We start from the raw sequence: 55,272 nt of genomic DNA, 5'->3' as shown, positions 1-55,272 counted from the left end.
TCTCGGCCTGCGCGAGGACCACGTTCGCCTCCGCGTCGCGGGCCATCAGGTCGGCTGCCCGGTCGAGGATCGCGGCGCGTTCCTCCGGTTTCGTACGGGACCAGGTCGCGAAGGCCTCCCGGGCGGCCTCGGCCGCTTCGTACACCTGGTCGCGGGAGGCTTCGGGCGCGAGCCCGACGACCTCCTCGGTGGCCGGGTTGACCACCTCGTAGTGCCCGCCGTCGGGCTCGACCCACTCCCCGCCGATGAAGAGTCGCTGCGTCACCGTGTGGACACCGTCCTCGTGTCACGGCCCGAGCGGAGCACCCTGCCGGGGATCGCGCCGGTCACCTCGTCGTCGCGGATGGTCTCCACGCCGTTGACGCGGACGGAGACGACGCCGACCGCGCGCGAGTCGAGCCGGGGGCTGTCGCCCGGCAGGTCGTGCACCAGGGTCGCCGGGCCCGCGTCGATCCGCTCGGGGTCGAAGAGGACCAGGTCGGCGTGGAACCCCTCGGCGATCCGCCCGCGCTCGCGCAGCCCGAAGAGCCGGGCCGGGTCGTCGCTGAGCATCTTCACCGCCTGCTCCAGCGTGACCAGCTTCCGGCCGCGCAGACAGTCGCCGAGGAAGCGGGTCGTGTAGGGGGCGCCGCACATGCGGTCCAGGTGCGCGCCCGCGTCGGAGCCGCCGAGCATCACGTCCTCGTGCTCCCAGGTCTCGCGGCGCAGCGCCCAGGAGGCCGGGTCGTTGTCGCTGGGCATCGGCCACAGCACCGTCCTGAGCTCGTCGTTCGCACAGATCTCGACGAGGCACTGGAAGGGGTCCTGGCCGCGCTCGGCGGCGATGTCGTCCACGACCCGTCCGGTGAGTCCCTCGTTCTCGCGGCTGTAGGTGTCGCCGATGACGTACCGGCCGAAGTGCGCGAGGCGGCGGAAGACACCGGCCTCCTTGGAGTCGGCCCGGCGCAGCATCTCGGCCCGGACGTCCGGGTCGCGGAGCCTGGCGATCCGCTCGGGTACGGGGAGCGCCAGGATCTCGCCCCAGCCGGGGATGAGGTTGAGGGCGCAGAAGGTGCCGAGCGACATGTTCATGGGGGTGAGGATCGGCATGGTGAGCGCGACGATCCGGCCGCCGGACTTGCGGGCGCGTTCGGAGGCGACGAGCTGGCGCGGGACGCGTTCGGGGACGGCGGCGTCGATGGTGAGGACGTTCCAGTTCAGGGGGCGTCCGGCGGCGGCCGTCATGTCGACGAAGAGGTCGATCTCGTCGTCGGAGAACTGGTCGAGGCAGCCGGCGAGGATCGCTTCGAGCTGGGTGCCCTCGTGCTCGCCGACCGCCGCGGAGAGCGCGATCAGCTCGGCGGGCGTGGCGTGCCGGGAGGCGACGGGGGCGCCGTCGCCGTCGGAGTGGGTGGCGGACTGGGTGGTGGACAGGCCCCAGGCCCCGGCCTCCATGGCCTCGTGGAGCAGCGCCGTCATCCGGTCGAGCTGCTCGGGCGTGGGCTGCCCGCCGACGGCCTCCGCGCCCATCACGTACCGGCGCAGGGCGCAGTGTCCGACCATGAAGCCCGCGTTGACGGCGATCCGTCCTTCGAGGGCGTCGAGGTACTGGCCGAAGGAGGACCAGCTCCAGTCGACCCCCTCCTCCAGGGCCTTGAGGGCCATGCCCTCGACCTTGGACATCATGCGGCGCGTGTAGTCGGCGTCCTCGGGACGGTCCGGGTGGAGGGGCGCGAGCGTGAAGCCGCAGTTGCCGCCGGCGACGGTGGTGACACCGTGGTTCATGGAGGGGGTGGCGAAGGGGTCCCAGAAGAGCTGTGCGTCGTAGTGGGTGTGGGGGTCGACGAAGCCGGGGGCGAGGACGAGGCCGGTGGCGTCCTCGGTGGTGCGGGCGGTGGCGTCCGCTCCGGCGATGACGATCCGTCCGTCGCGGATGCCGATGTCGGCGACGAAGGCGGGGGCGCCGGTGCCGTCCACGACGGTGGCGCCCTTGATCAGGTGGTCGAGCATGACGGTCCCTTTCTGCACGTGAACACGCCCCGGCCGGGGACGCGGTAGCCGGCCGCGGCTACGACGTCCCCGGCCGGGGCCGGTACGGAACGGTGGTCCGGGAAGACACCGCCCCGCGCTCGTGACGGTCGGGGAGCTCCCCGGCCCGGAGGGCGGGCCCCCGTCAGGACGTCGCGGCCTGGCGGAAGCGGGTCGTGCGGTGGACCGGGTCCGTGTCGATCTTGGGGATCACGTGCTCACCGATCAGCTTGACCGTGTTCATCGTGTCCTCGTAGCTGATCCCGATCGGCAGGCCGAAGGACAGCTGGTCGGCGCCCGCCTGCTCCCAGCGCTTGCACTGGCCCAGCACCTCCTCCGGGTCGCCGCAGATCATCAGCTCCTCCGCGATGAGGAGTTCGATGATCTCCGCGCTGTACTCGGGCAGCAGCTCCGGCCACTCGGGGATGCCCTCGGGCCGGGGGAAGGTGTCGTGGTAGCGGAAGAGCAGCGACTGCAGGTAGTTGAGGCCGCCGCTGACGGCGATCTCGACGGCCTTGTCGTGCGTCTCGGCGCAGATCGCGGTCGAGGTGACCATCACATTGTCGTTGACGAAGTCGCCGACCGCCTTGGCCTCCTTGACGGCCGTCTTGTACGACTCGACGACCCACTCCATGTCGGAGACCTTCTGCACGCTGAACCCGAGGACGCCGAGCCCCTTCCTGCCCGCCATCGCGTACGAGGAGGGCGAGCCGGCCGCGTACCACATGGCCGGGTGGGACTTCCCGTACGGCTTGGGCAGGACCTTGCGCGGCGGCAGGGACCAGTGCTTGCCCTGGAAGCCGACGTACTCGTCCTGGAGCCACATCTTGGGGAACTCGGCGATCGTCTCCTCCCAGATCTCCTTCGTGTGGTTCATGTCGGTGATGCCCGGCATGAACCCGAGGATCTCGTGGGAGCCCGCCCCGCGGCCCGAACCGAACTCGAAGCGGCCCTGGGAGAGGTGGTCGAGCATGGCGACCTTCTCGGCGACCTTCACCGGGTGGTTCACCGGCGCCAGGGGGTTGAAGATGCCGGAGCCGAGGTGGATCCGGTCGGTGGCGTGGGCGAGGTAGCCGAGGTAGACGTCGTTCGCCGAGAGGTGCGAGTACTCCTCCAGGAAGTGGTGCTCGGAGGCCCAGGCGTACTTGAACCCGGACCTGTCCGCCTGGATGACGTACTCGGTCTCCTCCATCAGCGCCTTGTGCTCGGCCTCGGGATCGGTCTCGGCGCGCTTGCCGACGTATCCCTGTACGAAGATCCCGAATTCCAAGGGGGTTCACCGTCCTCGTTGTTTCTGACGTACCGTCAGATTCTCGATGTGCCCGACTTTCGCACCGCGCGGCAGGTGCGTCAATACCTGATGGAGCGTCAGAACCGTTCAGAAGAGCTTGACTCCGGCGAGCCATCCCCCGTCGATGACGAACGGCTGCCCGGTGATGTACGAGGAGTCGTCGGCGGTGAGGAAGAGCGCGAGCGCCGCCACCTCCTCGGGTCTCCCGATCCGGCCCATCGGCACCAGCTGCCGGTACAGCCCTGCGGTCGCCTCCGGGTCCACGCCCTCCGGGTTGCTCATCGGGGTGTCGATCGCCCCCGGGCAGACCGCGTTGACCCGGATGCCCTTCGCCGCCAGCTCCAGCGCGGCCACCCGGGTCAGGCCGAGCACCGCGTGCTTGGTCGCCGCGTACGCGCCGACGCCCGCCATGCCCGTCAGACCGGTGTACGAAGCCGTGTTGACGATCGTGCCGCCACCGGCCGCCTCGATCTCGGGCGCGACGCTGCGGATCCCCAGGAAGCAGCCGACCTGGTTGACCGAGACGATCGCCTGGAACTCCTCCAGGGGCGTGGAGACCAGCTCGTTGAAGCGCAGGATGCCCGCGTTGTTCACCAGGCCGTCGATCCGCCCGAAGCGCTCCTTGGCGGCGGCGACCGCCGCCCTCCAGTCCTCCTCACGCGTGACGTCGAGGTGGACGTAGACCGCGCGCTCCTCCCCCAGCTCCTTCGCCAGCGCCTCGCCGGGAGCGTCGAGCACGTCGGCGAGGACGACCCGCGCCCCCTCGGCGGCGAAGAGCCGCGCCTCCTGCTCGCCCTGTCCGCGCGCCGCGCCGGTGACGACGACGACCCGCCCGTCCAGCTTGCCCATGTCCGTCCACTCCTCAGCTCAGGTGGGGGGCGACCTCGGCGGCGAACGCCGACATCTGATCGGTGAGTTCGGTACGACTCCGGGAGCGGAACCGGACCTGGATCTGGTGCACGCCCATCGCTCCGTACGCGTTCAGCGACTCGGCGAGGGCCTCCGGCTCGCCGGAGAGCGTGCGCCGGCCGACGTCCCAGCCGGCCTCGCCGACGTACAGGGCCTCGACGATCGCCCCGACGGTGATCGGCTCCTCGATCCCGGCCTCCTCGCGCAGGCTCCTGAGCCGGGCGATCTGCGCGGGGAGCTCGGTCCTCGGGTCGCCCTGGGGCAGCCAGCCGTCCCCCCTGAGGGCCGCCCGGCGCACGGCGGCCGGCGAGGAGCCGCCCACCCAGACGGGCACCCGCTCCTGGGCGGGCCGCGGCAGCTGCCCGAGGTCCTTGAAGGCGAACCGCTCACCCGTGTGTTCCGGGTACTCCTCCGGACCGAGCGCCGCCCGGAGCGCGTCGATCGTCTCGTCCAGCACGCCCCCGCGCCCGGCGAAGTCCGCCCCGACGGCCTCGAACTCCTCCTGGACGTGCCCGGCCCCGACCCCGAGGACCAGACGGCCGCCGGAGAGGTGGTCGAGGGTCGCGTACGCCTTGGCGGTCACCAGGGGGTGGCGCAGACCGACGACCGCGACGTGCGAGAGCAGCCGGACGCGCTCGGTCGCGGCGGCCAGGAAGGAGAGCGTGGCGACCGGGTCGTACCAGACGGTGCTCATGGGCCCGGCGAGGCGGCGGGGGATGGCGACGTGGTCGCAGCTCGCGATGTAGTCGAAGCCGGTCCGGTCGGCGACCCGGGCGACCTCCACCAGGTCGGCGGGCCCGGCGGCGGCCTCCCAGGGCTCGGCGTAGAGGGTGCTCTGCGACTGGACCGGGAGCTGCATCCCGTAGACCACCATGGTGGAACCCCCTATGGATCTGACGATTCGTCATATCGATGAGTGGCCCTCATGCTCGCTTCTGACGGGCCATCAGACAAGGGGTGCGCCGGGACACGGTGCCGGAAGCGTCCCGGGCACGTCTCAGGCGCGTAACCGGCTGAGTGCCCCCTGCAGCCATCGCCGTACTCCCCGGCGAAGGCAGCGCACACCACCACACAGGGGGAACCATGAACATCCAGCGCTTCGGAGCCGTCGCCGCCGCCACCACGGCCGCCGCCCTGCTGCTCACCGCGTGCGGGGGCACGGAGGACACGGCCCTCGGCAAGGCCGCCGAGAACGCGGCCTCCGGCGCCGCGGCGGCCGTGTCCGGTTTCGACTTCCTCAACGGCACCGCGAAGCAGAACAAGGCACAGCCGAAGACCGGAGACTGGGCGAACACTCCCGGCAAGCCGCAGAAGTGGGTCCAGCTGAGCGCCGGCCGCGCGGGCGCCCTCGACCCGGTCGTCGTCAACGGCGCGGGCTTCACGCTCTACCGCTTCGACAACGACACCGCGAAGCCGTCGAAGTCCACCTGCAACGACGCCTGCGCCACCACCTGGCCGCCGGTCGTCGTCGCCCCGGGCGGCCGGATCTTCATCGACGGCGTGAGGAAGTCGGACGTGGGCGTCGTCAAGCGCGACGACGGCAACCTCCAGGTCACCATCGGCGGCTGGCCCGTCTACCGCTTCGGCAAGGACCTGCGCCCGGGCGACACCAACGGCCAGGGCGTGGGCGGCACCTGGTTCGGCGTGACCCCGACCGGCAAGAAGGCGGGTGGCGCCACCGACCCCGCCGGCGGGTACGGCAGCGGAGGGAACACCGGCGGGGGGTACAGCGGCGTCGCCCTCTCCGACGAGAAGGACTCCGGGGCGCCGGTCCGCCTCGGCTGAGCCGCGGGGCCGGGAGAGGCCGTGGTGCCGGTGCGCCGCGGCCTCTCCGCGCTCTCCGGGGCTAGGGCACCCAGAGCCCGTCCGGGGTCAGCCCGAGCAGGTCGATCGCGTTGCCGCGCACGATCCGCTCCACCACGTCCGGCGCCAGTTGCCCCATCTGCGCCTCGCCGACCTCGCGCGACTTGGGCCAGGTGGAGTCGGAGTGCGGGTAGTCCGTCTCGTAGAGGACGTTCCCGACGCCGATCGCGTCCAGGTTCTTCAGGCCGAAGGCGTCGTCGAAGAAGCAGCCGTAGACGTGCTCGGCGAAGAGCTCCGACGGCGGGCGCAGCACCTTGTCGGCGACACCGCCCCAGCCACGGTTCTCCTCCCAGACGACGTCGGCGCGCTCGAGGATGTACGGGATCCAGCCGATCTGCCCCTCGGCGTACATGATCCTCAGGTTGGGGAAGCGCTCGAACTTTCCGCTCATCAGCCAGTCCACCATCGAGAAGCAGCAGTTGGCGAAGGTGATGGTGGAGCCGACGGCGGGCGGGGCGTCGGCGGAGGTGGACGGCATCCGGCTCGAGGAGCCGATGTGCATGGCGACGACGGTTCCGGTCTCGTCGCAGGCGCGAAGGAAGGGGTCCCAGTAGTCGGTGTGGACCGACGGGAGCCCGAGGTGCGGCGGGATCTCGGAGAAGGCGACGGCGCGGACCCCGCGGGCGGCGTTGCGCCGCACCTCCTCTGCGGCCAGTTCGGCGTCCCACAGGGGTATGAGGGTGAGGGGGATCAGCCGCCCGCGGGCCTCGGGCCCGCACCATTCCTCCACCATCCAGTCGTTGTACGCGCGAACGCCGAGGAGACCGAGCTCGCGGTCGCTCGCCTCGGTGAAGGTCTGCCCGCAGAAGCGCGGGAAGGTGGGGAAGCAGAGCGCGGACTGGACGTGGTTGACGTCCATGTCGGCCAGCCGGTCGGGGACGCTGTACGAGCCGGGGCGCATCTGCTCGTAGGTGATGACCTCCAGCCTGATCTCGTCCCGGTCGTACCCGACGGCGGTGTCGAGCCGGGTGAGCGGCCGGTGCAGGTCCTCGTACACCCACCAGTCGCCGATGGGCCCGTCGTCGCCCTTGGCACCCATGACGGGTGCGAACTTTCCGCCGAGGAAGGTCATTTCCTTCAGGGGCGCGCGGACGATCCGGGGTCCGGTGTCGCGGTACCTGGACGGGAGCCGGTCCCGCCAGACGTGAGGCGGCTCCACGGTGTGGTCGTCCACCGAGATGATCTTCGGGAAGGTCTCCATGCGTTTCACGGTAGCGCCCATCTGACGGCCCGTCAGCTCCTTGGTCGGCCGAATCATGTGGCGGGACTTGTGCAGACGGTGACCCGATGCTGACGCATCCCCTCCGGGCAAGGCAGACTGTCAGGGGCGAAACCAGCGGTACGGCAGGGGGAGCTATGGACCGTGAGAACGGCCCGCACGTCCCGGAGCAGCGAGCTCCGCTGACAGGTCGCGTCCGCACGGACGACCTGCGCTTCAGTGTGCTCGGCCCGGTACGCGCCTGGCGGGACGGCACCGTCCTCCCCTCGGGCTCGCCCCAGCAACGCGCTCTGCTCGCCGCGCTGCTCCTGCGCGACGGGCGCACGGCCACGGCCGGCGAGCTGATCGACGCCATCTGGGGCGAGGAGTCCCCCTCGCAGGCACTGGCGGCGGTACGGACGTACGCCTCGCGGCTGCGCAAGGTCCTCGACGCCGGGGTGCTGGTCAGCGAGTCGGGCGGGTACGCCATCCGCACCGCCGACGCCGGGGCCCTGGACCTGAACGTCGCCCAGGAGCTGGCCGCCGAGGCCGACAAGCTGCGGGGCGCGGGCGACCGCGCGGCGGCCAGGTCCCGGCTGAACAAGGCCCTCGGACTGTGGGACGGCGAGGCGCTGGCCTCCGTACCGGGGCCGTACGCCGAGACGCAGCGGGTACGCCTGGAGGAGTGGCGGCTCCAGCTCCTGGAGACCCGGCTCGACATGGACCTGGAGGCCGGCGCGCACGCGGAGGCCGTCTCCGAGCTGACCGCGCTCACCGCCGCCCACCCGCTGCGCGAGCGCCTGCGCGAACTGCTGATGCTGGCCCTCTACCGCAGCGGCCGGCAGGCCGAGGCGCTGGCCGTCTACGCCGACACCCGTCGGCTCCTCGCCGACGAGCTGGGCGTCGACCCGAACCCGGAGCTCTCCCGCCTTCAGCAGCGGATCCTCCAGGCCGACACCGAACTGGCCCGCCCGGTGGAGGAGTCGGCTCCCGCGCCCGTCGTCTCCCGGCCCGCGCAGCTCCCGGCCACGGTCCCGGACTTCACCGGCCGCAACTCCTTCGTACGGGAGCTGGGCAGACGTCTGGCCACGGCCGAGGGCTCCGTGATGGCCGTCTCGGCGCTCGCGGGCATCGGCGGCGTCGGCAAGACGACGCTCGCCGTGCACGTGGCGCACGAGGCGCGGCCGCACTTCCCCGACGGACAGCTCTACGTCGACCTCCAGGGCGCGGGCGCCCGCGCGGCGGCCCCCGAGACGGTCCTCGGCGCGTTCCTCCGGGCCCTCGGCACGCCCGACTCCGCGATCCCCGACTCGCTGGACGAGCGGGCGGCGCTCTACCGCTCCACGCTGGACGGCCGGCGGGTCCTCGTGCTGCTCGACAACGCGCGGGACGCGGCCCAGATCCGCCCCCTCCTGCCGGGCACGGCGGGCTGCGCGGCGCTGGTGACCAGCCGCATCCGGATGGTGGACCTGGCCGGGGCGCACCTGGTGGACCTGGACGTCATGTCGCCGGAGGAGGCGCTCCAGCTCTTCACCCGGATCGTCGGCGAGGAGCGCGTCTCGGCGGAGCGGGAGGCGGCCCTCGACGTGGTCGCCGCATGCGGCTTCCTCCCGCTGGCGATCCGTATCGCGGCCTCCCGGCTGGCCGCCCGCCGCACCTGGACGGTGGCGGTCCTGGCGGCGAAGCTCGCCGACGAGCGGCGCCGCCTGGACGAACTCCAGGCGGGCGACCTCGCGGTCAAGGCCACCTTCGAACTCGGCTACGGCCAGCTGGAGCCGGCCCAGGCCCGCGCCTTCCGCCTCCTCGGCCTGGCCGACGGCCCGGACATCTCCCTCGCGGCGGCCGCGGCCGTCCTCGACCTGGAGCTGCACGACACGGAGGACCTCCTGGAGGCGCTGGTCGACACCTCCCTCCTGGAGTCGGCGGCCCCGGGCCGCTACCGGTACCACGACCTGGTGCGGCTCTACGCGCGTGCGTGCGCGGAGCGGGACGAACAGCCGCCGGTGGAACGGGAACTGGCGCTGTCGCGGCTGCTGGACTTCTACCTGTCGACGGCGGCCCGGGTCTACGCGATCGAACGGCCGGGGGAGCGGGTCCTGGACCACTTCGAGCGCACCCAGTACCCCGGTCTCGCCTTCGACACCCAGGAAGCCGCCCTGGACTGGCTGTTCACCGAGGCCGGCGGGCTCCTCGCCTGCGCCCGCCAGTCCGCCGGCAACGGACTTCTCCGCCGCGCCGCGGACCTGCTGATGGCCGCCGTCGACCTCGCCGAGTCGGGGGCGAACACACATCAGTTCGCGCAGGCGGCCACGACCGTGAGCGAGGCTGCGGCGAAGGCCGGGGAGATGCGGGCGGAGGCGCGGTCCCGGACGATGCTCACCCATGTGCACAGCACCTCGGGGCGGTTCGGCGAGGCCGCCGAGGAGGCCCGCCGCGCGCTGGACGCCGGCCTCGCGGCCGGCGACCCCGTCTCGTCCGCGCAGGCGCCCAACCAGCTCGGGATCATCGCGCTCTACGAGAGCCGTCACACGGACGCGGAGAGTCATCTGTCGCAGGCGCTCGCCGCGTTCAGGGCCGACCAGAACAAGCCCGGGGAGGCCAGCGCCCTGTGCAACCTGTCCCGGGTGCACCTCGCCATGGGCAGGATCGCCAGCGCGGTCGACCTGGCGCGCCAGGGAATCGCGATCTACGAGGAGGCGGACGACGGTCTGCCGCTCCGCCTCGCCAACGGCAAGTACGCGCTGGGTCTCGCGCTCACCGAGGCCGGTGAGACCGGTCAGGCACGTGCCGTCCTCACCGAGGCGCTGAACGTCTTCCAGGAGAGCCGGCAGAAGCTGTGGCACGGCATGACGCTGTTCCGGCTCGCCGAGGTCAATCTCGCCGAGCGCAAGTCCGCGTCGGCGGCGTCCCACGCGGAGCAGGCGCTCGCCGTCCTGCACGGGATCGGCGGCGAGTGGCGGCGGGCCAACGTCCTGACGGTGCTGGGGCGCGGCCTGTCGGCGCTGGGGCAGATCGACCGGGCACGCGTGTGCTGGCGTGAGGCTCTGACGGTCTTCGAGGAGCTCGACTCCCCCGAGGCCGGGGACGTCCGCGCGCTGCTGCACCCGGCCGCGGTCGCGTGACGCACCTGGTCGTTCATCAATCGTTTATCGCCGTACGGCACTCTCATGTATGTCGATCCGCCGCGTCGGGGGGCAGACGGATCGCGATGAGGCCCCACCGTTAGGGTGATCGGCCCTGGACGTCCCACCCGGCGATCCACGGGGGAATCGCCGGGCGGGCGTCGCTCTCGCCACGTCCATCAGCTACAGGAGATGACCTTCATGGCCGACAACCTCAAGCCCACCGACGCCCACGCCACGGGCGAGGAGATCACCACGCTGGGCGACGCGCACGCGACGAGCGAGCCCATCAAGCCGCTGGACGCCCACGCGACGAGCGAGCCCGTCAAGCCCATCAAGCCGCTGGACGCCCACGCGACCGGTGAGCCCATCAAGTAGCGACCCGGGCCGGCCCACGGGGGACGAGGGCCGGCTCGCGACGGGGGACGGCCCCGGCGGCGCCATCGGGGGAGCCGCCGAAGCCGTGACCGTCCGGACATGCCGAAGGCGAAGGCTCGGGGGACGTCCGACGGCCGGGGGGACCGGTCGGGCAGAGCCTGTCGCGTCGAGCGACCGGACGGTGAGGAGGGGCCGGGCATCCGCCCGGCCCCTCTCGCGTCGGCCGGGGCATCCCGGCCAATCCCCCGGCCCCACTTGGCCGGAATGTCACGCAACCGTCGAACTGACGTTCTCGATCGCAGAGGCTGGGACGGCACGCACGCCCCTGTCCGCACAAGGAGTCGCCATGTCCCGCACCGCACGCTTCCTGGCCGGAGCCTTCATCGCCGCGCTCTTCGCCGCCGGCACGGCGACCCCGGCCCTGGCGGACTTCCACGCCACGGGCACCGGGCCCCAGGACTTCCACGCCACGGGCACCGGCCCCCAGGACTTCCACGCGACCTGACCGGGCCGCCGGCGCCCGCCGCCGTTACCCCCGCGCGTACGTCCCCAGCCCCACCAGGCAGTAGACGTACTCGTTCACCGTCGCCCCGTTGATCGTGTAGCGGTGCGAGAAGGCGTACTGCGTCTTCGGGTTGGCGTTGCAGCGGTTCAGGTCCGAGGTGAGCGGGAACGTCTGGATCACCCGGTAGTGCGCGTCCGAGGCCGAGCAGGAGACCTCGTCGATGTCGCTCACGCTCTGCGCCGTCGTCGAGTCGGGGAGCGTGCCGTTGAGGCAGGTGCCCTTCGTGTACGGGTCCGGCGGGGCCTCCGTCGTCGCCGTGGGGGCCGGGGCGGTCGTCGGGAACGGGGACGGGGTCGTCGTGGTGGCGGCGGGCGGCGAGCCCGCCGTCGGGGTCTCGTCGTCGCCGTCGCTCGTGAGGACGAGCGCCGCGACCACCGCGCCGATCACGCCCAGCGCCACGAGGCAGCCCCAGGGACTCGCCTTGCGCGGGGCCTGGGCCGGGCCGGCGACCTGGATGCGCAGGAGCACCGCGCCGGCGCCGACCTGCGCCGGGATCAGGTCGCCGTGGCGGCACGGCGGGATCCGGATGTGCGCGGGTCCGGTCGGCAGCGTGAGGGTGAGGGTCACGCCCGTGGCCGCCTGCTGCGGGGTGAGGGTGATGGGGAGTTCGGGAGACGACACCGGCTGCTCCTGGGGGAGACGAGGGGAAGGGGACGCCGTGCGGTGCGGATTGTTCCCGGCCCGCCCGCCCTGAAGGCGGCGTTCCGCCGGTCAGCGACGATGTTGTGACCTCAGCACCCCCTTGACCACCTTGCCGCTCGCGTTCCTCGGCAGCTCCGCGACGAACTCCACCTCCCTCGGCACCTTGTAGTTCGCCATCTCGCGCCGCGCCCAGGCGATCACGTCGTCCGCCGTGACCCTCGCCGACGGCCTCCGCACCGCGAAGGCCTTGCCGACCTCCCCGAGCCGCGGGTCGGGAACGCCGATGACCGCGACGTCGGCGATGTCCGGGTGCAGGCCGAGGAGCTGCTCGATCTCCGCCGGATAGGCGTTGAAGCCGCCGACGATGAACATGTCCTTGATCCGGTCCGTGATGCGCAGGTTGCCCGCCTCGTCCAGGACCCCGACGTCCCCCGTGTGGAGCCAGCCCTCCGCGTCGACGGCGCGCGCCGTCTCCTCCGGGTCCTCGAAGTAGCCGCTCATCACGTGGTGGCCACGGACCAGCACCTCCCCCGCCGTCGAGAGCCTGACCTCGGTGCCGGGGATCGGGCGGCCGGAGGTGGTCGCGATGACGTCCGCCGGGTCGCCCCTGCGGCACATCGTGACGATGCCGCTCGCCTCGGAGAGTCCGTACGCCGTGAGGACCGTGCCGACGCCCAGCTCGCCGCGCAGGCGCTCCACGAGCCGCAGCGGCACCACGGCCGCGCCGGTGACCACGAGCCGCAGGGCGGAGAGGTCGTACGAGGAGCGGGCCGGGTGGTCCAGGAGCGACTGGTGCAGGGTCGGCGGGCCGGGCAGGACCGAGATGCGCTCGGCGGCGATGTTCGCGAGGGCGGTGTCGACGTTGAAGACGGGCTGCGGCACCATCACCGCCCCGCGCATCAGGCAGGCGATGATCCCGGCCTTGTAGCCGAAGGTGTGGAAGAACGGGTTGACGATCAGATAGCGGTCGCCCTCCCGCAGCCCGGCGAGCTCCGACCAGATTCCGTAGCAGCGCAGCGTCTGCGCGTGCGTGATCACCGCGCCCTTCGGCGCGCCCGTGGTCCCCGAGGTGTAGATGATGTCGGAGGGGTCGGCGGAGTCGATAGCTGCGGCCCGGGCGCGGACCTCCGCCGAGGAGACCGCCTCCCCCTCCGTGAGGAAGTCCTTCCAGGTCGTGTACTCCTCGGGCGCCGCGTCCGCGAGCACCACCACCCGCTCCAGGTACGGGAGTTCGACCCCGGCGCGGCGCAGGGAGGCGACGTACGAGGTGCCCAGGAAGGTCCCGGTGACGAAGAGCAGCTTCGCCCGGGACCGTGAGATGACGTACGCCGCCTCCGTGCCCTTGAAGCGGGTGTTCAGCGGGACGAGGACCGCCCCCGCCGTCACCGCCCCGAGCGCCGAGACGATCCAGTCCAGGGTGTTCGGCGCCCAGATCGCGACCCGGTCGCCGCGCTCCACGCCTGCCGCGAGACAGGCGGCGGCGGCGCGTTCGACGCGCTCGCCCAGCTCCTCGTACGAGACGCGGGTACGGCCGTCGACCACCGCCTCCGCCGCCCCGTACCGTTCGGCCGCCGAGCGTACGAGCCCCGCTATCGAGCCCCATTCCAGGTCGCCGCGCATCGCAGTCCCTTCCGCCGCACCCGTAGCTGACTATCCGTCAGATTAGCTGTACCCTGACGCGCTGTCAGCAGCTCGCGATCGGGGAGGTTGCAGTGCTCAAGGACGCCACGGCCATCGTCGGGATCGGACAGACACCATTCGCGAAACAGCTCCCCGAGTCCGAGAAGACGCTCGCCTGCCGGGCGATCCTCGCGGCACTCGACGACGCCGGCATCGCGCCCTCCGAGGTCGACGCCTTCGCCTCGTACACGATGGAGGAGACCGACGAGGTCGAGGTCGCCAAGGCCATCGGCGCCGGCGACGTCACCTTCTTCTCCAAGGTCGGCTTCGGCGGCGGAGGCTCGTGCGCCACCGTCGGCCATATCGCCGCCGCCGTCGCCACCGGGCAGGCGAGCGTCGGGGTGGCCTGGCGGTCACGCAAGCGCGGCAGCGGCCCCCGGCCGTGGAAGAACACCGCCGTGCAGCTGCCCACCCCCGGCCAGTGGACCCGTCCCTTCGGGCTCCTGCGGCCCTCCGACGAGATCGGCATGCTCGCCCGCCGCTACATGCACGAGTACGGCGCGACCCGCGACCACCTCTTCAACGTCGCCCTCGCCTGCCGCAACCGCGCCAACCAGAACCCGGCCGCGATCATGTACGAGCGCCCGCTGACCCGCGAGATGTACATGACCGCGCGCTGGATCAGCGAACCGCTCTGCCTCTTCGACAACTGCCTGGAGACCGACGGCGCGTTGGCGTGCGTGATCGTCAGCGCCGAGCGGGCCCGCGACTGCCGCCAGAAGCCCGTGTACGTCCACTCCGCCGCCCAGGGCCTGCCCTCCCAGCACCACGGGATGGTCAACTACTGGAACGACGACCCGCTCACCGGACCCGCCTGGACCGCCGCCCGGCACCTCTGGAAGCAGGCCGACTTCGGGCCCCAGGACGTCGATGTCGCCCAGATCTACGACGCGTTCACCCCGCTCATCCCGCTCTCCCTGGAGGGGTACGGCTTCTGCGACCGCGGCGAGGGCGCCGCGTTCACCGAGGGCGGCGCCCTGGAGATCGGCGGCCGGCTGCCCATCAACACCGGCGGCGGCGGACTCAGCGAGGCGTACGTCCACGGCTTCAACCTCATCAACGAGGGTGTGAAGCAGCTCCGCGGCACCTCCACCGCCCAGGTCCCGGACGCTGCCACCTGCCTGGTCACCGCGGGCGAGGGCGTCCCCACATCGGCCATCCTGCTTCGAGCCTGAGGAGTTGAGTCCCACCATGCTGACGCCTGTCGTGGACGAGGACGGCGCCCCCTTCTGGGAGTACGCCGCCCGGGGCGAACTGAGGATCCAGGGCTGCGCCGACTGCGGCGAGCTGCGCTTCCCGCCCCGGCCCTGCTGCCCGCACTGCCAGTCCTTCGCCGCGGAGTGGCGGCTGATGTCGGGACGCGGCCGGATCTGGTCGTACGTCCTGCCCCACCCGCCGCTCCTGCCCGACTACGCCGCCCAGGCCCCGTACAACGCCGTGGTGGTCGAGCTCGTCGACGCCCCGCGCATCCGGCTCGTCGGCAACGTCGTCGCCACCCCCGGCGCGGCGCTCGACTCGGTCGACCCGGCCCGGCTCCGGATCGGGGCGGGCGTGCGGGTCGCGTTCACCCAGATCGACGGCATGGCAGTGCCCCGCTGGCTCCTGGAGCGCGGATGACCCTCACCGTCGTACGCGACAAGGAGACGGGCGTCGCGGTCGTCACCCTCGACCGGGCCGAGAAGCACAACGCCATCACCCTGGACATGGCGCGCCGACTGGCCGACACCTGGCGGGAGTTCAGGTACGAGGACGAGGTGCGGGCGGTCGTCGTCACCGGCGCGGGCACCCGGGCCTTCTGCACCGGCATCGACCGCTCGGCCGAGGTCCCCCAGCCCTCGTCCCCGTACACGATCGACGATCCGCTCGTCGCCGTCGGGCCCAAGGCCAACGACCTGTGGAAGCCGGTGGTCGCCGCCGTGGAGGGTATGGCCTGCGGCGGGGCGTTCTACCTGCTCGGCGAGGCGGAGTTCCTCGTCGCCGGGGAGGACGCGACCTTCTTCGACCCGCACACCGCCTACGGGATGGTCAGCGCCTTCGAGACCATCCACATGGCGCAGAAGATGCCGTTCGGGGAGGTCGCTCGGATGGCCCTGATGGGCACGGCCGAGCGGATCTCGGCCCGCCGGGCGTACGAGACGGGGCTCGTCTCGGAGCTGACGGAGCCCGGCGGGGCGCTGGACGCCGCCCGCCGGGCCGCCGCAGTCATCGCGGCGTACCCGACCGAGGCGGTCCAGGGCACGGTCCGCGCCCTGTGGTCGGCCAAGGAGGCCGCCCGCGCCCAGGCCCTCGCCCACGCGCCGCACCTCGTCACGCTGGGGAACCTGCCGCCGGAGCGCCAGGCGGAGCTGTTCACGAGGAGGGCGGCGGGCTTCCGGACGCGCTAGCGGGGATACGTCAGCCGATGGTGCGGTCGGCGTCGACGACGACGCACTGGGTGTACTCGGAGCCGTCACCGGTGCCGGTGTACGGGGTCGTCGCCTCGGCCGGCGCCGAGGCGCCGCCCTCGACGCGGACGTCGTCGACCTTGGCCATCGCGATGCTGGCGCTCGGGTCGCCCTTGAACTGCAGGGAGACGTCGTAGAGGTACGCCGAGGAGTCGCTGTTGGTGATCGTCACCTTGGCGACCAGGTTCTTGCGGTCGTCGCTGAGCTTGCACTCGTCGATGCGGACGTCGCGCTGTGCCTTGTCCCGCGACGAGCCCCCGACGCCGCCGGTGGTCACGCCACCGCTGCTGGAGCTGTTGCTGTCGGAGCCGCCGCTGGAGCTGCTGTTGCTTCCCGAGCTGCTGGAGCCGCCGCCGGAGCAGCTGCCGCCGTGGGAGCCGCGGGCGCCGGTGAGCGCGACCAGAGCGATACCGAAGACGGCGATGGCACGGACATGACGAAGCTTCACGCTTCAACCCCCGTTGAATGTGCGATGTGCGAATGAGCGGATGCGCCCGCCTTGACGGGCGCACGTCACCCTACTGGACGGAGAGGCCCGCGATTTCACACGTCCGGACCCGGTCGACCGCGCTCGGCGACTCCATCGCGATGTCGAAGACCTTGCTCTCCCCCGGCCCCACGGTGACGTCCTCGGACGCCTCGTCCCGCTTCATGCCGCCCGCGTCCTGGAACTCCAGCTCAACGCGGAAGGTCTCCGTCACCGAGGCCCGCGAGGTGATCCGGACACTGGCGGTGGTGTCCGCCTTCCGGGCCGGCCGGCCTTTGCGCTTCTTCTGCGCGAACTTCACACAATCCACCACCGTCACCTCCGCCGGAACGGCGGACGAGGTGACCGTCGGGGACGGCGCGGAGTCGGTCGGGTAGGCATCGGAGCCGCCGGAGCCGCTGCTGTCACCGCTGCTCAGGTCGTGGTCGTAGTCGTAGTCGTTGTTCTTCTTCTTGGAGCTGGAGCAGCCGCCGCCGCTCGAACTGCCACGGCTCTTGCCGCCGCTGCCGCCGCTGCTCTTGCCCGTCTGGAAGCCGGTCAGCGCCAGCACGACCACCACGAGCACCGCCGAGAACCGCAGTCGTCGCCCTGCCCTCACCGCGCCCCGCCCTTCCGCATTTCTGTCGTGTCCCTGTCTTGTGCGGGCCACCCTAGCGCCGCGTGGCGGGGCCCCCGCACCCGGCGTAGCGTCGACAGCGAGAGCCGGACCGTGAGGAGGCCGATCGATGGTTCGTAACGTCATCGGCTCGGTTCTGGCCCTCGCCGGAGCGACGGCCGCCGTCTGGAGCCCCTTCCGTGCCTGGTACGACGGCCGTCACGGCAGCGAATACCGCATCCAGGACCTGTTCGGCGGCATCACCGACGCCAAGGCGGACGTGATCGGTTCGATCCTGCTGCCGTTCGCCTTCGCGGCCGTGGTCACCCTCGTCGGCGTGGTCTTCCGCTCCCGCCTGCTCGTGGCGCTCGCCGGGCTGACCGTGCTGGGCTTCACCATCCTGTGGATGGTCCGCGTCGGCCAGGCCGAGGGCGGCCTGACGATCACCGCCGACGGTACGGGGCTCGGCGACGGCGTCGCGAACGCCCTCGGCGGCGGGGTCCTGCTCCTCCTGGCGGCCCTCGTCATGTCCGGCCGCCGGGCCCCCAGTCGGAGCCTGCCCCTCGGCGGGCCGGAGCCCGGACGCCACACGGAACCATGGCAGCAGCCGACGGATCACATGCCGCCCGGCGGGCCCGTGGGTCCCGACCAGCCGACGCAGCCCGGCCACCCGATGCCGGACGACCCCTACGGCGCGCCCACCCGGACCATGGACGTCCCGCCCTGGGACCAGGACCCGGGGCAGCAGCCGCCGCCCAGCCACCGCGCCTGACGCTGACGCCCCGACCCGGCACTCCCCCGACCCGCGACGCCCCGGCCCGCGGGCCGGGGGAGCGGGCTCAGGCCTCGCGTGCTCAGGCCTCGCGGGCTCAGGTCCTGGGTGCCGCCGCCCCGCGGCCGGTCGCCGTGCCCTTCACCGCGTCCAGCGCGTACACGCACCGGTCCTTGCTGCACGCGTACACGACCCCGCCCCGCGCCACCGGCGAGCCGGTGATCTCGCCGCCGGTCGCGAGCTTCCAGCGCAGCTGGCCGCCCGTCGCGTCCAGCGTGTACAGGACGTGGTCCGCCGAGCCGAAGTGCACCCGGCCGTCGGCGACGACCGGCGTACCGGTCAGCTCGCCGCCCGCCGCGAACCGCCACTTCGGCGTGCCGGTGACGGCGTCGAGCGTGTACAGCGCGCTGCCGCTGCCCACGTGGACGTTGCCGTCGACGACCAGGACCGGCTCGGGCGACTGGCGCGACTCGGTCGCGATCCGCCAGCGGTCCTGGCCGGTGGTCGCGTCCAGCGCGTACACCGTCCCGAGGTAGTCGGCGAGGTAGACCCCGCCGCCCGTGACGGCGGGACCGGGCGCGAAGGCCGGCGGCGAGAGGAAGACGGCGGGCGCCTCGAAGTGCCAGCGGACGCGCCCGCCCGCGATGTCGATCGAGAGGACCCGCGTCCCGGCGGCGACGTACACGCAGCCGTCCTCCGCCGGAGTCACCCGCACCGGCACGTTGCCGCACGAGGCGGCGTCGCCGACCGGGTACGACCAGCGCTCCGCGCCCGTACGTGCGTCCAGCGCCTGGAGCCGGGCCTCGCGCCACACGTACACCGTGTCGCCGTGCACGGCGGGCCCCGCCTCCGGGGTCTCGAAGTCCGTCTGCGCGCCGGTGATCTCCCACAGCTTGGCGCCGTTGGAGGCCTCCCAGCCCTGGACGCCGCCGCCCCGGGTGCCGGTGACGACCGTGCCCCGGTCGACCTTGAGCGAGTACACCCAGGCGTCCGTCTGGAGCCGCCAGCGCTCGCTGCCGTCGGTCGCGTCGAGCGCGTAGAGCGTCGGTCCGTCGGAGGCGTGGATACGGCCCTGGGCCACCGCCATCGACCAGGCGACGTCCCGCGTCTTGAACTGGCGGCGGCCACTGGCCACGTCCAGGGCGTGCACCTCGAAGGAGGTCACGTAGAGCAGGTCGCCGGCGACGACCGGGGTGCCCCAGACGTCGTTCGACATCCGGAAGCGCCAGGGCCGCCAGTGCGCGGGCTCGGGCGCCGCCTCCGCCGCCGGTGCCGGTACGGGGAGCGGGCGGGCGCCCGGCGGCGGGCCGGGCTCGGCGCCGTTCGCACCGCCGCCGGGCGGGCGGATCCAGCCGGTGGCGGTGTCCGAGACCTGGCCGATCGCGGCGCGGGTGTCGGCGACCCGGGGGCCGGGGCCGATCGGGACGGCGGCTCCGGCCAGCCGTACGGGACCGGAGGACTCGGCCGGGGCGGCGTGCCGCCCGCCGCCGGGGCGCGGGTCGGCGCCGGGGCGCGGGTCGGCGCCCCACTCCGGCGCCTGGCGGGGCGGTCGCGGCGGCGCGGGCGGGGCGGCCGGGGGCGGCGGGGTGCTCGGACGGCCGCCGCGGCGCGTCTCGATCATGGCGGTCGCTGACTGCGGCAGCCACGCCGACGCCGTACCGCTGTCGTCACTGCCCGGGCCGAAGAGATGGGGCGCGAGCTGGGCCTGCAGGTCGGCCGGGGAGGGACGGCGCGAGACGTCCATCTGCATACAGGAGTCGATCAGCGGACGCAGCTCGTCGGGAAGCCCTTCCAGGTCCGGGCCCTCCCTGAGCAGCATGAACACCGTCTCGACGGGGTTGGCACCGTGGAAGGGGGCGTGGCCGGTGGCGGCGAAGACCAGCATCGAGCCCAGCGAGAAGACGTCGCTGGCGCCGGTGACGCTGCGCGAGTCGCGGGCCTGCTCGGGCGACATGTACGCGGGCGTGCCGACGGCGACGTTGGTCATGGTCAGCCGGGTGTTGGAGACCCCGGAGGCGATACCGAAGTCGATCACCCGGGGGCCGTCCTCGACGACGAGGACGTTGGACGGCTTCAGGTCGCGGTGGACCAGGCCCGCGCCGTGGATGGACTGCAGGGCCTCGGCGACCCCGGCGGCCAGCCAGCGCACGGCCTGGGCCGGCAGCGGCCCGCACTCGTTCACTATCTCTTCGAGGGAGGGAGCGGGGACGTAGGCGGTGGCGAGCCACGGCACGGCGGCCCGGGGGTCGGCATCGACGACGGCGGCCGTGTAGAAGCCGGAGACGGCCCGCGCGGCCTCGACCTCACGGGTGAAACGGACGCGGAACAGCTGGTCCTCGGCGAGCTCGGTCCGCACGGTCTTGATCGCCACACGCCGCCCCGACGCCGAGCGCGCGAGATAGACGAGACCCATGCCGCCGGCACCGAGCCGTCCCAGCACCTCGAAGGGCCCGATCCGTCTCGGGTCGTGCTGCGTCAGCTGCTCCACTTGCCTGCCACCTCCCCGTACGGGCCATGAGAATACGGCCCCGTGGCCCTGATTCTTCCTGTCCGGGGCGACGGTTGCGAACCCGGGGGCGGATCGGGGTGTCTCAGTGCATATCGTCGGACGCGGAGGTAGCACTTTCAGCCGATTCGGCGGATTCGTCGTCCCCCGAACGGGTCGGCGGCCCGTTCGCGGGTTCGGGCGAGGGCTCCGCGAGGATCGCGAAGCGGGCGCCCTGGTTGTCGCGGAGGACGGCGATGCGGCCGTGCGGGGTGTCGAAGGGCGGGTTGGTGACCCGGCCGCCGAGCTCGACGGCGGTCGCGCAGGCCGCGTCGCAGTCCGCCACGGCGAAGTAGAGGAGGACATGTCCCGGCATCTCGGCGGGGAACGCCTCCGTGAGGACGGCCCGGCCGCCGAAGGCGGTGTCGTCCCCGGGGCGGGAGCCGGGCGGGGACCAGACGCGGTAGTCGAAGCCGCCCTCCCTGCCCTCCTCGTCCGCGTCCACCTGGCGGCCGAGGTAGCCGAAGACGGAGGCGTAGAAGGTGTCGACCGCGCCCGGCTCCCTCGTATAGACCTCCATCCAGCAGAAGGAGCCGGGGAGCATCGTCTTCTCGAAGCCTTCGTCGTCACCGGCCTGCCGGAGCCCGAAGACGGCGCCGCCGGGGTCGGCGGCGAGCGCAAGGACTCCGAAGGGACCCACCGGGTACGGCTCCATGATCATCTGGCCGCCGGCCGCCTTGATCCGGGCCGCGAGCGTGCCCGCGTTCTCGGTGGCAAGGAAGACGGTCCAGGTGGTGGGCATCCTGCCGTCCCGCTTCGGTACGAGTCCGGCGACGCGCCTGCCTTCGCTGAGGGCCTCGTCGCGGTCGGGGTCGAAGGTCCAGCCGAAGAGCTCGCCGTAGAACCGCTTGCCCGCCTCGAGGTCGGGGAGCTGCGCCTCCACCCAGCACGGGGTGCCCTCTGTGAATACGGCCATGGCTCCACGCTAGGCCGGGGGCACCCGCCTCGCACGCCCCATAATCGAACATACCGCCATATAGGGAGGCGGCGAACCCGGCGGCCCCTGAGTTGTCCACCGAAGTTGTCCACAGGCTGTTAATAAGCCTTTTCGAATGGAGCTGATCCTTCCGCCGCTCCCGACCTCGGCGGGGAGGGGTGGACGGGGGTGCACCCCATTTGCAGTCGGCCGAATCGCGCGCCGATCACCCCTCGGTAAGCTGACGGCATGACAGGACAAGTACGTACCGTCGACGGCCGCGTGGCCGGACGACGCGGCCAGGCGACGCGGCAGAAGCTGCTCGACTGCCTCAGCGAGATGCTCAGCTCCTCGCCGTACCGGGACGTCAAGGTCATCGACGTGGCCCGGAAGGCGGGCACTTCACCCGCGACGTTCTACCAGTACTTCCCCGACGTCGAGGGCGCCGTCCTCGAGATCGCGGAGGAAATGGCCAAGGAGGGCGCCGCGTTGACCGAGCTGGTCTCCGGCCGCTCCTGGGTCGGCAAGGCCGGCTGGCAGACCTCCGAGGAACTGGTCGAGGGCTTCCTGGACTTCTGGCGCAAGCACGACGCGATCCTGCGGGTCGTGGACCTCGGCGCCGCGGAGGGCGACAAGCGGTTCTACAAGATCCGCATGAAGATCCTGAACTCCGTCACCAACTCCCTCACGGACAGCGTGAAGGAGCTCCAGTCGAAGGGCAAGGTCGACAAGGACGTCAGCCCCGCGGCGATGGCGGGCTCCCTGGTGGCGATGCTGGCCTCGGTGGCCGGCCACCAGAAGGGCTTCCAGACCTGGGGTGTGAAGCAGGCCGAACTGAAGCCGAACCTGGCGCTGTTGGTGCACCTGGGCATCACCGGCAAGAAGCCGACGAAGTAGCTCCGGGCCCGTTTCCCGTCCGTCCTGTCGCGCCGGCGGCGGTCCCCTTCGCGAGACCGCCGCCGGCGTTTCCCTGTCCGGCGACGGGCGGGACCGGGATCGCCGCCGCCCGGGGACCTCCGCCCCGGGACCTCAGCGCCTCGTCAGGCGGAAGAGCCTGATCTCGCGCTCCACCCGCTGCTGGTACGTCGCGTACGGCGGCCAGAAGGCGAGCGCCGCACGCCACGCCTCCGCCCGCTCCTCCCCCGCCAGCAGCTCCGCCCGCACCGGGATCACCTCGCCGCGCCAGCTCACCTCCGCGTCCGGGTGTCTCAGCAGGTTCGCCGTCCAGGCCGGATGCCCGTCGCGCCCGAAGTTCGACCCGATCAGGAGCCAGGTACCGGCGGGCTCCGGCATGCACGCGAGGGGCGTCACACGCGGCTGCCCCGACCTGGCGCCCTTCGCCGTCAGGACCACCCCGGGCAGCATCTGGGCGCTCAGCAGCACCTTTCCGCGCGTCAGCCGGTGCACGGCCCGGTCCATGGCCGGGATGAAGTGCGGGGCGACCTTCGCGAACGTCCTCGTGGACGACACCTTCTGCATCAGACGCAACCCCACGGGCATCAGGCCGCCACCTCTCCGAAGAGGCCCGTCGCCTGGGCCGCCCGCTCGCGCAGCCGGCGCGCGGGCCCGAAGAGCAGCTCGTCGGCCGTGGCCCGCTTGATGTACAGATGCGCCTCGTGCTCCCAGGTGAAGCCGATGCCGCCGTGGAGCTGGATCGTCTCGCCCGCGACCGACCGCAGCGCCTCCAGGGCCGCCGCGAGTGCGAGCGCGCCCGTCGCCGGTTCGCGGGCGGCTCCGTAGGTGAGCGAGCGCGCCGCCTCCACCTGGACGTACAGGTCGGCGATCCGGTGCTTGATCGCCTGGAAGGAGCCGACGGGCCGCCCGAACTGCTCACGGGAGCCGACGTACTCGACCGTGCGGTCCAGGGCGGCCTGGGCCGCGCCGATCGCCTCGGCCGCGAGCGCCGCGGCCGCCGACCGTCCGGTCGCGGCCAGCGTCCCGAGCACGTCGACCGGCTCCTCGCCGAGCAACTCGGCTTCCACATCACGGAGTTGGATCGCCGCCTGGGACCGGGTCGCGTCCAGGGTCGGCTGCCGGGTGCGAACGAGTCCGGCCGCCTCCCCGCGGACGAGGAAGAGCAGGGTCCGGCTCCGGGCGAAGCCGCCGGCATGGGCGGCCACCACGAGCAGCCCGGCGCTGTGGCCGTCGAGGACCTGGGTCACCTCCCCGTACAGCTGCCATCCCTCGTCCGTGGCCCGCGCCTGGACACCGCCGGCCCGACCGCCGCCCGCGACCCAGGACCGGTTGTCGCCCGTCAGGCCGAGGGCGAGCGCCAGTGAGGCGCCGGGGACGGCGAGTGCGCAGGCCAGGGAGCCGTCGGCGATGCGCGGCAGCAGCTCGGCGCGCTGCCGCGCGGTGCCGAGGGCGCGGATCGCCGGGGCGGCGAGCAGGGCGGTGGCGAGGAGGGGGGAGGGGGCCAGCGCCCGGCCGGTCTCCTCGCAGGCGAGGGCGAGTTCGGCGGGGCCGCAGCCGACGCCTCCGTACTCCTCGGGCAGGGCGAGCCCGGGCAGACCCAGGGCGCCGGACATCCGGCCCCACAGGTCGGTGTCGTACCCCTCGGGGGTCGCGACGGCGGCGCGGACCTCGGCGGGTCCGGAGCGTTTGGCGAGCAGTTCGCGCAAGGTGCGGCGGATCTCGTCCTGCTCCGCGGTGAAGGCGGCGTCCATGGAGCTCCCCTCCGTATCTGACGGCCCGTCATGCTAGGGCGCCCGGAGGAAGAAACCCAGAGCCTGGAGGGACACGATGTTCGGCGGGGCCCCTCAGCAGACGTCGCCCGGCGCCTTCGCCGTCGCGCGCAGCAGATCCCGTACGAGGGTGAAGTCGACGCGCTCCGGGCGCCGGAACCGCAGGCACCCCTTGCCCATGTCCTGGTCCGCGAGCCGCTCCTCGAAGCCCTCCCGGACGTCCGGCCGCATCAGATAGAAGAAGATGTACTGCTTCTGCGAGGCGAAGGCGATCTCCGGCTCGCCGCCCGACCGCCGGTAGACGGGCATGCCGTAGGCCATGGCCTCCTCGAAGCCGTGGAGTTCGGTGCGGCAGAGCTCGCGCAGGCGCACGAGGGCCGTCAGACGGTCCGGCTCCACGATCTCGGCCAGGTAGGTGTCGACGTCTTCGGCCGTACTCCTCGGCATCGGATTCTCCCTATCTGATGTACCGTCAGATTCATGCCCACCACTTCACGGAACCGCGCCGGGCGCCGCGTCGCCGTCGTCGGCATATCCCTCTCCGACTGCGGCCGGGTCGACGAGGCCACTCCCTACACTCTGCACGCCCAGGCGGCGCGCCGCGCCCTCGCGGACAGCGGACTCGACCGCTCGGTGATCGACGGTCTCGCCTCGGCGGGGCTCGGCACCCTCGCGCCGGTCGAGGTCGCCGAGTACCTGGGCCTGCGCCCCCGCTGGGTGGACTCGACCGCCGTGGGCGGCGCCACCTGGGAGGTCATGGCCGCCCACGCGGCCGACGCCATCGCCGCGGGCCACGCCAACGCCGTCCTGCTCGTCTACGGTTCGACCGCCCGCGCCGACATCAAGGCCCGGCGGCGCACGTCGAACCTCTCCTTCGGGGCGCGTGGGCCCTTGCAGTTCGAGGTCCCCTACGGCCACACCCTGATCGCCAAGTACGCGATGGCGGCCCGCCGCCATATGCACCAGTACGGGACGACCCTGGAGCAGCTCGCCGAGGTCGCCGTCCAGGCGCGGGCGAACGCCGCGCTCAACCCGGAGGCGATGTTCCGCGAGCCCGTCACGGTCGACGAGGTGCTCGGCGGCCCGATGATCGCCGACCCGTTCACCAAGCTCCACTGCTGCATCCGCAGCGACGGCGGCTGCGCGGTGCTGCTCGCCGCCGAGGAGTACGTACCGGACACGGCGAAGGCGCCGGTGTGGGTCCTCGGCACGGGCGAGCACGTCTCGCACACCACGATGTCGGAGTGGGAGGACTTCACGGTCTCCCCGGCCGCGGTGAGCGGCCGGCTCGCGTTCGAGCGGGCCGGGGTGCGGCCGGAGGACGTCGATCTCGCGGAGATCTACGACGCCTTCACGTACATGACGCTGGTGACGCTGGAGGACCTGGGCTTCTGCGCGAAGGGCGAGGGCGGCCCGTTCGTCGAGGAGAAGGACCGGCTGCCGGTGAACACGGACGGCGGCGGGCTCTCGGCCTGCCACCCGGGGATGCGGGGACTGTTCCTGCTGGTGGAGGCGGTACGGCAGCTGCGCGGGGAGGCGCCGGGACTCCAGGTGCGCCGGCCGGACGGGAGCCTGCCGGAGCTGGCGGTGGCGTCGGGGACGGGGGGCTGGTTCTGCTCGTCGGGAACGGTGGTGCTCGGCCGGGGCTGAGGCCGGGTCGCACCGCCGCCCCGGATCTATACATTCGTCATAGACAAGCGTGTAGGACATCCGTATAGTCATGGGTGCGGGCCCGCCAAGGCCCCGCACCCACACGACGAGGAGTCCCGCCATGACGCACACGCCCGCGAACAAGACGGTCCTCATCTCCGGCGCCTCCGTCGCCGGACCGGCCCTGGCCCTCCAGCTCCACCGCCACGGCTTCACCCCGACCGTGGTCGAAAGCGCCCCCGAACTCCGCACCGGCGGCTACAAGGTCGACATCCGCGGCACCGCCGTCGAGGTCTGCCGACGGCTCGGGATCCTCGACGAGATCCGCGCCGCCTCCACGGACATGTCCGGCGGTTCGTACGTCGACGCCAAGGGCCGCACGGTCGGTCAGATGCCCGCGGAGATCTTCGGCGGCCGGGCCGAGCAGGACGACGAGATCATGCGCGGCGACCTCGCCCGGATCCTGTACGAGCGGACCCGCGAGGACGTCGAGTACCTCTTCGGCGACTCGATCGCCGCCCTCCACGACGACGGCGACGGCGTCGACGTCACCTTCGAGAGCGGGGCGCGCCGCCGCTTCGACCTGGTGGTCGGCGCGGACGGCATGCACTCGAACACCCGGCGCCTCGTCTTCGGCGACGAGCGGCGCTTCCGGCGGTACCTGGGCGCGTACATCTCGATCTTCACCGGCCCGAACCGGCTGGGCCTCACCCGCTGGGAGACCTACCACGCCCGCCCGGACAAGCTGGTCTCCGTCTACAGCACGGCGGGCGAGCAGGCGCACACCGCGAAGAACTGCTTCGTCTTCGCCGCGCCCGGGGAGCTCTCCTACGACCACCGGGACCCGGACGCCCAGAAGCGGCTGCTCGCCGACGCCTTCGCGGGTGACGACTGGGAGATCCCTCGGCTGATCGCGGACGCGGCCGGAGCCGACGACTTCTACTTCGACGCCATCGCCCTCATCGAGATGGACCGCTGGTCGAGCGGCCGCGTCGTCCTCCTCGGCGACGCCGCCCACTGCGCCTCCCCCGCCTCGGGCCAGGGCACCGGCCTCGCCCTCACCGGCGCGTACGTCCTCGCGGGCGAACTCGCCGCCGCACACGGCGACCACCGCACGGCCTTCGCGGAGTACGAGCGCGTCATGCGGCCGGGCGTGGAGCTGAACCAGCGGTTCGCGGCCGGCTTCGCGAAGGAGATGACGGTCTCCTCCCGCTGGAAGATCGCCCTGCGCATGCTGATGGTCCGCACGCTCCCCCGCACCCCGTGGAAGAACCTGATCGCGAAGAAGATCCGCGACGACATCCAGCGCGCGGCCCACGCGGTCCCGCTGAAGGAGTACGAGACCGCGCCGGTCTCCCCCGCTACGGCTTGCGTGCCTCGATGAGGAAGCGGGTCGAATGCGCGACGAACGGGCCCTCCCGCTCGATCCGTTCGTGCAGCTCCCGCAGCCGGTCCCGGTACGCCTCCACCGTGAAGCCGGGCACCATCCAGATCACCTTGCGCAGGAAGTACACGACCGCGCCGATGTCGAAGAACTCCGTCCGCAGCGACTGCGGACGCAGATCGACCACGTCCAGGCCGGCGGCGCGCGCCTGCGCGCTCTCGTCGTCGGGGTGACGGCCCCGCCGCACCTCCTCGGGCTGCGGCCCGAGGAAGAACTCGACCAGCTCGAAGACCGAGGCGGGGCCGACGTGCTGGGCCAGGTACGTCCCGCCGGGACGCAGCACCCGGGCGATCTCGGTCCACCACACGGTCGCCGGATGACGGCTCGTGACCAGGTCGAAGGCCGCGTCCGCGAACGGCAGCGGCGGCTCGTCCGGGTCGGCGACGACCACGACGCCGAGCGGGTGCAGGAGCCGGGTGGCCTTCACGACGTTCGGCGGCCAGGACTCGGTGGCCGCCAGCACCGCGGGCTTCCCCGCACCGGTCCGCAGGGCACCGGCCAGTACCTCGCCGCCGCCGGTCTGGATGTCCAGCGCGGCCGAGGCTCCGGCGACGCGGTCGGCCAGGATCCGCTGGTATCCCCAGGACGGGCGCTCCTCGGTGGCCCGGCCGTCGAGCCAGGAGAAGTCCCAGCCCGCGACGGGCGCCGCCTCGGCCTCACCGATCAGGTCCTCGAAGGAACGTGCCATGCCCCCATCATGATGGACACCATGAACGACTCCCGCTTCGACCACGCCCTCCGCTCGTTGCGCGTCTGGGACACCGAGCTGCCCGGCTTCGACCCCGGGACCGCGCCCGCCGAGCCCCTGCCCCTCTTCCGCGACTGGTTCGTGTCCGCGGCCGACGCCGGGCAGGTCGAGCCGCACACCATGTCGCTCGCGACCGTGGACGAGGCCGGCCGGCCCGACGTCCGTACGGTCATGCTGCACGGCGCCGACGAGCGCGGCTGGCACTTCGCCTCGCACTCCACGAGCGCGAAGGGCCGCCAGCTCGCCGCCCGGCCCGAGGCCGCGCTCGGCTTCTACTGGCCGCGCCAGGCCCGCCAGGTCCGGGTCCGCGGCCGGGTCTCCACGTCCCCGCGGGACGAGGCGTACGCCGATCTGCACGCCCGCACCACCGGGGCGCTGGCCTCGGCCCTGGTGGGCAGGCAGAGCGAGGTGCTGGAGTCGCAGGAGGAGCTGCGCCGGGTGAGCGAGGCCGCCTGGGAGCGGGCGGAGGCGGAGCCGGGCGCCCATGCCGAGAGCTGGACGCTGTACGTCCTGGAGGCGGACGAGGTCGAGTTCTTCCAGGGCGACGAGCGGCGGCGGCACGTCCGGCTGCGCTACCGCCGCGAGGCCGGCGGCTGGGTCACCGAGCTGCTCTGGCCGTGACCGCCGACCGGGGCGCACCATGAGAGGAGGAGGTGCGAGAACCATGGGTATGTACATGGATGTCCACCGGAACATGGTGGGGATCACCGCAGACGAGCTGAGGGAGGCGCACGCCGCCGACCTCGCGATCGAGAAGGACGAGGGCGTCCACTTCGAGAAGGCCTGGGCCGACCCGGAGTCCGGCACGGTCTACTGCCTGTCCCACGGGCCCTCGGCCGACGCCGTCCAGCGCATCCACGCCCGCACGGGCCACGCCGCCGACGAGATCCACGAAGTGAGCCTCATGGTGTGACCGCCGCGCCCTCGCCCCCGTACATCTCCTCGATCTCGCGGGCGAAGTCGCGCAGCACCGCGCCCCGCCTCAGCTTGAGCGAGGGCGTCAGATGGCCGCTGGTCTCTGACCACTCGGTGGTCAGGGCGCGGAACGCGCGGACCGCCTCGGCCCGGGACACCAGCCGGTTGGCGTCGTCCACGGCACGCTGGAGCACCGCGAGGAGCTCCTCCTCGCGGGCGAACTCCCAGAGCGCGATGTGGTCCTTCTTCCGCATCCGCCGCCAGTGCACGAGACCCTCGTGGTCGAGAGTGATCAGCGCGGTGACGTACGGGCGGTCGTCTCCCAGCACCATGCACTGGCCGACCAGCGGGTGGGCGCGGATCCAGTCCTCCAGCGGGGCCGGGGCGACGTTCTTGCCCGCCGAGGTGATCAGGATGTCCTTCTTCCGGCCGGTGATCCGCAGATAGCCGTCCTCGTCCAGCGCCCCCAGGTCACCCGTCGGGAACCAGCCCTCGTCCGTGTACGGCAGCGCGACCCCGCGCTGGGAGTCCCAGTAGCCGGCGAAGACATGACCGCCCTTGAGCCAGACCTCGCCGTCGTCGGCGATCCGTACCGCCGTGCCGGGCAGCGGCCGGCCGACGGTCCCGGTGCGCGGGCGGCGCGGCGGGGTGACCGTCGCGGCGGCGCAGGTCTCCGTCAGGCCGTACCCCTCGTAGACCTCGATCCCCGCGCCCGAGGAGAACTCCGAGAGCCGGGTCGCCAGCCGCGAGCCGCCGCAGATCACGTGCCGGACCCGGCCGCCGAGCGCGTCCCGGATCCGCCGGTAGACCAGCGGGTCGTACAGCGCCCGCGCCGCGCGCAGCCCCAGCGAGGGTTCGTCCTCGTGCCCGTACCGGCGGGCGACGCGGGCCGCGCGGTCGAAGGAGCCGGCCCGGCCGCTCCGCTCCGCCGTCGCCCGGGCCGAGTCGTACACCTTCTCCAGGACGTACGGGATGGCGAGGAGGAACGTGGGCCGGAAGCCGGCCAGGTCGGCGAGCAGGTCGCCGTCCTCGATGGACGGGGCGTGCCCGAGCCGCACCCGGGCCCGTACGCAGCCGATCGCGACCATCCGGCCGAAGACGTGCGCGAGCGGCAGGAAGAGCAGCGTCGACGGGACCTCCCTGCTCACCTCGCGGAAGACGGGGTGGAGAAACGCGATGGCGTTGTCGACCTCGGCGAAGAAGTTGGCGTGGGTGAGCGCGCAGCCCTTCGGCCGGCCGGTGGTACCCGAGGTGTAGACGAGGGTGGCGAAGGTCTCGGGGGTGAGCAGCCCGCGGCGGGCGGTCACGGCCTCGTCGGGGACGTGCGCCCCGGCCTTGCGCAGCTGGTCGACGGCGCCGGAGTCGAGGACCCAGAGGTGGGCGAGGCCGGGCAGTCCGCGGCGTTCGGTGGAGACCAGCCGGCCCTGGGTGGTGTCCTCCACGACACAGGCGGCCGCGCCGGAGTCCTGGAGGATCCAGCGGGTCTGGAAGGCCGAGGAGGTGGGGTAGACCGGGACGGTGATCAGCCCGGCGGCCCAGGCCGCGAAGTCGAGCAGGGTCCACGCGTAGGTGGTACGGGCCATCAGGGCGAGCCGGTCCCCGGGCCGAAGGCCCGCGGCGATCAGCCCCTTGGCCACGGAGTGGACTTCGGCGGCGAACGCGGAGGCGGTGACGTCCTCCCAGGTGCCGTCGGCGCGCTTGCGGGAGAAGGCGACGGCGCCCGGCTCCGCGCGCGCGTTGTCGTAGGGGATGTCGGCGAGCGAGCCCCGCCGGACCGGGGGCGCGAGCGGGGGCACGGAGGCCTCGCGGACCTTCCCGGCGACGACGGTGACGTACGGCTGCGGCTCGTTGTCGGGCACGTGCGGCTCCTCGGTCGCTACGGACTACTGACCTTTGAGTAACCTTACTTTTCAGTAAATCCAAGACCGGGCAAGGAGTTTGGACCATGACGACGCGTGACGCGCTGACGGACCTCCTGGCCCTGACCGGCGCCGTGGCCCGCGCCCCGTTCACCCGGGCCCGCCCGGACGTCCCGCCTCCCCCGGTCCGGATCACCCGCGGCCCGGTGCGCGTCGACGAGGACCGCCTCGCCGCGTACGCCCGCCTCTGCGGCTTCCGGCACGTCGCGGGCGGCCCGCTCCCCCTGACCTACCCCCACGTCCTCGGCTTCCCGCAGGCGATGCGGCTGATGAGCCGCCGGGACTTCCCCCTCCCCCTGCTCGGGCTCGTCCACACCTGGATCACGATCACCCGGCACACCCCGCTCACGGCGGCCGACAGCCCCGAGCTCACGGTGTACGCACGGGAGTCGAAGCCCCACCACCGGGGCACCGAGGTCACGATGGTGACGGAGGCACGGCTGGCCGGCCGACTGGTCTGGGAGTCGGCGAGCGGCTACCTGGCCCGCCACGACACCACCGCCAAGGCCCCGCCGCGCGACGCACACCCGCTCCCGCCCACGCCAACCACCGCCGAGTGGCACCTCCCCCGGAACCTGGGCCGCCGCTACGCGGCTGTGTCCGGCGACCGCAACCCGATCCACCTCCACCCGCTGACCGCGCGTGCCTTCGGCTTCCCGAGGACGGTCGCACACGGCATGTGGACGCTCGCGCGCTGCCTGGCGGAACGGGACGCCGAGAACGAACCGGCCTACGTGAAGGCCGAATTCAAGGCTCCCCTGCTCCTGCCCTCGACCGTGGCCTACGCGACCGACGACAGCGGCCGCGTCCAGCTGAGGACCGGCGACCGCCTGCACCTCATCGTGGATCCGAACCGGCCCGAGGAGACCAGCGCTCGCTCTTCATGAGGTTGCCGAGCCCGGCCCAGGAGAAGTTCATCAGCGTCGCCGCGGACTCCCAGGCCGTCATCCCGGGCGTCTCGTTGGCCCACGTGGCCACCGACTCCGCGGCCCCGACGAGCGCCTGGGAGAGCCCGGCGACATCCCGCTCGGCCAGCTCGGGATCCCGGTGCGTCTCGCGATGGGTGGCCTCCGCGGCGGCCCCGATCAGCGTCCCCACATACGCCACGATCTCGCCCCGCATCCGCCCCGCCTCGCTCGCGAAGGGCTCCCCCTGGGTCCGCGCCTGCCGGCTGAGCACGGCCCAGCCGTCGGGGTGCTCGGCGGTGTGCGTGAAGAAGGCCAGCAGCCCGGCCCACAACTGCTCCTCGGCCGGCAACCGGGCGTCGACCCCGGCCGCGACGGCGGCGAGCAGCGCCTCCGCCTCCCTCCGGATGCAGGCGGTGAAGAGCTCTTCCTTGGAGTTCAGATACAGATAGACCAGCGGCTTCGAGACCCCGGCGAGTTCGGCGATCTCGTCCATGGACGCGGCCTGATACCCCCGCTGCCCGAAGGTCTGCACGGCGGCGTCCATCATCTGCCGCTCCCGCACTTCCCGCGGCATCCGCTTGACCCTGCTGGCCCCCACGCCGCCCGCCTTCCCACCCTGCTCGCCTGTCCGGGGGAGAGCCTACGGTGTCTTCACGCCGGCGAACTTCTCCGCGTGGGTTCGCCGATGGTGAGCAGGGTGGTCATGCGGCGGGCCGGTCGGCCCGAGCACGGCAGTCGGAACAGCGTTCGTCCTGATCGTGACTCCGGAAGGCGCGCTCGCAGCCCTCGCAGGTGATCAGCGGTGCGGGCCTGGGCGGTGGAGGGGCTTCGGCCGGGAGCGGTGGCGGCAGGTGGGCGGCGAGGCGGTACTCCAGCAGACGGGCCGGGTGGTGGATGGGGACCCGTTCCGGGAGGTTCACGGTGAGGGTCCGCGTGATCTGGTCGGGGGTGGCGGCACGGGCGAGCCAGACGTCGACGGCCGGGGCGAGGCGGTGGATGTCCCGCGTGGAGAGCATCAGACGCGGGTCGGCACACCGTAGCCGGCCGAGGATGTCGGCGGCGGGGCCGGTGGGGGTGCTGGGACGCGCGGGCCATGGTGGGCGCGAGTTCTCGCGGACGGGCTTCGGCGCAGGGTCCGGCTCCGGCTCGGGGTCGGGGTCCGGCTCGGGGTCGGGCTCCGGGTCGGGGTCGGAGTCGGGGTCGGGGTCGGGCTCCGGGTCGGGCTCCGGCGCGCGTACGCAGCCGGGCCTGTCGTACGAGAAGGTGCGTGTGGCGAACTTGCCGCCGCCTACCGGGAGTCGGGGGCGGGCGAGGTATCCGGCTGCCTCCAGCTCGTTGAGCGCCCGGCGGATGGTCTTCTCGCCTTCCCGGAAGCGCAGCGCGAGTGCCTTCGCGGTCACCGAGACCCCGTCGGGCAGCGACTGGATGTACACGGCGAGGCCGATCGCCACGGCGGAGAGCTCCTCGTGCTGGGCGAGGTGGTTCCCGACGACGGTGAAGCGATCGGTGTGGCGGTGCCGGACGTGGATCACACCGGAGCGGGGCGCGCCTTCGGGGATCGCATGAGACGGGGGCAGGGCAGCGTTAGACTGCGAATCAGCCATCGGGAAGCGTTCTCTTCCTGAGCGGTCAGGCCCTCGGTCAGGATTGCCGTCCTGTCGAGGGCCGAGTTGCATATGCCGTTGTTGCGGCAGACCGTACCGCACCGGTACACCCTTCCGAAACCAAGTCACCCGTTCGTGTGGCGACGGGAGTTGAGGGGGTGGGGGGTGGTCGGGTGGGGTCTCTCCCGTTCCTTTTCCTTGGGAAACGCAGGGCACCGGAGCGCGAGATGACGCGCCCCGGCGCATGCCCGGAACGCCGAGATGCCCCTGCCCCCGCGTTCGGGGCAAGGGCATCGACGGCGGCTGTAGGCCTGAGCGTTACGCGGCGAGAGCCGGCTCGCGGTCCTCGATCGGGGAAGAGGACGCGGAGTTGTAGGCGTCGCGGTCGAGGATGTTCTCCCGCGCAGCCACGATCACCGGCGTGACAGCTTGGCCTGCGACGTTCGTCGCCGTCCTCATCATGTCCAGGATCGGGTCGATCGCCATCAGCAGGCCCACGCCCTCCAGCGGGAGGCCCAGCGTGGAGAGGGTCAGGGTCAGCATGACCGTCGCGCCGGTGAGGCCCGCGGTGGCCGCGGAGCCGACGACCGAGACGAAGGCGATCAGCAGGTAGTCCTGGATGCCCAGCTGCACGTCGAAGATCTGCGCGATGAAGATCGCGGCGAGCGCCGGGTAGATCGCGGCGCAGCCGTCCATCTTGGTCGTGGCGCCGAACGGGACGGCGAAGGAGGCGTACTCCTTCGGGACGCCGAGGCGCTCGGTGACCTTCTGGGTGACCGGCATGGTGCCGACCGAGGAGCGGGAGACGAAGGCCAGCTGGATGGCCGGCCAGGCGCCCTTGAAGAACTGGACCGGGTTGACCTTGGCGACCGTCGCGAGCAGCAGCGGGTAGACGCCGAACATCACGAGGGCCGAACCGATGTAGACGTCGGCGGTGAAGGTCGCGTACTTGCCGATCAGCTCCCAGCCGTAGTCGGCGATGGCGAAGCCGATGAGGCCGACGGTGCCGATGGGGGCGAGGCGGATGACCCACCACAGGGCCTTCTGGAGGAGCTCCAGGACCGACTCGGAGAGGGCGAGGATCGGCTTGGCGCGGTCACCGAGCTTCAGCGCGGCGACGCCGGCGACGGCGGCCATGAAGACGATCTGAAGGACGTTCAGCTCGGTGAACGGCGTGATGACATCGGACGGGATGATCCCGGTCAGGAAGTCGATCCAGGTGCCCTCACGCTTCGGCAGTTCGCCGTCCTGCGGGGTGAGGCCGGTGCCGGCGCCCGGGTTGGTGAGCAGGCCGATCGCGAGGCCGATGCCGACCGCGATCAGCGAGGTGATCATGAACCAGACCAGGGTCTGGGCGGCCAGCCGGGCGGCGTTGTTGACCTTGCGGAGGTTGGTGATCGACACCAGGATCGCGAAGAAGACGAGCGGGGCGACGGCCAGCTTCAGGAGCTGGACGAAGATGTCGCCGACCTGGCCGAGGGTCTCCTTCAGCCAGCTGACGTCCTGGCTGCGGGCGAGCCAGCCGAGCAGGACGCCGAGCGCGAGACCGGCGACGATCTGGGCCCAGAAGGGGATCTTGGGTATTCGGGAGGAAGCCGGGGACTTCGTCTCGGGCGTGGACGCGGACGCGGACACAGACACACTCCAGCGGTGCGTATCGGAAATACGGGGACGGGGGTGCGGTACACACGCGTTTCTGCGGTACCGCCGCATGATGCCGGGGTCAGAGCTCGCGGCAACAGACCGCGGACATACAGCGGCACAGATCGACATGCAGGCGCGCCACGAGCGGGGTGCTCGCGGCATCGAGGAGGCGCAGTGCTGTCGTCATGGCAGGTACGTTAACACTTGAACTTTGAGAACCTCAAAGACCTTCTTTGAGATGCCGAGAGCCCTCTCCGCCTCCGAAACGCAGAACACCCCGGTCAGGAGCCTTCGAAGTTCCTGATCGGGGTGTTTGTGCTGTGATGAAACTTACCCAGGACTTACACGCCCTGGCCTCCGGCTCACGCGTCCTTACGCGTGTCCCGCGTCTCCGGCTTACGCGTCCTCGCGCGACCGGTTCTCCGCCAGGCGGCCCTTGGCCCGGTCCACCTTGGCCACGATCTGCGCGGACATCGCGTCCCGCTGTCCGCGCAGCAGCACGAAGCTGAGCGGCGCGGAGATCACGATGGCGAGGAGCAGCACCCAGAGCAGGTTGGAGTCGCCGAGGCCGCGCGGCAGCACGCCGACGTAGACGAGCCCCCAGAGGGCGAAGAAGCAGCCGACGAAGACGCCGAGTCGCATGAGGGTGTAGCGGAGGGTCGCAGCGCCCGTCCCGTTCGCGGCCACGACGGCCCCTTTCTCTCGATTGCCCGTCCAGTGAAGCACGGCCCGAATTGGATCAGTTCAGGGGGAGCAGCATGAAAATGTCGTCACGGTCGTCGCCCTCGGCCACCCGGATGGCGCCGGGCACCCGCCCGACCTCCTTGTAACCGCAGGAGCCGTAGAAGCGGTCGGCGCCGGTGCCGCCGCGACAGCTGAGCCGTATCGCGTCGATCCCCTCGAAGCCGCGGACCGCGTCCTCGACGGCGGCCATCAGGTCGCGGCCGTACCCCTTGCCCTGGTGGGAGGGGTGGACCATGACGGTGTAGAGCCAGACCCAGTGCCGCATCAGCCGGTGCGTGTTGTACGCGACGAAGGTGGTGGCGGCGACGGTGCCGTCCTCCTCGTACCCGACGACGAGCCGCATCCGGCCCTCGGTCATCGCGACGAGGTGCTTGAGCAGCTCGGGCCTGACCTCGTCCCGGGTGACCGGCGGGACGAAGCCGACGGCACCGCCCGCGTTGGAGACGTCGGTCCAGAGACGCAGGACGCCGTCGCGCAGCGCGGGGGTGACCTCGGGGTCGAGTTCGAACGTGAGGCTCACGGCGTCAGACCCGCATCGGCTGGGGGGACTCGCGGCGGTCGGCGTCCGGTCCCGGGTACTCGCGGATGATCTCGTACCGCGTGTTGCGCTCCACCGGGCGGAAGCCGGCGTCGCGGATCAGCTCCAGCAGGTCCTCGCGGCCCAGCTTGTTCGGCGTGCCGTAGTTGTCGGCGTCGTGCGTGATCTTGTACTCGACGACCGAGCCGTCCATGTCGTCGGCGCCGTGCTGGAGCGCGAGCTGGGCGGTCTGCACGCCGTGCATGACCCAGAAGACCTTGACGTGCGGCACGTTGTCGAAGAGGAGTCGGGAGACCGCGAAGGTCTTCAGCGCCTCCGCGCCCGTCGCCATCGTGGTGCGCGCCTGGAGCTTGTTGCGGACCTTGCCGTCCTGCATGTCGACGAAGTCGTGCTGGTAGCGCAGCGGGATGAAGACCTGGAAGCCGTTCGTCTCGTCCTGGAGTTCACGCAGCCGCAGCACGTGGTCGACGCGGTGCCGGGGCTCCTCGATGTGCCCGTACAGCATCGTGCTGGGGGTCTTCAGACCCTTCGAGTGGGCCAGGCGGTGGATCCGGGACCAGTCCTCCCAGTGGGTGCGGTGGTCCACGATGTGCTGGCGGACCTCCCAGTCGAAGATCTCCGCGCCGCCGCCGGTGAGGGACTCCAGGCCGGCCTCGATCAGCTCGTCGAGGATGTCGGAGGCCGACATGCCCGAGATGGTCTCGAAGTGGTGGATCTCGGTGGCGGTGAACGCCTTGAGCGAGACGTTCGGCAGCGCCTTCTTCAGCTCGGAGAGCGAGCGCGGGTAGTAGCGCCAGGGCAGGTTGGGGTGGAGCCCGTTGACGATGTGCAGCTCGGTGAGGTTCTCGTTCTCCATCGCCTTGGCGAGGCGGACGGCCTCCTCGATGCGCATCGTGTACGCGTCCTTCTCGCCCGGCTTGCGCTGGAACGAGCAGTACGCGCAGGACGCGGTGCACACGTTCGTCATGTTGAGGTGGCGGTTGACGTTGAAGTGGACGACGTCACCGTTCTTGCGGGTCCGGACCTCGTGGGCCAGGCCGCCGAGCCAGGCCAGGTCGTCGGACTCGTACAGAGCGATGCCGTCCTCGCGGCTCAGCCGCTCTCCGGAACGGACCTTCTGCTCCAGCTCGCGCTTGAGACCCACATCTTTGATAGATGCAGTCATGCGGCCGCCTCCCATGTCTGACGATTCAGGCTCCACCCACCGTACTCTCAGCCCTCTTCGGGCAGATCCCCGACCCGGTTCTCCCACTTGGTGGAGAGCACGATCGTCGTGCGGGTGCGGGAGACGCCCTTGGTGCCGGAGAGGCGGCGGATGGTCTTCTCCAGTCCGTCGACGTCGTCGACCCGCACCTTGAGCATGTACGAGTCGTCGCCGGCGATGAACCAGCAGTCCTCGATCTCGGCGAGGTCCTTCAGACGGCGGGCCACGTCCTCGTGGTCGGCGGCGTCGGAGAGGGAGATGCCGATGAGGGCGGTCACGCCGAGGCCGAGCGAGGCGGCGTCGACCGTCGCGCGGTAGCCGGTGATGACGCCTGCCGCCTCCAGGCGGTTGATGCGGTCGGTGACGGAGGGGCCGGAGAGCCCGACGAGCCGGCCGAGTTCGGCGTACGAAGCCCTGCCGTTCTCGCGCAGAGCCTGGATGAGCTGCCTGTCCACGGCGTCCATAGGTATGAAGCCTTCCATTGTCCAGCGATACCGCGAGTTTAGGTATAGAATCTAAGGTACACAGGGGTCGACGCCCTGTGAATCTTTCAATTGAACAAAGACGATCTTTCAGGAGTGGTGTTCACCGTGTACACGATCGAGATGGCCCATGCCCGCATGCGTGAGCTGCAGGAGATGGCCGACCGCTCGCGTGCCCACCGTCCGTCCGCCTTCCGCCGCGCCGAGAAGAAGCGCGCCGCGAAGAAGCGCTAGTCGTTACGGGGGCTCGCAGCAGCACCGAGCTCTCCCTCCCAACGGCGGTACAGCCGGTGCGGCACCCCTGCCGCGTCGAGCACCCGCCCGGCGACGAAGTCCACCAGATCCTGGATGTGCGTCGCCCCCGCGTAGAACGCCGGAGAGGCGGGCAGCACCACGGCGCCCGCCTCGTCCAGCGCCACCAGGTGCTTCAGCGTCTGTCCGTTCAGCGGGGTCTCCCGCACCGCGACCACCAGCGGCCGCCGCTCCTTGAGCGTCACGCTCGCCGCCCGCTGCAGCAGGTCCTTCGAAAGCCCCAGCGCCACGCCCGCCACCGAGGCGGTCGACGCCGGCACGATGAGCATTCCCTTCACGGGGTACGAGCCGCTGCTCGGCCCGGCGGCCAGATCCCCGGCCGCCCAGTACCGCACGTCGTCGATGCCGGGCGCGAACGTCCCCGGCTTCCCGTCGGCGCCCCGCGCCAGCCACGCCGCCAGGTCCTCGCGCCAGTGCGCGTCCCGGAAGGCGATCCCCGTCTCGTCGAGCAGCGTCAGCCGCGACGCCCGCGAGACGACCAGGTCGACACTCTCCCCCGCTGCCAGCAACCCCCGCAGAACGGCGGCGGCGTACGGGGTCCCCGACGCCCCGGACACCCCGACCACCCAGGGACGACGCTGCTCTTCCTCTACCGGCTCCACGTCGCCGAGCCTATCCGGCGGCGTGGAGCCACCGCCCCCTCAGGCCGCCCTGCCGGCCTTGACCACGTACACCGTGATCGTCACGTCGTCCGGCCGGTAGAGCACACGCCGCTCTCCGACGGACGAGCGGAAGCAGCCGGAGCCGCCCCGGGGGCCGCGCCTCGGAGGGACGCGGCTCGTCGGCCAACGACCGGACAGCCACCGCGCAGGCGCCGGGTAACCGCCCCCGCCGGCGCCGGGTAACCGCCCCGCCGGGGCCGCCCCGGAGCCGCCCCGCGGTGCACCCGGCTCTGCCCTCGGGGGCCTGGACCGGCCGGACGCGTCGCCGGGAGACTGCGGACGCGCACGTCCTCACGTCACGCCTTCCGGAGCGGCCATGTTCACTCGACGAGACCGCGGAGCGGCCGAGTCCGCGCCCGGCCAGGGGCGCGAGCAGCGGGCGCCCGAAGCCCGGGACCGCCTCCACCTCCCCGGGCAGCCCCAGCACCTCACGCCCGCCCACGTCCACGCGCTGCAGCGCACCGTCGGGAACGCGGCGGCGGTCCGCGCGCTCGGCCGGCAGCACACGGTCCAGCGGGTGGAGAACGGGAGCGATCCGGGCGGCGGGACGCAGGGCGGCCAGACCCAGGCCGGCGGGTCGCGGTACCGAATCCAGATCCAGACGGCGAAGAACAGCCGCAGCCACCACCTCGACTACTGGGGGAACCTCGCCTTCGGGCATGCCTGGGTCGCCCTCTACAAGGAGGAGGGCGGGCAGGAGACCTGGAAGTCGTACGGCTTCTTCCCCGCCGAGGAGGTCGCCCGCGACAAGCCCTTCCGGTCGGTGAAGGGTCAGGTCAAGAGGAACCACGACAGCCCGGACAGCTCGACGTCCCGGCTCACCGCCGAGCTGACGGAGGAGCAGTACAACAGGGCCCGGGAGTACATCCGGGCGAACGAGGGCCACGCCTACAACCTGGCCACGTTCAACTGCACGACCTTCGCCCGCTCGGTCTTCCAGGCCGCCACGGGCGAGCCCGCGCCCGGCCTCGGTCTCCCGCTCCTGGAGAACCCGAACACCCTGCAGGACTCCATCAAGCGGCGGAACGACAGGAGCGGCGCCCCGCGCAAGGGCGAGAACATCACCGCGGACGTCGGGTCGAACTCGGACTACGACTCGGACAGCAGCACCGACAGCTGGAGCAACCCGTTGGGCGGCTTCCGCCAGATGGGCGAGCCCGAGGCCGAGGTCGCCGCTCCGGCCGCGGCGCCGCCCGCGCGGCCGGCCGGACCGGTCCGGCCGCGCTTCGAGATCGACTGACGGCCTGGCGCCAGGCCGTCAGACGGTCAGGCCGCGCGCCACCAGGTCGATCAGGGCGCACAGGAACAGCGAGATGCCGATGAAGCCGTTCGTCGTGAAGAACGCGCGGTTCAGCCGGGACAGGTCGTGCGGCTTCACGATCGTGTGCTCGTAGCAGAACGCCGCGATCACGATCACGAGGCCGATCCAGAAGAACAGACCGGCGTCGGTGGCCAGCGCGTACCAGACCAGCAGACCCGTCGTCACGACCGCCGAGGCGCGGGCGCCCCAGAGCGCCGCCGGGACGCCGAAGCGGGCGGGAACCGACATGACGCCCTGGGCGCGGTCGGCCTGGACGTCCTGGCAGGCGAAGATCAGGTCGAAGCCGCCGATCCAGATCCCGACCGCGAAGCCGAGGATCACCGCGTCCCAGGACCACTCCCCGGTCACCGCGAGCCAGGCGCCGATCGGCCCTATGGCCTGGGCGATACCGAGGATCGCGTGCGGGAAGTTGGTGAACCGCTTGCCGTACGGGTAGACCACCATCGGCACCACGGCGAGCGGCGCGAGGGCCAGGCAGAGCGGGTTGAGCAGCGCCGCGGCCCCGAGGAAGACGACGACGGCGATGCCGGCGCCCGTCCACGCCGACCGGACCGACACCGCCCCGGTCACCAGCTCACGGCCGGCCGTCCGCGGGTTACGGGCGTCGATCTCGCGGTCGATGATCCGGTTGCAGGCCATCGCGAAGGTCCGCAGCCCCACCATGCAGACGGTGACGAGGAGCAGCTTCCCCCAGTGGATGTTCCGGTCGAGCTGGAACATCGCGGTCAGCGAGGCGATGTAGGCGAAGGGCAGCGCGAAGACCGAGTGCTCGATCATCACGAGCCGAAGGAAGGCCTTCGTACGGCCCGGCTCGGCGCCGGGTACGGCCGCGGTGGTCACAGGCCGTACTCCTTCCAGCGGCGGTCCACCAGGGCGGCCGTCGCCGGGTCCGACTCCACCATGTCCGGCCAGCCGCCGTCCCGGGTGTAGCCCTCCTCGGGAAGCTTCTTCGTGGCGTCGATGCCCGCCTTGCCGCCCCAGAACTGCTGGTACGAGGCGTGGTCCAGGTGGTCCACGGGCCCCTCGACGACCGTCAGGTCACGGGAGTAGTCGGTGTTCCCGAGCGCCCGCCAGGAGACCTCGTGCAGATCGTGCACGTCGCAGTCCTTGTCCACCACGATGATCAGCTTGGTCAGCGACATCATGTGCGCGCCCCAGATGGCGTGCATGACCTTCTGCGCGTGCTTCGGGTACTTCTTGTCGATCGAGACGATGGCGCAGTTGTGGAAGCCGCCCGACTCGGGCAGGTGGTAGTCCACGATGTCCGGCACGATGATCTTGAGGAGCGGCAGGAAGAAACGCTCCGTCGCCCGCCCCAGCGGACCGTCCTCCGTCGGCGGCCGGCCGACCACGATCGACTGGAGCAGCGGACGCTTCCGCATCGTCACGCAGTCGATCTTCAGCGCCGGGAAGGGCTCCTGCGGCGTGTAGAAACCGGTGTGGTCGCCGAAGGGGCCCTCCGGCAGCATCTCTCCCGGCTCCAGCCAGCCCTCGATGACGACCTCGGCCTGCGCCGGCACCTGGAGCGGCACGGTCTTGCAGTCGACCATCTCGATCCGCTTGCCCTGCACGAACCCCGCGAACAGGTACTCGTCGATGTCACCCGGCAGCGGGGCCGTCGACGCGTACGTCACGGCGGGCGGGCAGCCGAAGGCGATCGCGACGGGCAGCCGCTCGCCCCGCTCCGCGGCCACCGCGTAGTGGTTCCGGCTGTCCTTGTGGATCTGCCAGTGCATGCCGATGGTGCGCTTGTCGTGGCGCTGCAGGCGGTAGAGCCCGAGGTTGCGGACCCCGGTCTCCGGGTGCTTGGTGTGGGTGAGCCCCAGGTTGAAGAAGGATCCGCCGTCCTTGGGCCAGGTGAAGAGCGCGGGGAGCTCGTCGAGGTCGACGTCGTCCCCGGTGAGGACGACCTCCTGGACGGGAGCGTCCTTCACCTTCTTCGGCGGCACGTGGACCATCGAGCCGAGCTTGCCGAACGCCTCGCGCACGCCGACGAAGCCCTGCGGGAGCTCCGGCTTGAGCAGTCCGCCGATCTTCTCGCTGATCTCGCCGTACGACTTCAGGCCGAGGGCCTTGAGCAGCCGGCGGTCCGTGCCGAAGACGTTCATCGCGAGCGGCATGGCGGAGCCCTTGACGTTCTCGAAGAGGAGCGCCGGGCCTCCCGCCTTGTTCACCCGGTCGACGATCTCCCCGACCTCCAGGTACGGATCGACTTCGGCCTTGATGCGCTTGAGGTCGCCCTCGCGCTCCAGCGCCCTGAGCAGCGAGCGGAGATCGTCGTAAGCCATGGGGCCCAGTATCGGCCACCGGCTACGCTTGACCTGTCACCGGGGCCGACGAAACGAACCCCGCCACTGGATCCAGGGGGCTGTCCCACATGCTCAGGGCGCTGATGTTCATCCTGCCGCTGGCGCTGACGATCTACGCCTTCATCGACTGTCTCAACACCCCCGAGGACGAGGCGAAGCACCTGCCCAAGGTCGTCTGGGTCATCATCATCCTGCTCTTCTGGATCGTCGGCCCGGTCGTCTGGTTCGCCGCGGGCAAGAAGCGCCGCGCGGCCGCCCGGGGCGCGGCGTCGGGCTCGTGGGTCGCGCCCGACGACAATCCCGAGTTCCTCAAGTCCCTCAAGGACGAGAGCAAGCAGGACGAGAACAAGCAGGACGAGACCGCCCTCAAGGACTGGGAGGCGGACCTGCGCCGCCGCGAGGAGGAGCTGAGGAAGCGGGAGCAGGGCGGCGAGGCCAGGGAGAACGACGGTTGATGGAGCTCCGGCTCCTGGTCACCTTCGAGAAGGTCGCCACCGTCCTCTCCTTCACCCGCGCCGCGACCGAGCTCCGCTACGCCCAGTCCAGCGTCACCGGCCAGATCCGTGCCCTGGAGTCCTCGCTCGGCGTGGAGCTCTTCGAACGGCTGGGCAGCCGTATCCGTCTGACGGAGGCGGGCGAGCGCCTGGTTCCGTACGCCCGCCGGATCATCGAGCTGACCGAGGAAGCAAGGACGGCGGTGACGGAGACGGACGAACCATCGGGCCCCATCGCGATCGGCACGATGGAGTCGCTGACGTCGTACCGTCTGCCTCCGCTCCTGGAGCTCTTCCACCACCGCTACCCGAAGGTCCGGTTGTCGCTGCGCCCGACGCTCGGCGACGAGACGCGGCAGGCGCTGCGCCAGGGGACGTACGACATCGGTTTCCTGATGGAGCCCGAGACGGAACACGCGGGCCTGGAGAGCGCAGTCCTGGCGGAGGAGCCACTGTCCTTGGTGGCGAGTCCACGCCACGCGCTGGCGGCCCGTACGACCCTGACGTCGGCGGAGGTGGCGAAGTCCCAGCTGATGGGGACGGAGCCGGGCTGTCCGTACCGCGACCTGTTCGAGCGCGAGCTACGGGAGTGGTCGCCGCCGTTCATGGAGTTCGGCACGCTGGAGGCGACGAAGCGGGGCGTGGCGGGCGGCCTGGGCATCGCGCTGCTTCCGAGGGTCACGGTGGCGGAGGAACTGGCGACGGGGACGCTGACGGAGTTGCCGTGGAAGGCCCCCTTCACCCTCTTCACGCAGATCGCGTGGCGGAGGGGGAAGCGGCTGCCGGCACATGTGCGGCTGTTCGTGGAGCAGGCGCGGCGGCTGGTGCAAGAGTCACCCTGAGGCTGGCGAGCACGATCAGCGGAACACCGAGCGCCTGGACGAGCCCGATGTGGTGCCCGTACACGGCCCAGTCGGCGAACATCGCGACGGCGGGGTAGGTGAAGGCGAGCACGGCGATCTTGGCGGTGGGCAGCTTCTGGTAGGCGGCGTACATGAGGACGTACATGAGCCCGGTGTGAATGAGCCCGAGCCCGACGAGCCAGGCCCACCCGGCGCCTATGCCCTTCATGCCGCCCATGTCGACGAAGGGCAGCAGCAGGGGAAGCCCGACCAGGACCTGCACGAGGGCGATGAGATGCGGCCGGACGCCGGTGATCCGCTTGGTGACGACGGTCGAGAGGGCGTAGAGCACGGCGGCGGCGAGGGCGAGCCCGAGCCCCTTGAGGGAGGCGGTGTCCCCGGGCCGTATGCCGGAGACGAGCACGAGCCCGACGAAGGCGACCCCGAGCCAGCCGAACTTGGCGGCGGTGATCCGCTCCCGGAAGAGGACGACGCCGAGGACCACGAGGAAGAACGGCTGGGTGTGGTAGACGACGGTGGCGAAGGAGATCGAGGTCGCCTCGTACGCCTCGAAGAGAAGCACCCAGTTGAAGACGATGAACACCCCGCCGAGCGCGGCGAGTCCGAGCTTCCGCGGCGTGAACCCGTGCCCGGTGAAGTACCCCCGCGCCAGGCTGTACGCGCCGAGCGCGACGGCCCCGAAGAGGCACCGGAAGAACACCACGTCGAAGGGCTCCGCCCCGGACTCGACGACGAAGATGCCGAGGGTGCCGGAGAGCACCATGGCGAGGGTCAGTTCGAGGGTGCCCCTGGTCTCGTTTCTCATGCCGACGACGCTACGAAGCAGGGCGCAACCCGGTCCACGAGCCACTGGGGCGTCCTGCCGATGGGGTCATCGGCGAAGCCGATGACGGGCGGCGAGGGCCGCAAGCGCGATCCCGCGCAATCGTCACCCATGCCGCCCGTCGACCGGGACGGCCACCCGACCGTGCGGGCGCGCGCCGAGATCCTCGCGTTCCTGGCCGAGCGGCTCCGCCCGCGTCGGGAGTCCGGTCACTCACCTGAGTGGGATCGCCTCGCCCAGTGGGTCCAGTGCGGCGAGCCGCACCCCCTGCGCCGCCGGTGGTCGCCCGAAGCTGTGCTCCGTCACTGACAGTGGCCGGCTCCGGGCGGCCCCATGCGGAGAGTGAGCGGTATGTCCACCATCAATCGCGGTCGCGGACGCCCACGGGGGGCCGCGGCACTCGTCACCGGCCTCGCCCTGTCCCTCGTCCTGAGCCTGCCGGGCGTCGCGGCGGCCGCGCCGGGCGACCTGGATCCGAGCTTCGACGGGGACGGCAGGGTCGTCACGGACGTGTCCGGCTACGAGAGCGGCGGAGGCGTGGTCATCCAGCCGGACGGCAAGATCGTCTCGGTGGGGACGGCCTCCTTCGACGCGACGTCCAGCGACTTCGTCGTGCTGCGCCACAACGCGGACGGCAGCCTGGACACCACGTTCGACGGGGACGGCATCGTCACCACCGACTTCCAGGACAGCGGCAACGACGAGGGCCGAGCCCTCGCGTTGCAGCCCGACGGCAAGATCGTCGCCGTCGGCGGCACGGCCAACTTCTCCGGCAACGGCGCGTGGACGGCGGCCCGGTACAACCCGGACGGAAGTCTGGACACGACCTTCGGCGAGGGCGGCAAGGTCGTCACCGAGATCGACCCCAGCGCGATCGAGACCGCCCTGGCGGTCGTCGTGCAGTCCGACGGCAAGATCGTCGCGGGCGGGGGCAGCTTCGACCGGTGGGCGCTGGTCCGCTACAACGCCGACGGCACTCCGGACACCACCTTCGACGGCGACGGCATCATCGCCACCGACCCCGGGGCGGTCTCGAGCCTGGCACTCCAGTCCGACAACAAGATCATCGCCGCCGGACACCGCAACGCTCCCGGTTTCACCCTGCATCGCTACAACACCGACGGCAGCCTGGACACCGCCTTCGACGGCGACGGACGGCTGACCTCCGGCTTCGGGGCCGGGGTCAGTGACGTCGTCCTGCAGCCCGACGGCCGGATCGTCGCGGCCGGCAACGCCGGCGGGGTCGGCAACGCGTTCGCCGTGGCGCGGTTCAGCACGACCGGCGCGCTCGACCCCACCTTCGACGGCGACGGCACGGTGACGACCTCCTTCGGACCGGAGAGCCTCTTCGTCCAGGGCGTGGCACTGCAGTCCGACGGCCGGATCGTCGCCGCCGGCCAGTACGCCGGAGACTTCGCGCTGGTGCGCTACAACACCGGCGGCAGCCTTGACACCGACTTCGGCGGCGACGGGCGGGTGACGACCGACTTCGGCACCGCCCAGGACAATGCCGCATCGGTGGCCGTGCAGGGCGACGGAAGGATCGTCGCCGCAGGCTCCGTCGGCAGCGCCGGCGACGCCGCCTCCGACCGCGCCCTGGCGCGCTACCTCGGCGGCGGAGGCAGCGAACCCCCGCCCACCGTCGACGTCTCGGTGACCAAGACCGGCCCCGCGACCATCAGTCTCGGCGACGCCGCCACGTACACGATCCGGGTGACCAACCACAGCACCACCACGACCGCGGGGGTCTCGATCTCCGACACGCTGACCGGCGGGTCCGGGACGATCCTGTCCGCGACGCCCAGCCAGGGCGGTCCCTGCACGGTCAGCCCGACCACCATGAACTGCAGCCTCGGGAACATCGCCCCCGGCGCCTCCGCCACCGTCACCGTCGTCGCCGAGCCGCGCGCGACCGGCACGCTGACGGACTGGGTGGCGGTCGGGTCGGTCCAGCAGGACCCCAACCAGGCCAACAACAACGCCAACTTCTCCACCACCGTCAACAACGCCCGCGGCTGCACCATCGTCGGCACCAGCGCCACCGAGACGATCAACGGCACCTCCGCCGGCGACGTGATCTGCGCACTCAGCGGCAACGACACCGTCTACGGCCACGGCGGCAACGACACGATCTACGGCGGCGCCGGCAACGACTACATCAGCGGCGGCACCGGCACGGACCGGCTGTTCGGACAGGGCGGCAACGACTGGCTCGCCGGCGAGGGCGGCAACGACAACCTCAACTCCCAGGACGGCGTCGGCGCCAACGACGCCGTGGACGGCGGGGCCGGCATCGACACGTGCACCACCGACGCGAACGACTACCGCTACAACTGCCCGTAGCGCCCCCGGGCGGGGGCGGTGCCTGCCTGGGCTCGCCAGTGTGAAGCTCGGCATCGCCCCCCTCGGCGCTCACCCCCGGCGCGCTCCGTCGCACGGGTTGCACGTACGGCCGCTCCAGGCACGGCCCGGGTCCTGCGCGAGCGTGGACTGATCCTCACCGTTCACGGCAAGGGCACGTTCGTCGTCGATCCACTCCCGACGGATGAGACTCGACAGCGGGTGTGACAGCCCGCCCGCTCCGGGGAAGAGTCACGTCCATGGACAAGCGACAGGCCCACGCCTGGCTCGGCACCGCCCTCGCCGAAGCGCGCGCCGGGCTGGCCGAAGGGGGCATCCCCATCGGCGCCGCCCTCTACGCGGCCGACGGGACGCTCCTCGGGCGGGGGCGGAACCGGCGCGTTCAGGACGGGGACCCGTCGCTGCACGCGGAGACCGCCGCGTTCCGGGCGGCCGGCCGGCAGCGGTCGTACCGCGGGACGACCATGGTGACGACCCTCTCCCCCTGCTGGTACTGCTCCGGTCTCGTGCGGCAGTTCGGGATCTCCCGGGTCGTCGTCGGGGAGGCGGAGACGTTCCACGGCGGACACGACTGGCTGGCCGGGCACGGGGTCGACGTTCTCGTTCTCGATGACCCCGAATGCACCGCGCTCATGCGGGAGTTCGTCCGCACCCACCCCGACCTCTGGAACGAGGACATCGGTCATGAGTGAAGCCCGGCTCCCCACCATCGACCTCGGCCGCGACCCCGCCCCGCAGCTTCCCGCCGTCGACCGCGCCCTGCGCGAGGCCGGGTTCCTGCTGGTCACCGGGCACGGGGTCGACCCCGGCCTGCGGGCCGCGATCCGGGACGTCTCCCGGCGGTTCTTCCACCTCCCGGCCGCCGCGAAGGAACCGTACGCCGTGCGGGTCGGCGGACGGGGATGGCTCGGGCCGGGCGCGGAGGCGAACGGGTACGCCGAGGGCACGGTCACCCCGCCCGACCTCAAGGAGTCGCTCTCCTTCGCGGCGGACGAGCCGACCGGCGACCCGGCCGTGGACGCCGAGTGGTTCCTGCCGAACACCTGGCCCGCCGAGGTGCCGGAGCTGAAGCCGCTCGTCCAGGCGTACCTCACGGAGATGCGGGCGCTCTCGGACCGCGTCCTCGATCTGCTCGGCATCGCCCTCGGCGAGGAGCGGGACTTCTTCACCCGGCACACCGGCCACCCCACGTTCGGCTTCAACATCAACTGGTACCCGGGGCGGGAGCGCACGGGCGAGCCGGAACCCGGCCAGTTCCGGATCGGGCCGCACACCGACTTCGGTACGGTGACCCTCCTCGACCGGCAGGCCGGCCGGGGCGGACTCCAGGTCCACACCGACGCCCACGGCTGGCAGGACGCGCCCTTCGACCCCGACGCGTTCACGGTCAACATCGGTGACGTGATGGCCGGCTGGACCGGAGGCCGCTGGCGTTCCGGCCGGCACCGGGTGCTTCCGCCGCCCGCCGACGTTCCCGCCGAGGAGCTGATGTCGCTCGTGTACTTCTACGAGTGCGACCCCGGGACCACCATCCACGGGATCGAGTCCCACGCCTACCTCCGGGCCCAGCTCGACGCGATCGCCACGGAGTGACAACACCTGCGCAACAGAGTCGAAAAGCCTGCCGCTTTCCCAACACGTCGTCGATATCCTGGAGTTGGCTGAGACAAGTGGCGTGACGGGGGTAACGACACGTGGACAGAGAGCTGTACGGCCGCGAGGCGGTCTTCCAGGATTCCGGACTCGCCGCGCGGCTCGTCGGACTGTCCCCGCACCGCTACGACCGTACCGCGTACGAACACGGCGACGACCCGCCCGTCACCGTCTTCACCGGCGGCCGGGGCATGGGCAAGACGGCGCTGCTCAAGCAGATCCGCAACGCCTACAAGGCGGCCACCCCGCTCGCCCTGCTCGACTGCGCGCACATCGAACCGCCCGCCGACCACGGCCCCGGCTGGAACCCGCTCACCGGGGCGCTCGCCGAGCTCGCCGTACAGCTGGCGCCGCGGGTGCTCGCGGCGCGGCCCGTGCAGTTCCCGCGCCTCTCGCTCGGGCTGGTCGCCGTCGCGTCCATCAGCTGGTCGCAGGAGGACGACGAGCGGGCCCGGCGCGATCTCCAGCGGCTCGGACCGGTCCTCGCGACCGTCGACGCCACCAAGGGTGCCGCCGCCAACTGGGTCACCAAGGTCCTCACCAAACTCGCCGCCAAGTTCGCCGAGGCCGGCGCGCCGATGGCCGGGCTGCTCGCCGAGGCGACCGTGGAAACCGTCCTTGAAGAGGTGTTCGGCCGCTTCCAGCAGAAGGCCGAAAGCTGGTACGGGAGCTATCGCAACGCGGGCGGCCGCGGCCAGGCCGGGCTCCAGCAGCTCGCGATGGACTTCGAGCAGGGCGGCCGGCGCCGCCGCGAGGCCGAGGACTTCCTCGTCGGCGCGCTCGTCGAGGACCTGGTCCGCGCCTTCACCGGCCTCGCCAACCGCGGCGCCCGCCGCGGCCGGCCCGTCCTCCTCCTCGACAACGCCCACGAGCCGCTCGGCCGGCGGCTGGTCGAACCGATTCTGCGGGCGCGTGCCGGCGGCCGACGCGACCGGGTCGTCGTCATCGCCACCTCCCGCGTCCGCGACCACGACGGCATCCGGCACGCGGCCCGGCTGCGACTGCCCGAGACCGCGCACCGCGCGCCCTGCCCGCGCGGCCCGGACGTCACGTCCGGCATCCTCGCCGTCGAACTGCCCCCGCTGTCGCCCGCCCAGACCCAGAGCGCCTTCGACCGCTTCGACCCGGCGGGCCGGACCCCTGCCGAACTGGCCCGGGCCGTCCACCGGCTCACCGGCGGACGTCCGCTCGGCGTGGTCCTGCTCGGCCGGACCGCGGGCGAGGTGCCCGCCGCCCGGAAGCCCTCGCTGACCCCCGGCGCCCTGCTCGACCTCACGGTGGAACTGCGCGAGGACAGCGCCCCCGTGCCGGTCGCCCCCACCCTGCTCGAAGAACTCCTGCCTGGCCTGCGGCACGGCCCCTTCGCCGTGCTCGCCGCCGCCCACGACGAGGAGTCGGCACGGCTGCTCGCCCGGACCCGGCTGCGCGGCGAGTCCCTCGAAGGCGACACCGCGTTGCGCGTCCGGGACCTCCTGCGCGCCGAGGACTGGCCGGAGGGCCCCGAGCACTTCGTCGCCGACCCGCTGCTGCGCGCCCTGCTCCTGCACCGGCTGCGCTACGAGGACGGGGAGGAGTACGCGACCTGGCGGGCCGTCCACGAGACCCTGCACCGGCACTACGCCACCGGGCCCGTCCCGTACCTGCTGCACCAGGAACTGGCGCTCGGGCGCACCGACGACGCCGTGACCCACCTGCGGGTCACCTTCCCCGACGCGGACGTCCTCGACTGGCTGGGCAGGCTGCGGTTCATCGCCTCGGCGCCGTACCCGTACGACAGGGGCCGCACCGGTCCCGACCCGCGGCGGGCGATCGCGCTCGGCCGGGAGTCCGGCGAGACCATGCCCACCGCGTACGACGACGACACCGTCGAACTCCACTTGAGTCTGCGGCGGTTGCTGCACGCCGTATGGCTGCTCACCGATCCGCTCGCGCTGCCCGACGAGGACGTGACCGACAAGCTGGCGCACGAGCTGCGCCAGCTCTCCGGCCGCCATCGGACGGGGAACAGTCCGCTCTGGGACGCGGCCACCCACTGGCCGAGGGACATCCGCGCGTGGCGGGGGCTCTCGCTCCCGCCCGGTGCGGAGAACGGAGTCTGAGGCCATGGTCAGCCCGCTGCGCTACCGGCTCTGGTACACCACCCGGCAGAAGATCCTCACGTCCGCGGTCGCCCTCGCCGTCGTCGGCTCCCTGGCCGGGTACGCGATCGACCGCGCCACCACCCCGGAGGACCGTTCCTGCGCCGCCGGAGTGGAGCGGCCGGCGGGCAGCACCGAGTGCGTCGGCGTCAACGGCGACGGCTTCGACTTCGGCGTCCCGGCGCTGACCGAGATCGCCGGACGGATCCGCGACGAGAACCGCGCGCTGAAGTACGACGAGTACGCGACGGTCGCCCTGCTGCTGCCGCTCACCTCGACGGACAGCGGCTTACGGGTGAAGGTGCTGCACGAGGTCGTCGGCGCCTACGCCCGCCAGTACCGGGCCAACCACGAGTCCAACAACGAGACCCCGAAGATCAGGCTCGTCCTGGCCAACACCGGTAAGGGCAACGCTCACTGGCGGACGACCGTCGACCGGCTGAAGGCGATGACGGACGGCCCCGACCGGCTGCGGGCGGTCAGCGGAGTCGCCACCTCCTCGACCGAGATACGGGAGGCGGTGACGGCCCTGACGGACGCGGGCATCGCCGTCGTCGGCACCACGATCACCGCCGACGACATCGCCAACGGCCCCGGCGCCGGCAAGAACCGCTACCCCGGCCTCGCCCGCGTCTCCCCCACCAACGGCGACGAGGCCAAGGCGCTGGCCCACTTCGGGAAGGTCGAGGGGGCGAAGGCGCTGCTCGTCCAGGACACCCGGACCGGCGACCACTACACGGACACCCTGAAGGCGGCCTTCACGTCCTCCCTCAAGGGCGCCCCGTACGAGCCGCAGCTCTTCACCTCACCCGCGGACCCGACGGAGGAGGGCACCACGGCGAACACCTTCCGCCAGATCACTCATCTGATCTGCGACACGAGGGCGGAGACGGTCTTCTTCGCCGGCCGCCACACCCAGCTGCGGCAGTTCATCAACGCCCTCGGCGCGCGGGGTTGCGCCGAGCGCCCGTTCACGATCCTGACCGGTGACGAGGGCTCGTACCTCGGCGGGGACACCAAGCTCAACCGGGCCGCGCTGAAGGCGAGACTGACCGTCCGCTACGCCTCGCTCGCGCACCCCGACGCCTGGAAGCCGGCTCCCGGACGCCCGGTGCCGAGCACGGGCGGTTCGACGGCCGCGTACGAGACGTTCCTCGCGGACGTCACGAAGGCCACGACGAAGCCGGTCCCGCTCGCGGACGGCCAGGCGATCGTGGCGTACGACGCGATGGCGACGGCGGTCCACGCGATCCGCCAGGCGACCCCGCAGGGCGCACAGTTCCCGGAGGCGGCGGACGTGGTCACCCAGTGGCCGCAGGTGAAGGGCTCGCTCCGGGTCGACGGCGCGAGCGGCTGGATCTGCCTGGACAACTTCGGCAACCCGTTCAACAAGGCGGTCCCGATCGTGGAACTGGCCCAGGACGGCTCGCAGAGGTTCGTCCAGATCGCCTGGCCCGAGGGCAGGCCCCCGGCGAAGGACTGCCTGCCGCCTAGGAGGGGGTAGAGGCAGAGGGCGGCCGGCCTGAGGCCGGCCGGGAGGTGCGGGACCGGACGGGCCGGCGGGGTACATTCGCGACCCGTCCACGCACGCAGGGGGAAGCGCACATGGAAGCCGAGCCGATCGACCTCGTCCGCCTCACCGACGGCGGCGGGACCGTGGCGGTCCGAGTGACGGGCCGTGAGTTCGGCGGATATCCGGAAGTACCGGTGCTGGTCGGCGAGTTCGTCGTCCGCACGAAGTTCCTCACGGGGACGCTGAAGACCTGGATCTTCCCCGACGACCTCACCACCTGGGAGGAGAGCCTGGCCGCGCTCGCCAGGGGCGAGAACATCGCCTGGCGGAAGGACAAGCGGGCGACCGAACTCCACGTCGACGTCGACGACCCCGAGCTCGCCGAGGGGATGATCCGCGTCTCCGTCGCCGACCGCGCGGGCTCACGGGCGACCGCCCGGGTCCTGCTGGAGCCGGCCGACGACTGGATCGCCGACCACCGCGCACGGCTCGCCCGGATACGGGAGACCTGGACGGACTGACCCCGGCCCGTCCAGCGCTTCCGGCGCGGGCCGGAGGCGGGTGCCGCCGGGTACGTGCCGTCGGAGGCGGGGGCCGCCGGGTACGGCCTGGTACCCGGCGGCCTCGGGGTCCACAGCGAGGGCCAGGGCTCGCCGACGCCGCCACAGGCACCGAGCACCTCCTGGCTGCGCGGTGTCGAGCAGGCACTGGCCGGTGCCCATCTCGACCATCTCCCAGTGGTTGGAGCCGCGATCCTGCCAGCGCAGGGTCAGACAGTTGCCGCCCGTGGCCTGGACGACGCCGGTCCCCGGGGCCTTGCTCGCGTTCGGCGTGCCCAGGCCAAGATCGACCTGGCGTCACGGGTCCGGGAGGACGGTCTCGACACCCCACGGTGACCGGCGGTGAACGGCTGCCGGACGCCGGGTCACCGCGGGCCGGACGCCGGGTCACCGCGGGCCGGACGCCGGGTCACCGCGGGCCGGACGCCGGGTCACCGCGGGCCGCTCACGGCTCCCACTTGGGCCACGGCGCGTCGTCCCGTACGTACAGCTCGCGCAGATGCTGCCAGCGCTCGGGCGACCACGCGCGCCAGTCCGTGGGCCTGCCCTCCAGCGCCTCCGACAGCCGCTCGAAGTGGTCGTGCCACCCCGCCATGACGTCCAGCTTCTCTTCGTGCGTCGCCCGGAACTCGTTGGTGAAACGCAGAACGGTCGCCCCGCCGCTCCCGGCCGGTTCCAGATGGAACCGGATCCGGCCGTGCGACGGGCCGACCGTGTACTCGGCCACGTACTCCGGGTCCCAGGCCGTCACCTGCCCGGAGACCTCCGTGTCACCGTTCAGCCAGCGCAGCGTCACCGCTCCGCCGAGCCTCGGCTCCAGCGGATCCGCCGCACAGAGCCACTGCGGCAGCCCCTCCGGCGTCGCGACGGCCACCCAGACCCGCACCACCGGATGGGGCAGGTCGATCACGTACCGCAGGTGATGGAGGTTGCCGTCATGGGTCTCGCACCTGCCCCGGGGGATCTCGCTCATACCTCAAGCGTCACGCCGGGGCGGGCGCCGTGCCAGCTCAGACGCCCGCGTACGAGTGCTTGCTGCTCACGAAGATGTTGACGCCGTAGTAGTTGAAGAGGAAGCAACCGAAGGCGATGAGCGCGATGTACGCGGCCTTGCGGCCCTTCCATCCCGCCGTCGCCCGCGCGTGCAGGTACGCCGCGTAACCGACCCACGTGATGAAGGACCAGACCTCCTTGGCGTCCCAGCCCCAGTAGCGGCCCCACGCGTCGCCGGCCCAGATCGCTCCGGCGATGATCGTGAAGGTCCACAGCGGGAAGATCGCCGCGTTCACCCGGTAGGAGAACTTGTCGAGGGAGGCCGCCGACGGCAGCCGCTCCAGGACGGAGCGGGCGAAGGAGCCCGGGTTGCCGCCGGTCGCGAGCTTGTTCTCGTACGAGTCGCGGAAGAGGTACAGCAGGGTGGCGACCGCGCCGAGGTAGAAGACCGCGCCGCAGAAGATGGCGGTGGAGACGTGGATCCACAGCCAGTACGAGTCCAGCGCGGGGACCAGCTGGTCGCTGGGGGTCTTCAGCCAGGTGGTGGCCATGCCCAGGTCGAGCAGGACCGTGGTGACCAGCGGCAGGCCGAGCCAGCGCACGTTCTTCCTGGCGACGAGGAAGCCGAGGTACGCGCCGACCGCCACGGTGGAGAAGGTGGTGGAGAACTCGTACATGTTGCCCCACGGCGCCCGCTGCACGGCGAGCGCCCGGGCGATCACGCCCGACGCCTCGACGAGGAACGCGAGCGCGGTCAGCGAGACGGCGATACGGCCGTACAGATCGCCCTTGACCGTGCCGCCGGCCGCGCCGGGACCGTCGGGGACGTCGCGGGCGCCCGCGCCCGACCGGGTGACGACGGTGGGCTTGTCGAGCACGGCGGTGCCTCCGCCGGCCGTCCTGACCTGGACGGCCGGGGCGGAAGCGGTCGCCTTCGCCTGGGCGGTCAGCGCGGCGGCCGTGCGGCCGACCTTGCTCCGGCTGCCCAGCACCCACTCGGCGATGTGCGCGAAGAAGGCCAGGGTGTAGACGGCCATCGACGAGTAGATGAGCATGTCGCTCATCCGCGCCAGGCTCTCGTTGGTCTCGGCGGCGAGACTCACGGCGGCGAGATTCACTTCTCAGCCCCTTCGGCTTCTGCTTCGGCTTCGGCAGGTTCTGCGGGTTCGGCCGGTTCGGCTTCGGTCGGTTCGGCGTCCGGGCGCTCGGCGTCGGCCCGCTCGGATTCCGGCGCGGTCGGCGCCTGTGCGTGGAGCGTGGCCGCGAGTCCGGCCAGCTCCTCGGGGAGCTTGGCGGACTCGCTCCGGCCGAGGCCCGCCATCTCGACGACGGTGACGCCGTCCTTCCCCCGTACGGCCCGCACCCAGACCCG

Annotated in this window: 54 protein-coding genes and 1 pseudogene (1 of these 55 only partly in view); 24 read left to right on the top strand and 31 right to left on the bottom strand. The window is 71.9% G+C overall.

All coding sequences use genetic code 11. The annotated features are described in order from the left end of the window. From ACF1G2_RS27590 to ACF1G2_RS27570, 5 genes are all read right to left on the bottom strand, one after another. Positions 1-265, bottom strand: partial view of an aldehyde dehydrogenase family protein gene (locus tag ACF1G2_RS27590; RefSeq protein ID WP_391800878.1) — the beginning only. The gene continues 1,187 nt to the left of window position 1, outside the view; only the first 265 of its 1,452 coding nucleotides appear in the window; the start codon lies at positions 263-265; its stop codon lies off the left edge, out of view. Further along, positions 262-1,989 (bottom strand): amidohydrolase family protein, encoded by a 1,728-nt coding sequence (locus tag ACF1G2_RS27585; RefSeq protein ID WP_391800877.1) that lies wholly within the window; start codon positions 1,987-1,989, stop codon positions 262-264. The genes ACF1G2_RS27590 and ACF1G2_RS27585 overlap by 4 nt, the downstream gene beginning before the upstream one ends. Positions 1,990-2,152: 163 nt before the next feature. Further along, a complete protein-coding gene (locus tag ACF1G2_RS27580; RefSeq protein ID WP_391800876.1) occupies positions 2,153-3,277 on the bottom strand; it encodes an LLM class flavin-dependent oxidoreductase in 1,125 nt (374 codons plus the stop codon). Positions 3,278-3,385: 108 nt separating this feature from the next. Beyond that, complete coding sequence (locus ACF1G2_RS27575) at positions 3,386-4,147, bottom strand: SDR family NAD(P)-dependent oxidoreductase (protein ID WP_391800875.1); 762 nt, start codon at positions 4,145-4,147, stop codon at positions 3,386-3,388. Positions 4,148-4,160: 13 nt separating this feature from the next. After that, entirely contained in the window at positions 4,161-5,081 is a 921-nt protein-coding gene (locus ACF1G2_RS27570) for an LLM class F420-dependent oxidoreductase (RefSeq protein WP_391800874.1), read from the bottom strand. Positions 5,082-5,290: 209 nt separating this feature from the next. Here ACF1G2_RS27570 and ACF1G2_RS27565 point away from each other — a divergent pair, with 209 nt between their 5' ends. Beyond that, positions 5,291-5,992 carry a hypothetical protein gene (locus ACF1G2_RS27565; RefSeq protein ID WP_391800873.1) on the top strand — a complete coding sequence of 234 codons (702 nt, stop codon included), beginning with the start codon at positions 5,291-5,293 and terminating at the stop codon, positions 5,990-5,992. 61 nt (positions 5,993-6,053) lie between these two features. Here the strand turns inward: ACF1G2_RS27565 and ACF1G2_RS27560 are convergent, their stop codons facing one another. Further along, entirely contained in the window at positions 6,054-7,271 is a 1,218-nt protein-coding gene (locus ACF1G2_RS27560; protein WP_391800872.1) for an amidohydrolase family protein, read from the bottom strand. Between the two features lie 155 nt (positions 7,272-7,426). Between ACF1G2_RS27560 and ACF1G2_RS27555 the strand changes: the two genes are divergently transcribed. From ACF1G2_RS27555 to ACF1G2_RS27545, 3 genes are all read left to right on the top strand, one after another. Next, a complete protein-coding gene (locus ACF1G2_RS27555; RefSeq protein ID WP_391800871.1) occupies positions 7,427-10,390 on the top strand; it encodes a BTAD domain-containing putative transcriptional regulator in 2,964 nt (987 codons plus the stop codon). Positions 10,391-10,591: 201 nt separating this feature from the next. After that, complete coding sequence (locus ACF1G2_RS27550) at positions 10,592-10,768, top strand: hypothetical protein (RefSeq protein WP_361600700.1); 177 nt, start codon at positions 10,592-10,594, stop codon at positions 10,766-10,768. A gap of 346 nt (positions 10,769-11,114) precedes the next feature. Further along, a complete protein-coding gene (locus tag ACF1G2_RS27545; RefSeq protein WP_391800870.1) occupies positions 11,115-11,273 on the top strand; it encodes a hypothetical protein in 159 nt (52 codons plus the stop codon). A 24-nt stretch (positions 11,274-11,297) separates the two neighbouring features. Here the strand turns inward: ACF1G2_RS27545 and ACF1G2_RS27540 are convergent, their stop codons facing one another. Then, a complete protein-coding gene (locus ACF1G2_RS27540; protein WP_391800869.1) occupies positions 11,298-11,954 on the bottom strand; it encodes a hypothetical protein in 657 nt (218 codons plus the stop codon). Between the two features lie 90 nt (positions 11,955-12,044). Next, positions 12,045-13,595 (bottom strand): FadD3 family acyl-CoA ligase, encoded by a 1,551-nt coding sequence (locus ACF1G2_RS27535; protein WP_391800868.1) that lies wholly within the window; start codon positions 13,593-13,595, stop codon positions 12,045-12,047. A 92-nt stretch (positions 13,596-13,687) separates the two neighbouring features. On the opposite strand from ACF1G2_RS27535, the gene ACF1G2_RS27530 reads away from it, so the two are divergent. From ACF1G2_RS27530 to ACF1G2_RS27520, 3 genes are read left to right on the top strand one after another with little or no spacing between them, the layout of a single operon-like run. After that, positions 13,688-14,830 (top strand): lipid-transfer protein, encoded by a 1,143-nt coding sequence (locus tag ACF1G2_RS27530; RefSeq protein WP_391800867.1) that lies wholly within the window; start codon positions 13,688-13,690, stop codon positions 14,828-14,830. 16 nt (positions 14,831-14,846) lie between these two features. Continuing rightward, the gene (locus ACF1G2_RS27525; RefSeq protein ID WP_391800866.1) at positions 14,847-15,272 is read left to right on the top strand and encodes a Zn-ribbon domain-containing OB-fold protein; all 426 of its coding nucleotides are present in this window, start codon (positions 14,847-14,849) and stop codon (positions 15,270-15,272) included. Next, positions 15,269-16,039, top strand: a complete 771-nt coding sequence (locus ACF1G2_RS27520) for an enoyl-CoA hydratase/isomerase family protein (protein WP_391800865.1) — start codon at positions 15,269-15,271, stop codon at positions 16,037-16,039. The genes ACF1G2_RS27525 and ACF1G2_RS27520 overlap by 4 nt, the downstream gene beginning before the upstream one ends. Before the next feature lie 10 nt (positions 16,040-16,049). Here ACF1G2_RS27520 and ACF1G2_RS27515 read toward each other — a convergent pair whose 3' ends face one another. After that, positions 16,050-16,547 (bottom strand): hypothetical protein, encoded by a 498-nt coding sequence (locus ACF1G2_RS27515; protein WP_391800864.1) that lies wholly within the window; start codon positions 16,545-16,547, stop codon positions 16,050-16,052. Positions 16,548-16,617: 70 nt separating this feature from the next. Next, complete coding sequence (locus ACF1G2_RS27510; protein WP_391800863.1) at positions 16,618-17,184, bottom strand: hypothetical protein; 567 nt, start codon at positions 17,182-17,184, stop codon at positions 16,618-16,620. A 127-nt stretch (positions 17,185-17,311) separates the two neighbouring features. On the opposite strand from ACF1G2_RS27510, the gene ACF1G2_RS27505 reads away from it, so the two are divergent. Next, entirely contained in the window at positions 17,312-17,953 is a 642-nt protein-coding gene (locus ACF1G2_RS27505; protein WP_391800862.1) for a hypothetical protein, read from the top strand. A gap of 97 nt (positions 17,954-18,050) precedes the next feature. On the opposite strand, the gene ACF1G2_RS27500 is transcribed toward ACF1G2_RS27505, so the two are convergent. Together ACF1G2_RS27500 and ACF1G2_RS27495 are read right to left on the bottom strand one after the other, a co-directional pair. Continuing rightward, a complete protein-coding gene (locus tag ACF1G2_RS27500; RefSeq protein ID WP_391800861.1) occupies positions 18,051-20,441 on the bottom strand; it encodes a PQQ-binding-like beta-propeller repeat protein in 2,391 nt (796 codons plus the stop codon). Between the two features lie 103 nt (positions 20,442-20,544). Next, positions 20,545-21,414, bottom strand: coding sequence for a VOC family protein (locus tag ACF1G2_RS27495; RefSeq protein WP_391800860.1), 870 nt, complete (start codon positions 21,412-21,414; stop codon positions 20,545-20,547). Between the two features lie 249 nt (positions 21,415-21,663). Here ACF1G2_RS27495 and ACF1G2_RS27490 point away from each other — a divergent pair, with 249 nt between their 5' ends. Next, complete coding sequence (locus ACF1G2_RS27490; RefSeq protein ID WP_352187108.1) at positions 21,664-22,311, top strand: TetR family transcriptional regulator; 648 nt, start codon at positions 21,664-21,666, stop codon at positions 22,309-22,311. A 132-nt stretch (positions 22,312-22,443) separates the two neighbouring features. Here the strand turns inward: ACF1G2_RS27490 and ACF1G2_RS27485 are convergent, their stop codons facing one another. The 3 genes from ACF1G2_RS27485 to ACF1G2_RS27475 all read right to left on the bottom strand — a co-directional run bounded on the left by ACF1G2_RS27485 (position 22,444) and on the right by ACF1G2_RS27475 (position 24,545). Further along, on the bottom strand, positions 22,444-22,914 hold the full coding sequence (locus tag ACF1G2_RS27485) for a nitroreductase family deazaflavin-dependent oxidoreductase (RefSeq protein ID WP_391800859.1): 471 nt from the start codon (positions 22,912-22,914) through the stop codon (positions 22,444-22,446). Continuing rightward, positions 22,914-24,080: an acyl-CoA dehydrogenase family protein gene (locus tag ACF1G2_RS27480; protein WP_391800858.1), complete on the bottom strand. Its 1,167-nt coding sequence runs from the start codon at positions 24,078-24,080 to the stop codon at positions 22,914-22,916. Before ACF1G2_RS27480 ends, ACF1G2_RS27485 begins: the two co-directional genes overlap by 1 nt. A 93-nt stretch (positions 24,081-24,173) precedes the next feature. After that, on the bottom strand, positions 24,174-24,545 hold the full coding sequence (locus tag ACF1G2_RS27475) for an iron chaperone (RefSeq protein WP_391800857.1): 372 nt from the start codon (positions 24,543-24,545) through the stop codon (positions 24,174-24,176). Between the two features lie 33 nt (positions 24,546-24,578). Between ACF1G2_RS27475 and ACF1G2_RS27470 the strand changes: the two genes are divergently transcribed. Together ACF1G2_RS27470 and ACF1G2_RS27465 are read left to right on the top strand one after the other, a co-directional pair. Then, positions 24,579-25,748, top strand: coding sequence for an acetyl-CoA acetyltransferase (locus ACF1G2_RS27470; protein ID WP_391800856.1), 1,170 nt, complete (start codon positions 24,579-24,581; stop codon positions 25,746-25,748). Between the two features lie 121 nt (positions 25,749-25,869). Further along, positions 25,870-27,132, top strand: coding sequence for an FAD-dependent monooxygenase (locus tag ACF1G2_RS27465; protein WP_391800855.1), 1,263 nt, complete (start codon positions 25,870-25,872; stop codon positions 27,130-27,132). On the opposite strand, the gene ACF1G2_RS27460 is transcribed toward ACF1G2_RS27465, so the two are convergent. Then, positions 27,110-27,880, bottom strand: coding sequence for a methyltransferase domain-containing protein (locus ACF1G2_RS27460; protein ID WP_391800854.1), 771 nt, complete (start codon positions 27,878-27,880; stop codon positions 27,110-27,112). The genes ACF1G2_RS27465 and ACF1G2_RS27460 overlap by 23 nt on opposite strands. 21 nt (positions 27,881-27,901) lie before the next feature. Here ACF1G2_RS27460 and ACF1G2_RS27455 point away from each other — a divergent pair, with 21 nt between their 5' ends. Both ACF1G2_RS27455 and ACF1G2_RS27450 read left to right on the top strand, forming a co-directional pair. Then, positions 27,902-28,561 carry a pyridoxal 5'-phosphate synthase gene (locus tag ACF1G2_RS27455; RefSeq protein ID WP_391800853.1) on the top strand — a complete coding sequence of 220 codons (660 nt, stop codon included), beginning with the start codon at positions 27,902-27,904 and terminating at the stop codon, positions 28,559-28,561. Between the two features lie 43 nt (positions 28,562-28,604). Beyond that, positions 28,605-28,853, top strand: a complete 249-nt coding sequence (locus ACF1G2_RS27450) for an SCO4226 family nickel-binding protein (RefSeq protein WP_391800852.1) — start codon at positions 28,605-28,607, stop codon at positions 28,851-28,853. On the opposite strand, the gene ACF1G2_RS27445 is transcribed toward ACF1G2_RS27450, so the two are convergent. Beyond that, on the bottom strand, positions 28,843-30,714 hold the full coding sequence (locus ACF1G2_RS27445) for an AMP-dependent synthetase/ligase (RefSeq protein ID WP_391800851.1): 1,872 nt from the start codon (positions 30,712-30,714) through the stop codon (positions 28,843-28,845). The two genes, ACF1G2_RS27450 and ACF1G2_RS27445, sit on opposite strands and share 11 nt — an antisense overlap. Positions 30,715-30,800: 86 nt before the next feature. Between ACF1G2_RS27445 and ACF1G2_RS27440 the strand changes: the two genes are divergently transcribed. After that, positions 30,801-31,661, top strand: a complete 861-nt coding sequence (locus ACF1G2_RS27440; RefSeq protein ID WP_391800850.1) for a MaoC family dehydratase — start codon at positions 30,801-30,803, stop codon at positions 31,659-31,661. Here ACF1G2_RS27440 and ACF1G2_RS27435 read toward each other — a convergent pair. From ACF1G2_RS27435 to ACF1G2_RS27405, 7 genes are all read right to left on the bottom strand, one after another. After that, on the bottom strand, positions 31,612-32,280 hold the full coding sequence (locus tag ACF1G2_RS27435) for a TetR/AcrR family transcriptional regulator (RefSeq protein WP_391800849.1): 669 nt from the start codon (positions 32,278-32,280) through the stop codon (positions 31,612-31,614). The genes ACF1G2_RS27440 and ACF1G2_RS27435 overlap by 50 nt on opposite strands. Positions 32,281-32,383: 103 nt before the next feature. Beyond that, complete coding sequence (locus tag ACF1G2_RS27430) at positions 32,384-33,214, bottom strand: hypothetical protein (protein ID WP_391800848.1); 831 nt, start codon at positions 33,212-33,214, stop codon at positions 32,384-32,386. A gap of 390 nt (positions 33,215-33,604) precedes the next feature. Continuing rightward, complete coding sequence (locus ACF1G2_RS27425; protein WP_391800847.1) at positions 33,605-34,921, bottom strand: dicarboxylate/amino acid:cation symporter; 1,317 nt, start codon at positions 34,919-34,921, stop codon at positions 33,605-33,607. A gap of 405 nt (positions 34,922-35,326) precedes the next feature. After that, positions 35,327-35,617: a DUF4229 domain-containing protein gene (locus ACF1G2_RS27420; protein WP_383222707.1), complete on the bottom strand. Its 291-nt coding sequence runs from the start codon at positions 35,615-35,617 to the stop codon at positions 35,327-35,329. A gap of 52 nt (positions 35,618-35,669) precedes the next feature. Further along, a complete protein-coding gene (locus ACF1G2_RS27415) occupies positions 35,670-36,194 on the bottom strand; it encodes a GNAT family N-acetyltransferase (RefSeq protein ID WP_391800846.1) in 525 nt (174 codons plus the stop codon). A gap of 4 nt (positions 36,195-36,198) precedes the next feature. Further along, positions 36,199-37,377 carry an aminofutalosine synthase MqnE gene (gene mqnE / locus ACF1G2_RS27410; protein WP_391800845.1) on the bottom strand — a complete coding sequence of 393 codons (1,179 nt, stop codon included), beginning with the start codon at positions 37,375-37,377 and terminating at the stop codon, positions 36,199-36,201. 47 nt (positions 37,378-37,424) lie between these two features. Next, complete coding sequence (locus ACF1G2_RS27405) at positions 37,425-37,880, bottom strand: Lrp/AsnC family transcriptional regulator (RefSeq protein ID WP_318104107.1); 456 nt, start codon at positions 37,878-37,880, stop codon at positions 37,425-37,427. A 114-nt stretch (positions 37,881-37,994) separates the two neighbouring features. Between ACF1G2_RS27405 and ACF1G2_RS27400 the strand changes: the two genes are divergently transcribed. Beyond that, on the top strand, positions 37,995-38,132 hold the full coding sequence (locus ACF1G2_RS27400; RefSeq protein WP_391800844.1) for a hypothetical protein: 138 nt from the start codon (positions 37,995-37,997) through the stop codon (positions 38,130-38,132). Here ACF1G2_RS27400 and ACF1G2_RS27395 read toward each other — a convergent pair. Further along, positions 38,129-38,812: a UbiX family flavin prenyltransferase gene (locus ACF1G2_RS27395; RefSeq protein WP_391800843.1), complete on the bottom strand. Its 684-nt coding sequence runs from the start codon at positions 38,810-38,812 to the stop codon at positions 38,129-38,131. The two genes, ACF1G2_RS27400 and ACF1G2_RS27395, sit on opposite strands and share 4 nt — an antisense overlap. Before the next feature lie 376 nt (positions 38,813-39,188). On the opposite strand from ACF1G2_RS27395, the gene ACF1G2_RS27390 reads away from it, so the two are divergent. Continuing rightward, the gene (locus ACF1G2_RS27390; RefSeq protein WP_391800842.1) at positions 39,189-40,112 is read left to right on the top strand and encodes a hypothetical protein; all 924 of its coding nucleotides are present in this window, start codon (positions 39,189-39,191) and stop codon (positions 40,110-40,112) included. 18 nt (positions 40,113-40,130) lie between these two features. Here ACF1G2_RS27390 and mqnP read toward each other — a convergent pair whose 3' ends face one another. Continuing rightward, positions 40,131-41,033, bottom strand: coding sequence for a menaquinone biosynthesis prenyltransferase MqnP (gene mqnP, locus ACF1G2_RS27385; protein WP_391800841.1), 903 nt, complete (start codon positions 41,031-41,033; stop codon positions 40,131-40,133). After that, on the bottom strand, positions 41,030-42,481 hold the full coding sequence (locus ACF1G2_RS27380) for a menaquinone biosynthesis decarboxylase (protein WP_391800840.1): 1,452 nt from the start codon (positions 42,479-42,481) through the stop codon (positions 41,030-41,032). The genes mqnP and ACF1G2_RS27380 overlap by 4 nt, the downstream gene beginning before the upstream one ends. 89 nt (positions 42,482-42,570) lie before the next feature. Between ACF1G2_RS27380 and ACF1G2_RS27375 the strand changes: the two genes are divergently transcribed. Then, positions 42,571-42,957 (top strand): PLD nuclease N-terminal domain-containing protein, encoded by a 387-nt coding sequence (locus ACF1G2_RS27375; protein ID WP_391800839.1) that lies wholly within the window; start codon positions 42,571-42,573, stop codon positions 42,955-42,957. After that, entirely contained in the window at positions 42,957-43,838 is an 882-nt protein-coding gene (locus ACF1G2_RS27370; protein ID WP_391800838.1) for a LysR family transcriptional regulator, read from the top strand. Before ACF1G2_RS27375 ends, ACF1G2_RS27370 begins: the two co-directional genes overlap by 1 nt. Here the strand turns inward: ACF1G2_RS27370 and ACF1G2_RS27365 are convergent. Next, complete coding sequence (locus ACF1G2_RS27365) at positions 43,744-44,664, bottom strand: DMT family transporter (RefSeq protein WP_391800837.1); 921 nt, start codon at positions 44,662-44,664, stop codon at positions 43,744-43,746. The genes ACF1G2_RS27370 and ACF1G2_RS27365 overlap by 95 nt on opposite strands. Positions 44,665-45,033: 369 nt before the next feature. Here ACF1G2_RS27365 and ACF1G2_RS27360 point away from each other — a divergent pair, with 369 nt between their 5' ends. The 6 genes from ACF1G2_RS27360 to ACF1G2_RS27335 all read left to right on the top strand — a co-directional run bounded on the left by ACF1G2_RS27360 (position 45,034) and on the right by ACF1G2_RS27335 (position 52,868). Continuing rightward, positions 45,034-47,025, top strand: coding sequence for a calcium-binding protein (locus ACF1G2_RS27360; protein WP_391800836.1), 1,992 nt, complete (start codon positions 45,034-45,036; stop codon positions 47,023-47,025). A 257-nt stretch (positions 47,026-47,282) separates the two neighbouring features. After that, entirely contained in the window at positions 47,283-47,735 is a 453-nt protein-coding gene (locus tag ACF1G2_RS27355; protein WP_391800835.1) for a nucleoside deaminase, read from the top strand. Beyond that, positions 47,728-48,636, top strand: a complete 909-nt coding sequence (locus tag ACF1G2_RS27350) for an isopenicillin N synthase family dioxygenase (protein ID WP_391800834.1) — start codon at positions 47,728-47,730, stop codon at positions 48,634-48,636. The genes ACF1G2_RS27355 and ACF1G2_RS27350 overlap by 8 nt, the downstream gene beginning before the upstream one ends. Positions 48,637-48,737: 101 nt before the next feature. Further along, on the top strand, positions 48,738-50,795 hold the full coding sequence (locus ACF1G2_RS27345; RefSeq protein WP_391800833.1) for a hypothetical protein: 2,058 nt from the start codon (positions 48,738-48,740) through the stop codon (positions 50,793-50,795). Between the two features lie 4 nt (positions 50,796-50,799). Beyond that, positions 50,800-52,338 (top strand): hypothetical protein, encoded by a 1,539-nt coding sequence (locus tag ACF1G2_RS27340; RefSeq protein ID WP_391800832.1) that lies wholly within the window; start codon positions 50,800-50,802, stop codon positions 52,336-52,338. A gap of 101 nt (positions 52,339-52,439) precedes the next feature. Further along, positions 52,440-52,868, top strand: coding sequence for a DUF5959 family protein (locus ACF1G2_RS27335; protein ID WP_391800831.1), 429 nt, complete (start codon positions 52,440-52,442; stop codon positions 52,866-52,868). A 484-nt stretch (positions 52,869-53,352) separates the two neighbouring features. Here ACF1G2_RS27335 and ACF1G2_RS27330 read toward each other — a convergent pair whose 3' ends face one another. From ACF1G2_RS27330 to ACF1G2_RS27320, 3 genes and pseudogenes are all read right to left on the bottom strand, one after another. Further along, positions 53,353-53,880, bottom strand: coding sequence for an SRPBCC domain-containing protein (locus tag ACF1G2_RS27330; protein WP_391800830.1), 528 nt, complete (start codon positions 53,878-53,880; stop codon positions 53,353-53,355). Positions 53,881-53,917: 37 nt separating this feature from the next. Continuing rightward, positions 53,918-55,003 (bottom strand): c-type cytochrome biogenesis protein CcsB, encoded by a 1,086-nt coding sequence (gene ccsB, locus ACF1G2_RS27325; protein ID WP_391801075.1) that lies wholly within the window; start codon positions 55,001-55,003, stop codon positions 53,918-53,920. Between the two features lie 11 nt (positions 55,004-55,014). After that, a pseudogene (locus tag ACF1G2_RS27320) lies at positions 55,015-55,272 on the bottom strand (cytochrome c biogenesis protein ResB); the annotation flags it as partial.

It is taken from the genome of Streptomyces sp. NPDC013457, from assembly GCF_043089925.1.
Lineage (GTDB): Bacteria > Actinomycetota > Actinomycetes > Streptomycetales > Streptomycetaceae > Streptomyces.
Note: the sequence above shows the minus strand (reverse complement) of the source record. Positions and strands in the feature narration are given on the sequence as shown.

What these genes read in the sequence shown, in the direction of transcription:
- ACF1G2_RS27370 (WP_391800838.1), top strand. Translation starts at nt 42,957, where the DNA reads ATGGAGCTCCGGCTCCTGGTCACCTTCGAGAAGGTCGCCACCGTCCTC.
- ACF1G2_RS27455 (WP_391800853.1), top strand. Translation starts at nt 27,902, where the DNA reads ATGAACGACTCCCGCTTCGACCACGCCCTCCGCTCGTTGCGCGTCTGG.
- ACF1G2_RS27460 (WP_391800854.1), bottom strand. Translation starts at nt 27,880, where the DNA reads ATGGCACGTTCCTTCGAGGACCTGATCGGTGAGGCCGAGGCGGCGCCC.
- ACF1G2_RS27495 (WP_391800860.1), bottom strand. Translation starts at nt 21,414, where the DNA reads ATGGCCGTATTCACAGAGGGCACCCCGTGCTGGGTGGAGGCGCAGCTC.
- ACF1G2_RS27465 (WP_391800855.1), top strand. Translation starts at nt 25,870, where the DNA reads ATGACGCACACGCCCGCGAACAAGACGGTCCTCATCTCCGGCGCCTCC.
- ACF1G2_RS27535 (WP_391800868.1), bottom strand. Translation starts at nt 13,595, where the DNA reads ATGCGCGGCGACCTGGAATGGGGCTCGATAGCGGGGCTCGTACGCTCG.
- ACF1G2_RS27550 (WP_361600700.1), top strand. Translation starts at nt 10,592, where the DNA reads ATGGCCGACAACCTCAAGCCCACCGACGCCCACGCCACGGGCGAGGAG.
- ACF1G2_RS27330 (WP_391800830.1), bottom strand. Translation starts at nt 53,880, where the DNA reads ATGAGCGAGATCCCCCGGGGCAGGTGCGAGACCCATGACGGCAACCTC.
- ACF1G2_RS27520 (WP_391800865.1), top strand. Translation starts at nt 15,269, where the DNA reads ATGACCCTCACCGTCGTACGCGACAAGGAGACGGGCGTCGCGGTCGTC.
- ACF1G2_RS27485 (WP_391800859.1), bottom strand. Translation starts at nt 22,914, where the DNA reads ATGCCCGTGGGGTTGCGTCTGATGCAGAAGGTGTCGTCCACGAGGACG.
- ACF1G2_RS27470 (WP_391800856.1), top strand. Translation starts at nt 24,579, where the DNA reads ATGCCCACCACTTCACGGAACCGCGCCGGGCGCCGCGTCGCCGTCGTC.
- ACF1G2_RS27350 (WP_391800834.1), top strand. Translation starts at nt 47,728, where the DNA reads ATGAGTGAAGCCCGGCTCCCCACCATCGACCTCGGCCGCGACCCCGCC.
- mqnE (WP_391800845.1), bottom strand. Translation starts at nt 37,377, where the DNA reads ATGACTGCATCTATCAAAGATGTGGGTCTCAAGCGCGAGCTGGAGCAG.
- ACF1G2_RS27585 (WP_391800877.1), bottom strand. Translation starts at nt 1,989, where the DNA reads ATGCTCGACCACCTGATCAAGGGCGCCACCGTCGTGGACGGCACCGGC.
- ACF1G2_RS27365 (WP_391800837.1), bottom strand. Translation starts at nt 44,664, where the DNA reads ATGAGAAACGAGACCAGGGGCACCCTCGAACTGACCCTCGCCATGGTG.
- ACF1G2_RS27360 (WP_391800836.1), top strand. Translation starts at nt 45,034, where the DNA reads ATGTCCACCATCAATCGCGGTCGCGGACGCCCACGGGGGGCCGCGGCA.
- ACF1G2_RS27375 (WP_391800839.1), top strand. Translation starts at nt 42,571, where the DNA reads ATGCTCAGGGCGCTGATGTTCATCCTGCCGCTGGCGCTGACGATCTAC.
- ACF1G2_RS27555 (WP_391800871.1), top strand. Translation starts at nt 7,427, where the DNA reads ATGGACCGTGAGAACGGCCCGCACGTCCCGGAGCAGCGAGCTCCGCTG.
- ACF1G2_RS27525 (WP_391800866.1), top strand. Translation starts at nt 14,847, where the DNA reads ATGCTGACGCCTGTCGTGGACGAGGACGGCGCCCCCTTCTGGGAGTAC.
- ACF1G2_RS27355 (WP_391800835.1), top strand. Translation starts at nt 47,283, where the DNA reads ATGGACAAGCGACAGGCCCACGCCTGGCTCGGCACCGCCCTCGCCGAA.
- ACF1G2_RS27475 (WP_391800857.1), bottom strand. Translation starts at nt 24,545, where the DNA reads ATGCCGAGGAGTACGGCCGAAGACGTCGACACCTACCTGGCCGAGATC.
- ACF1G2_RS27450 (WP_391800852.1), top strand. Translation starts at nt 28,605, where the DNA reads ATGGGTATGTACATGGATGTCCACCGGAACATGGTGGGGATCACCGCA.
- ACF1G2_RS27380 (WP_391800840.1), bottom strand. Translation starts at nt 42,481, where the DNA reads ATGGCTTACGACGATCTCCGCTCGCTGCTCAGGGCGCTGGAGCGCGAG.
- ACF1G2_RS27560 (WP_391800872.1), bottom strand. Translation starts at nt 7,271, where the DNA reads ATGGAGACCTTCCCGAAGATCATCTCGGTGGACGACCACACCGTGGAG.
- ACF1G2_RS27340 (WP_391800832.1), top strand. Translation starts at nt 50,800, where the DNA reads ATGGTCAGCCCGCTGCGCTACCGGCTCTGGTACACCACCCGGCAGAAG.
- ACF1G2_RS27335 (WP_391800831.1), top strand. Translation starts at nt 52,440, where the DNA reads ATGGAAGCCGAGCCGATCGACCTCGTCCGCCTCACCGACGGCGGCGGG.
- ACF1G2_RS27505 (WP_391800862.1), top strand. Translation starts at nt 17,312, where the DNA reads ATGGTTCGTAACGTCATCGGCTCGGTTCTGGCCCTCGCCGGAGCGACG.
- ACF1G2_RS27480 (WP_391800858.1), bottom strand. Translation starts at nt 24,080, where the DNA reads ATGGACGCCGCCTTCACCGCGGAGCAGGACGAGATCCGCCGCACCTTG.
- ACF1G2_RS27545 (WP_391800870.1), top strand. Translation starts at nt 11,115, where the DNA reads ATGTCCCGCACCGCACGCTTCCTGGCCGGAGCCTTCATCGCCGCGCTC.
- ACF1G2_RS27405 (WP_318104107.1), bottom strand. Translation starts at nt 37,880, where the DNA reads ATGGACGCCGTGGACAGGCAGCTCATCCAGGCTCTGCGCGAGAACGGC.
- ACF1G2_RS27575 (WP_391800875.1), bottom strand. Translation starts at nt 4,147, where the DNA reads ATGGGCAAGCTGGACGGGCGGGTCGTCGTCGTCACCGGCGCGGCGCGC.
- ACF1G2_RS27490 (WP_352187108.1), top strand. Translation starts at nt 21,664, where the DNA reads ATGACAGGACAAGTACGTACCGTCGACGGCCGCGTGGCCGGACGACGC.
- ACF1G2_RS27390 (WP_391800842.1), top strand. Translation starts at nt 39,189, where the DNA reads ATGTTCACTCGACGAGACCGCGGAGCGGCCGAGTCCGCGCCCGGCCAG.
- ACF1G2_RS27440 (WP_391800850.1), top strand. Translation starts at nt 30,801, where the DNA reads ATGACGACGCGTGACGCGCTGACGGACCTCCTGGCCCTGACCGGCGCC.
- ACF1G2_RS27570 (WP_391800874.1), bottom strand. Translation starts at nt 5,081, where the DNA reads ATGGTGGTCTACGGGATGCAGCTCCCGGTCCAGTCGCAGAGCACCCTC.
- ACF1G2_RS27565 (WP_391800873.1), top strand. Translation starts at nt 5,291, where the DNA reads ATGAACATCCAGCGCTTCGGAGCCGTCGCCGCCGCCACCACGGCCGCC.